The organism is Sediminibacterium goheungense, assembly GCF_004361915.1.
GTDB lineage: Bacteria > Bacteroidota > Bacteroidia > Chitinophagales > Chitinophagaceae > Sediminibacterium > Sediminibacterium goheungense.
Genome location: NZ_SNWP01000011.1, coordinates 980414 through 1038084 on the forward strand (window position 1 = coordinate 980414; position 57671 = coordinate 1038084).

Annotated in this window: 55 protein-coding genes (2 of these 55 running past the window's edge); 23 read left to right on the forward strand and 32 right to left on the reverse strand. The window is 40.8% G+C overall.

Annotated features, from left to right (window positions below; translation table 11 throughout):
- Together BC659_RS11940 and BC659_RS11945 are read left to right on the forward strand one after the other, a co-directional pair.
- Positions 1–2527: the 3' portion of a CusA/CzcA family heavy metal efflux RND transporter gene (locus tag BC659_RS11940; RefSeq protein ID WP_133474981.1), read on the forward strand. Its footprint begins 1832 nt before the window's first position; only the last 2527 of its 4359 coding nucleotides appear in the window; its start codon lies beyond the left edge, outside the window; its stop codon occupies positions 2525–2527.
- A gap of 4 nt (positions 2528–2531) precedes the next feature.
- Positions 2532–3668 (forward strand): efflux RND transporter periplasmic adaptor subunit, encoded by a 1137-nt coding sequence (locus tag BC659_RS11945; protein WP_133474982.1) that lies wholly within the window; start codon positions 2532–2534, stop codon positions 3666–3668.
- Between the two features lie 135 nt (positions 3669–3803).
- On the opposite strand, the gene BC659_RS11950 is transcribed toward BC659_RS11945, so the two are convergent.
- Positions 3804–6071 (reverse strand): aconitate hydratase, encoded by a 2268-nt coding sequence (locus tag BC659_RS11950; RefSeq protein WP_133474983.1) that lies wholly within the window; start codon positions 6069–6071, stop codon positions 3804–3806.
- Between the two features lie 356 nt (positions 6072–6427).
- Here BC659_RS11950 and BC659_RS11955 point away from each other — a divergent pair, with 356 nt between their 5' ends.
- The gene (locus tag BC659_RS11955) at positions 6428–6649 is read left to right on the forward strand and encodes a PspC domain-containing protein (RefSeq protein WP_133474984.1); all 222 of its coding nucleotides are present in this window, start codon (positions 6428–6430) and stop codon (positions 6647–6649) included.
- 69 nt (positions 6650–6718) lie between these two features.
- On the opposite strand, the gene kdsA is transcribed toward BC659_RS11955, so the two are convergent.
- Complete coding sequence (kdsA, locus tag BC659_RS11960; RefSeq protein WP_133474985.1) at positions 6719–7540, reverse strand: 3-deoxy-8-phosphooctulonate synthase; 822 nt, start codon at positions 7538–7540, stop codon at positions 6719–6721.
- Positions 7541–7680: 140 nt separating this feature from the next.
- Here kdsA and BC659_RS11965 point away from each other — a divergent pair, with 140 nt between their 5' ends.
- Positions 7681–8655 (forward strand): NAD-dependent epimerase/dehydratase family protein, encoded by a 975-nt coding sequence (locus BC659_RS11965; protein WP_133474986.1) that lies wholly within the window; start codon positions 7681–7683, stop codon positions 8653–8655.
- A gap of 132 nt (positions 8656–8787) precedes the next feature.
- Here the strand turns inward: BC659_RS11965 and BC659_RS11970 are convergent, their stop codons facing one another.
- Together BC659_RS11970 and BC659_RS11975 are read right to left on the reverse strand one after the other, a co-directional pair.
- A complete protein-coding gene (locus BC659_RS11970; protein ID WP_133474987.1) occupies positions 8788–9525 on the reverse strand; it encodes a DUF3575 domain-containing protein in 738 nt (245 codons plus the stop codon).
- Between the two features lie 17 nt (positions 9526–9542).
- Positions 9543–9953, reverse strand: a complete 411-nt coding sequence (locus BC659_RS11975) for an RrF2 family transcriptional regulator (RefSeq protein WP_133474988.1) — start codon at positions 9951–9953, stop codon at positions 9543–9545.
- Positions 9954–10039: 86 nt separating this feature from the next.
- On the opposite strand from BC659_RS11975, the gene BC659_RS11980 reads away from it, so the two are divergent.
- Positions 10040–10567, forward strand: a complete 528-nt coding sequence (locus BC659_RS11980; RefSeq protein ID WP_133474989.1) for a hypothetical protein — start codon at positions 10040–10042, stop codon at positions 10565–10567.
- On the opposite strand, the gene dapB is transcribed toward BC659_RS11980, so the two are convergent.
- The 5 genes from dapB to BC659_RS12005 form a co-directional block, all read right to left on the reverse strand.
- The gene (dapB, locus tag BC659_RS11985) at positions 10562–11278 is read right to left on the reverse strand and encodes a 4-hydroxy-tetrahydrodipicolinate reductase (protein WP_133474990.1); all 717 of its coding nucleotides are present in this window, start codon (positions 11276–11278) and stop codon (positions 10562–10564) included. The two genes, BC659_RS11980 and dapB, sit on opposite strands and share 6 nt — an antisense overlap.
- Before the next feature lie 19 nt (positions 11279–11297).
- Positions 11298–11963 carry a DUF5683 domain-containing protein gene (locus tag BC659_RS11990; protein WP_133474991.1) on the reverse strand — a complete coding sequence of 222 codons (666 nt, stop codon included), beginning with the start codon at positions 11961–11963 and terminating at the stop codon, positions 11298–11300.
- A 7-nt stretch (positions 11964–11970) separates the two neighbouring features.
- Positions 11971–12894: a ParB/RepB/Spo0J family partition protein gene (locus tag BC659_RS11995; RefSeq protein ID WP_133474992.1), complete on the reverse strand. Its 924-nt coding sequence runs from the start codon at positions 12892–12894 to the stop codon at positions 11971–11973.
- Positions 12895–12977: 83 nt separating this feature from the next.
- Positions 12978–13778: a ParA family protein gene (locus BC659_RS12000; RefSeq protein ID WP_133474993.1), complete on the reverse strand. Its 801-nt coding sequence runs from the start codon at positions 13776–13778 to the stop codon at positions 12978–12980.
- Between the two features lie 38 nt (positions 13779–13816).
- The gene (locus BC659_RS12005; protein ID WP_133474994.1) at positions 13817–14497 is read right to left on the reverse strand and encodes a metal-dependent hydrolase; all 681 of its coding nucleotides are present in this window, start codon (positions 14495–14497) and stop codon (positions 13817–13819) included.
- Between the two features lie 212 nt (positions 14498–14709).
- Here BC659_RS12005 and BC659_RS12010 point away from each other — a divergent pair, with 212 nt between their 5' ends.
- Positions 14710–15960, forward strand: coding sequence for a metallophosphoesterase (locus BC659_RS12010; protein ID WP_133474995.1), 1251 nt, complete (start codon positions 14710–14712; stop codon positions 15958–15960).
- A 69-nt stretch (positions 15961–16029) separates the two neighbouring features.
- Here BC659_RS12010 and BC659_RS12015 read toward each other — a convergent pair whose 3' ends face one another.
- Both BC659_RS12015 and BC659_RS12020 read right to left on the reverse strand, forming a co-directional pair.
- Positions 16030–16611, reverse strand: a complete 582-nt coding sequence (locus tag BC659_RS12015) for a DUF2911 domain-containing protein (RefSeq protein ID WP_133474996.1) — start codon at positions 16609–16611, stop codon at positions 16030–16032.
- A gap of 35 nt (positions 16612–16646) precedes the next feature.
- Positions 16647–16922: a TIGR03643 family protein gene (locus tag BC659_RS12020; RefSeq protein ID WP_133474997.1), complete on the reverse strand. Its 276-nt coding sequence runs from the start codon at positions 16920–16922 to the stop codon at positions 16647–16649.
- A 158-nt stretch (positions 16923–17080) separates the two neighbouring features.
- Between BC659_RS12020 and BC659_RS12025 the strand changes: the two genes are divergently transcribed.
- The gene (locus tag BC659_RS12025; RefSeq protein ID WP_162847414.1) at positions 17081–17671 is read left to right on the forward strand and encodes a porin family protein; all 591 of its coding nucleotides are present in this window, start codon (positions 17081–17083) and stop codon (positions 17669–17671) included.
- A 94-nt stretch (positions 17672–17765) separates the two neighbouring features.
- On the opposite strand, the gene BC659_RS12030 is transcribed toward BC659_RS12025, so the two are convergent.
- On the reverse strand, positions 17766–19991 hold the full coding sequence (locus BC659_RS12030) for a DUF4954 family protein (protein WP_133474999.1): 2226 nt from the start codon (positions 19989–19991) through the stop codon (positions 17766–17768).
- 33 nt (positions 19992–20024) lie between these two features.
- The gene (gene glmS, locus BC659_RS12035) at positions 20025–21863 is read right to left on the reverse strand and encodes a glutamine--fructose-6-phosphate transaminase (isomerizing) (RefSeq protein ID WP_133475000.1); all 1839 of its coding nucleotides are present in this window, start codon (positions 21861–21863) and stop codon (positions 20025–20027) included.
- Between the two features lie 96 nt (positions 21864–21959).
- On the opposite strand from glmS, the gene BC659_RS12040 reads away from it, so the two are divergent.
- Together BC659_RS12040 and BC659_RS12045 are read left to right on the forward strand one after the other, a co-directional pair.
- Positions 21960–22568, forward strand: coding sequence for a GNAT family N-acetyltransferase (locus tag BC659_RS12040; RefSeq protein WP_133475001.1), 609 nt, complete (start codon positions 21960–21962; stop codon positions 22566–22568).
- 219 nt (positions 22569–22787) lie between these two features.
- A complete protein-coding gene (locus tag BC659_RS12045) occupies positions 22788–23192 on the forward strand; it encodes a hypothetical protein (RefSeq protein WP_133475002.1) in 405 nt (134 codons plus the stop codon).
- Between the two features lie 62 nt (positions 23193–23254).
- Here the strand turns inward: BC659_RS12045 and mgtE are convergent, their stop codons facing one another.
- Entirely contained in the window at positions 23255–24646 is a 1392-nt protein-coding gene (mgtE, locus tag BC659_RS12050) for a magnesium transporter (protein WP_133475003.1), read from the reverse strand.
- Between the two features lie 95 nt (positions 24647–24741).
- Here mgtE and BC659_RS12055 point away from each other — a divergent pair, with 95 nt between their 5' ends.
- The gene (locus tag BC659_RS12055) at positions 24742–25125 is read left to right on the forward strand and encodes an SET domain-containing protein (protein WP_133475004.1); all 384 of its coding nucleotides are present in this window, start codon (positions 24742–24744) and stop codon (positions 25123–25125) included.
- A 45-nt stretch (positions 25126–25170) separates the two neighbouring features.
- On the forward strand, positions 25171–25629 hold the full coding sequence (locus BC659_RS12060) for a DUF6265 family protein (protein ID WP_133475005.1): 459 nt from the start codon (positions 25171–25173) through the stop codon (positions 25627–25629).
- Between the two features lie 6 nt (positions 25630–25635).
- Here BC659_RS12060 and BC659_RS12065 read toward each other — a convergent pair whose 3' ends face one another.
- A complete protein-coding gene (locus BC659_RS12065) occupies positions 25636–26517 on the reverse strand; it encodes a bestrophin family protein (protein WP_133475006.1) in 882 nt (293 codons plus the stop codon).
- A 103-nt stretch (positions 26518–26620) separates the two neighbouring features.
- Here BC659_RS12065 and BC659_RS12070 point away from each other — a divergent pair, with 103 nt between their 5' ends.
- The 3 genes from BC659_RS12070 (at position 26621) to BC659_RS12080 (ending at position 30281) form a co-directional block, all read left to right on the forward strand.
- Complete coding sequence (locus BC659_RS12070) at positions 26621–27982, forward strand: GH1 family beta-glucosidase (RefSeq protein ID WP_133475007.1); 1362 nt, start codon at positions 26621–26623, stop codon at positions 27980–27982.
- Between the two features lie 131 nt (positions 27983–28113).
- A complete protein-coding gene (locus BC659_RS12075; protein ID WP_162847415.1) occupies positions 28114–29793 on the forward strand; it encodes a DUF3472 domain-containing protein in 1680 nt (559 codons plus the stop codon).
- Between the two features lie 92 nt (positions 29794–29885).
- Complete coding sequence (locus tag BC659_RS12080; RefSeq protein ID WP_133475009.1) at positions 29886–30281, forward strand: hypothetical protein; 396 nt, start codon at positions 29886–29888, stop codon at positions 30279–30281.
- A gap of 66 nt (positions 30282–30347) precedes the next feature.
- Here BC659_RS12080 and treF read toward each other — a convergent pair whose 3' ends face one another.
- Genes treF through BC659_RS12095 form a run of 3 tightly spaced genes read right to left on the reverse strand, consistent with a single transcriptional unit; the run spans position 30348 to position 34255 of the window.
- Positions 30348–31862 carry an alpha,alpha-trehalase TreF gene (gene treF, locus BC659_RS12085; protein WP_133475010.1) on the reverse strand — a complete coding sequence of 505 codons (1515 nt, stop codon included), beginning with the start codon at positions 31860–31862 and terminating at the stop codon, positions 30348–30350.
- A gap of 2 nt (positions 31863–31864) precedes the next feature.
- A complete protein-coding gene (locus tag BC659_RS12090; RefSeq protein ID WP_133475011.1) occupies positions 31865–33112 on the reverse strand; it encodes an MFS transporter in 1248 nt (415 codons plus the stop codon).
- Between the two features lie 18 nt (positions 33113–33130).
- Entirely contained in the window at positions 33131–34255 is a 1125-nt protein-coding gene (locus BC659_RS12095) for a lactonase family protein (protein ID WP_133475012.1), read from the reverse strand.
- Positions 34256–34388: 133 nt separating this feature from the next.
- On the opposite strand from BC659_RS12095, the gene BC659_RS12100 reads away from it, so the two are divergent.
- Positions 34389–35615 (forward strand): peroxiredoxin family protein, encoded by a 1227-nt coding sequence (locus BC659_RS12100; protein ID WP_133475013.1) that lies wholly within the window; start codon positions 34389–34391, stop codon positions 35613–35615.
- A 29-nt stretch (positions 35616–35644) separates the two neighbouring features.
- Here BC659_RS12100 and BC659_RS12105 read toward each other — a convergent pair whose 3' ends face one another.
- From BC659_RS12105 to BC659_RS12115, 3 genes are all read right to left on the reverse strand, one after another.
- Positions 35645–36280: a Pr6Pr family membrane protein gene (locus tag BC659_RS12105; protein ID WP_133475014.1), complete on the reverse strand. Its 636-nt coding sequence runs from the start codon at positions 36278–36280 to the stop codon at positions 35645–35647.
- Between the two features lie 116 nt (positions 36281–36396).
- On the reverse strand, positions 36397–36723 hold the full coding sequence (locus tag BC659_RS12110; RefSeq protein WP_133475015.1) for a DMT family transporter: 327 nt from the start codon (positions 36721–36723) through the stop codon (positions 36397–36399).
- Between the two features lie 15 nt (positions 36724–36738).
- On the reverse strand, positions 36739–37962 hold the full coding sequence (locus BC659_RS12115; protein ID WP_133475016.1) for a 4-hydroxy-3-methylbut-2-enyl diphosphate reductase: 1224 nt from the start codon (positions 37960–37962) through the stop codon (positions 36739–36741).
- Positions 37963–38130: 168 nt separating this feature from the next.
- Between BC659_RS12115 and BC659_RS12120 the strand changes: the two genes are divergently transcribed.
- Both BC659_RS12120 and BC659_RS12125 read left to right on the forward strand, forming a co-directional pair.
- Positions 38131–38859, forward strand: coding sequence for a 3-keto-disaccharide hydrolase (locus tag BC659_RS12120; RefSeq protein ID WP_133475017.1), 729 nt, complete (start codon positions 38131–38133; stop codon positions 38857–38859).
- Positions 38860–38949: 90 nt separating this feature from the next.
- A complete protein-coding gene (locus BC659_RS12125; RefSeq protein WP_133475018.1) occupies positions 38950–40845 on the forward strand; it encodes an ABC-F family ATP-binding cassette domain-containing protein in 1896 nt (631 codons plus the stop codon).
- Between the two features lie 55 nt (positions 40846–40900).
- Here the strand turns inward: BC659_RS12125 and BC659_RS12130 are convergent, their stop codons facing one another.
- From BC659_RS12130 to mqnB, 3 genes are all read right to left on the reverse strand, one after another.
- Entirely contained in the window at positions 40901–42001 is a 1101-nt protein-coding gene (locus BC659_RS12130; protein WP_133475019.1) for a DNA alkylation repair protein, read from the reverse strand.
- 64 nt (positions 42002–42065) lie between these two features.
- Complete coding sequence (locus tag BC659_RS12135) at positions 42066–42902, reverse strand: 1,4-dihydroxy-6-naphtoate synthase (RefSeq protein WP_133475020.1); 837 nt, start codon at positions 42900–42902, stop codon at positions 42066–42068.
- Between the two features lie 98 nt (positions 42903–43000).
- Complete coding sequence (mqnB, locus tag BC659_RS12140) at positions 43001–43669, reverse strand: futalosine hydrolase (RefSeq protein ID WP_133475021.1); 669 nt, start codon at positions 43667–43669, stop codon at positions 43001–43003.
- Between the two features lie 168 nt (positions 43670–43837).
- Here mqnB and BC659_RS12145 point away from each other — a divergent pair, with 168 nt between their 5' ends.
- The 4 genes from BC659_RS12145 (at position 43838) to fabD (ending at position 46804) form a co-directional block, all read left to right on the forward strand.
- Positions 43838–44245: a 6-pyruvoyl trahydropterin synthase family protein gene (locus BC659_RS12145; protein WP_133475022.1), complete on the forward strand. Its 408-nt coding sequence runs from the start codon at positions 43838–43840 to the stop codon at positions 44243–44245.
- 427 nt (positions 44246–44672) lie between these two features.
- Positions 44673–45083: a 6-pyruvoyl trahydropterin synthase family protein gene (locus BC659_RS12150; protein ID WP_133475023.1), complete on the forward strand. Its 411-nt coding sequence runs from the start codon at positions 44673–44675 to the stop codon at positions 45081–45083.
- Positions 45046–45765: a GTP cyclohydrolase I FolE gene (gene folE / locus BC659_RS12155; RefSeq protein ID WP_133475024.1), complete on the forward strand. Its 720-nt coding sequence runs from the start codon at positions 45046–45048 to the stop codon at positions 45763–45765. The genes BC659_RS12150 and folE overlap by 38 nt, the downstream gene beginning before the upstream one ends.
- Before the next feature lie 145 nt (positions 45766–45910).
- Entirely contained in the window at positions 45911–46804 is an 894-nt protein-coding gene (gene fabD / locus BC659_RS12160; protein ID WP_133475025.1) for an ACP S-malonyltransferase, read from the forward strand.
- 157 nt (positions 46805–46961) lie between these two features.
- On the opposite strand, the gene BC659_RS12165 is transcribed toward fabD, so the two are convergent.
- The 8 genes from BC659_RS12165 to BC659_RS12200 all read right to left on the reverse strand — a co-directional run bounded on the left by BC659_RS12165 (position 46962) and on the right by BC659_RS12200 (position 56513).
- Positions 46962–47738, reverse strand: a complete 777-nt coding sequence (locus BC659_RS12165) for a heme ABC transporter ATP-binding protein (protein WP_133475026.1) — start codon at positions 47736–47738, stop codon at positions 46962–46964.
- 1 nt (position 47739) lies between these two features.
- The gene (locus tag BC659_RS12170) at positions 47740–48780 is read right to left on the reverse strand and encodes a FecCD family ABC transporter permease (RefSeq protein WP_133475027.1); all 1041 of its coding nucleotides are present in this window, start codon (positions 48778–48780) and stop codon (positions 47740–47742) included.
- The gene (locus tag BC659_RS12175) at positions 48761–49639 is read right to left on the reverse strand and encodes a heme/hemin ABC transporter substrate-binding protein (RefSeq protein WP_133475028.1); all 879 of its coding nucleotides are present in this window, start codon (positions 49637–49639) and stop codon (positions 48761–48763) included. The genes BC659_RS12170 and BC659_RS12175 overlap by 20 nt, the downstream gene beginning before the upstream one ends.
- Before the next feature lie 39 nt (positions 49640–49678).
- Positions 49679–52078, reverse strand: coding sequence for a TonB-dependent receptor (locus tag BC659_RS12180; RefSeq protein ID WP_162847416.1), 2400 nt, complete (start codon positions 52076–52078; stop codon positions 49679–49681).
- 88 nt (positions 52079–52166) lie between these two features.
- The gene (locus BC659_RS12185) at positions 52167–52598 is read right to left on the reverse strand and encodes a hypothetical protein (RefSeq protein WP_133475030.1); all 432 of its coding nucleotides are present in this window, start codon (positions 52596–52598) and stop codon (positions 52167–52169) included.
- 340 nt (positions 52599–52938) lie between these two features.
- The gene (locus BC659_RS12190) at positions 52939–53388 is read right to left on the reverse strand and encodes a GNAT family N-acetyltransferase (RefSeq protein WP_133475031.1); all 450 of its coding nucleotides are present in this window, start codon (positions 53386–53388) and stop codon (positions 52939–52941) included.
- Between the two features lie 15 nt (positions 53389–53403).
- On the reverse strand, positions 53404–55224 hold the full coding sequence (locus tag BC659_RS12195; protein WP_162847417.1) for a serine hydrolase: 1821 nt from the start codon (positions 55222–55224) through the stop codon (positions 53404–53406).
- 65 nt (positions 55225–55289) lie between these two features.
- Complete coding sequence (locus tag BC659_RS12200) at positions 55290–56513, reverse strand: trans-sulfuration enzyme family protein (protein ID WP_133475033.1); 1224 nt, start codon at positions 56511–56513, stop codon at positions 55290–55292.
- A 56-nt stretch (positions 56514–56569) separates the two neighbouring features.
- On the opposite strand from BC659_RS12200, the gene BC659_RS12205 reads away from it, so the two are divergent.
- Together BC659_RS12205 and BC659_RS12210 are read left to right on the forward strand one after the other, a co-directional pair.
- Positions 56570–57061 carry a DinB family protein gene (locus BC659_RS12205; protein WP_133475034.1) on the forward strand — a complete coding sequence of 164 codons (492 nt, stop codon included), beginning with the start codon at positions 56570–56572 and terminating at the stop codon, positions 57059–57061.
- Positions 57062–57201: 140 nt separating this feature from the next.
- Positions 57202–57671, forward strand: partial view of a hypothetical protein gene (locus BC659_RS12210; protein ID WP_133475035.1) — the beginning only. The gene runs 1930 nt beyond the window's last position; only the first 470 of its 2400 coding nucleotides appear in the window; its start codon is at positions 57202–57204; its stop codon lies beyond the right edge, outside the window.

Consider the following 57671-nt stretch of genomic DNA (forward strand, 5'->3'; position numbering starts at 1 on the left):
CAAGGTAGGAACCGGTGAAATTCCGGCTGATCCCATGCCCATTGAGTCTGCAGATATGATCGTGGTACTGAAAGACAAAAAAGAATGGACTTCTGCCAAAACCTTTGATGAACTCGCCGAAAAAATGGGAGAGAAAGTGCAGGCAGTTCCAGGTGTAACTACAGGATTTCAGTATCCGGTGCAAATGCGTTTTAATGAATTAATGACCGGCGCAAGACAGGATGTGGTTTGTAAAATTTTTGGTGAAGATCTTGATAGCCTTGCTGCATATGCCGGAAAAGTAGGTAATGTAATAGGTACTGTTGATGGTGCAAGGGATCTTTTTGTTGAAACAGTAACCGGTATTCCCCAGATGGTGATTCGTTATAACCGCGAGGCTATTGCCAGGTATGGAGCAAGTATTGAAGCCATTAATCAGGCTGTTCAGGCTGCTTATGCAGGTAGTGTGGCAGGACAGATTTTTGAAAATGACCGGAGGTTTGATCTGGTGATCCGTTTAGATAAGGCGCAGAGAAACCAGGCAGATGATATCGAAAATCTTTTAATCGGATTGCCTAATGGTCAGCAGGTACCATTGAATGTACTGGCGAGCGTGAAAATGGAAGATGGTCCTTATCAGATTCAGCGAGAAGATGCACAGAGAAGAATCACTATCGGATTTAATGTACGTGGAAGAGATGTGCAGTCTATTGTGGAAGAACTGCAAAATAAAATTGGTAAACAGGTTCAATTACCTGCTGGCTATTTTATTACTTATGGAGGTCAGTTTGAGAATCTGCAGGAAGCTACCAAGCGTTTAACCATTGCTGTTCCGGCCGCATTGTTACTGATTTTTGTCATGTTGTTTTTTGCGTTCAAAAAATTTAAATACTGTTTATTGATTTTTTCTGCTATTCCTTTGTCAGCAATTGGTGGAGTGTTTGCTTTGTGGCTGAGAGATATGCCCTTCAGTATTTCAGCAGGGATAGGTTTTATTGCCTTATTCGGTGTGGCAGTATTGAACGGGATTGTACTCATAACAGAAATGAATCGTGTAAAAGAAGAGGGGTTGAACGACCTGAAAGCGGTTATTCTGCAGGCCACTGAAACCAGACTGAGGCCTGTATTGATGACAGCAGCTGTGGCTTCATTTGGATTTTTACCGATGGCATTGAGTAACGGAGCAGGTGCAGAAGTGCAAAGACCATTGGCAACCGTAGTAATAGGAGGTTTGTTTTCTGCAACTTTACTGACACTTTTTATATTACCTGTTTTATACCTGTTATTTGAAAAGAAAAAACCTGTAAAGGCTATGAAACCCTTGATGCTGATTGTTGGTATGTTCTTGTCAGCTGTTTTATTTGCACAGCCAGTAAGGCAGATGAAACTGAAAGAACTCACTTTAATGGCTGAACAAAAAGCACCTGTGATACAGGTGAATCAGTTGCAGGAAAAGTATTATTCAGTTTTAAAGACAACGGCAAGGGAAATTCCGAAAACACAGATCGTTACAGAGTTGGGTAATTATAACAGTTTTAATTTTGATAGCCGTATCTCTGTTTCACAACCTTTGCAATCTGGTGCATTATATCGTAAGCAGGAATCGGTACTGAATAATTATCTGGCTACTGCAAAAGCCAGTTCTATAGTACAGAAAGCACAACTGAAGCGAATGATAGCGCAGTTGTATCTCGATCTTCAGTTTTTAGCTGCCAGAAAGCGCATTCTTGAAAGAATGGATAGTGTATATGGTAACTACCAGAAAATGGCACAGTTACGTTATGAAAAAGGTGAATCAAATCTGCTGGAAAAAACCACCATCGATAATCAGGTAATGTATAACAAACAGCTGATATTAATGAATCAGTCTGATGCAAGGGCTGTTCAGTTGGAACTGGCTTTACTATTACAGGAAGACATACAGATCGAGCCGGCAGAAGAACTGGATGCACAGCAACACCTGTACGATACAGCTTTACTGAACCAGCATCCTGAATTAAAAGTGTATGAGGCACAGTTGGCAAGAGCGCAATCAGAGACGGAACTGGAAAAAAGCAGACTCAAACCTGAATGGCTGGTTGGGTATAATAATCAGTCGCTCATGGGATGGATGACGTATAAAAATCGATCTGAGCGTTTTTTTGATGCAGGAAATCGTTTTTCTTCTGTAACACTGGGTATGTCTGTTCCTGTTTTTAATAAGGCGAGGAGGGCAAAAATCGAAGCGGCTACTATACAGGAAGATGTAACCAAAGCTGCAGCGGCCATGATAAGTATTCAATTAAAAACCAGGATGGTTCAGTTTTTACAACACAGAGAAAAATTAAATGCCAGTATTGCTTATTATAAGAATAGTGCGCTCCCTCAGTCACTGACCATTATACAAACGGCTGGACTCCAATATAAAAACGGACAGATAAATTATATAGAGTGGGGTACACTGATGACGCAGGCGTTATCGATTCAGTTACAATATGCAGAAATACAAAGAGAACATCAGTTAAATGAAATTGAACTCGATTATTTATTACAAAACAATCAACTTTAATATTATGCGTTCTTATATTTTAGTAATTGCTTTTGCTGGAGCCATAGCTTGCGGCACCAAAAAGCAGGAGACAAGTCAGACTACTGAGAATACAACCATTGAAAAGGATATCAGCTTAACAGCTGAACAATTAAAAAATGGAGGTATTGAAACAGGATTACCCGAAGAAGCCATGATGAGTGCATCTATAAAAGTAAATGGTGTGGTGGATGTACCTCCTCAAAGTATGGTATCTGTAAGTTTTCCGTTAGGTGGATATTTAAAAAATTCTCACCTGCTACCCGGTATGGGCGTAAAGAAGGGGGAAGTGATTGCCACACTGGAAGACCAGAGCTATGTACAGCTTCAGCAGGATTATTTGGTTGCGAAGGCAAGGATGGACTATCTGTCAGCCGATCTCGAAAGACAAAAAGAATTGAGTAGTCAGGATGCAACCAGTAAAAAAATATACCAGCAGGCTGGTGCCGATTTTAAAACCCAACAGGTACTGATCAAATCATTGGAAGAAAAACTACGTATTGTTGGAATAGATCCTGATAAATTAACAGTGAACAATATATCAAGAGCCATCAATCTTCGTTCTCCCATCAATGGTTTCGTAACCAAAGTAAATGTGAATATCGGAAAGTATGTAAATCCGGCTGATGTATTGTTTGAACTGGTAGATCCCGATGATATTCATGCTGCACTTACTGTTTTTGAAAAAGATATCATGATGATTAAAAAAGGAATGAAAGCGGCAGTGTCATTAGCCGATAAGCCCGGAAAAAAATATGAAGTAGATGTAATTCTGGTGACACGTAATGTTGATGAGAACAGAGGTGGATTGGTACACTGCCATTTCGAAAATGCCAATCATGAATTGTTACCAGGTATGTTTCTGAACGGAAGCTTTGAACTTGACAGTAAAAAAGTAATGGCTGTACCTGAATCTGCCGTGGTGCGATTTGAAGGGAAACAATACGTATTCCTTGCAAAAGATAAATCGAATTTTGAAATGAAAGAAGTGGAAACAGGAATCGTCCAAAATGGTAAAATAGAGTTGAAAGAGGATGCAGCAGTTAACTGGAAAGAACAAAAGATTGCGGTAAAGAATGCCTATAGCTTATTAGGTAAATTAAAAAATAAAGCAGACGAATAGTGAAGCCTCATTCACAAAGTATTTTTACGTTATCAAGTAGATAAAAATACAGTGCATATCGCTGATACTGATAGGAAATAAAAAATCCCCTGATATGATTTATCAGGGGATTTTTTATTGATACAGATAGTTTTATTAACCTGCTACCTGTTTGCGGATGATATTCAATGCTCCACCAGCTTTGAACCATTCAATCTGTTGTTCATTATAGGTATGATTAACAGAGATTTTATCAGAAGAACCATCAGCGTGGTGTAACACGATGGTTAATGGTTGTCCAGGTGCAAAAGCAGTAAGACCTTCGATATCAATAGTGTCGTCTTCCTGTATCTTTTCATAATCATTTTTATCTGCAAAAGTCAGCGCCAGCATACCCTGTTTTTTTAGGTTGGTTTCATGGATACGGGCAAATGATTTAACGAGAATGGCACGAACGCCGAGGTGACGTGGTTCCATCGCTGCATGTTCTCTGGAAGAACCTTCGCCATAGTTTTCATCACCCACTACTATTGAGCCAATATTTGCAGCTTTATAAGCGCGTTGTGTAGCTGGTACAGGACCATATTCGCCACTTAACTGATTTTTAACCAGATCAGTTTTTTCATTAAAGAAATTTACTGCACCAATCAGCATATTATTACTGATGTTATCGAGGTGTCCACGGAACTTCAACCATGGACCAGCCATTGAAATATGGTCAGTGGTACATTTGCCTTTTGCTTTGATAAGCAGTTTTAGTCCTTTCAGATCAGTGCCTTCCCATGCTGCAAATGGATCGAGTAATTGTAAACGTTTAGAAGCAGGATCAACAGCTACCTGTACGGCACTGCCATCAGCAGCAGGGGCTTGATAGCCTGCATCTTCAACGGCGAAACCACGTTGTGGTAATTCCTGTCCGGTTGGTTCATCCAGTTTAACCTGCTCACCTTTTTCATTGGTAAGAGTATCTGTGATGGGGTTAAAAGTAAGGTCGCCGGCAATGGCCAGTGCAGTTACCAGTTCCGGTGATGCAACAAACGCAAGGGTATTGGGATTACCATCGGCACGTTTTGCGAAGTTTCTGTTGAAAGAATGCACAATGGTATTACGTTCTGCTTTTTCAGCCCCCACACGATCCCACATACCAATACAGGGGCCGCAGGCATTGGCGAATACGGTGGCACCAATTTCCGAGAAAATATCAAGGAAACCATCACGCTCAATTGTATAACGTACCTGTTCACTTCCCGGTGTAATGGTATACTGTGCTTTTGTTTTTAGTCCTTTTTCTTTTACCTGACGGGCCAGACTAACGGCACGACTGATATCTTCATATGAACTGTTGGTGCAACTTCCAATCAGACCTACTTCTACTTTGGTTGGCCATCCATTGGCTGCAGCCATTTCTTTCATTTTTGAAATAGGGGTTGCAAGATCAGGAGTGAAGGGGCCATTCAGGTGTGGTTCCAGTTCACTCAGGTTGATTTCAATTACCTGATCAAAATATTTTTCAGGATCTGTATATACTTCCGGATCTGCATTTAAATAAGCGCTGATGCCATCGGCCATAGCTGCTACTTCTTCTCTTCCTGTTGCTTTCAGGTAGCGGCTCATGCTATTATCGTAACCAAATGTAGAAGTGGTGGCACCAATTTCTGCACCCATATTACAAATGGTTCCTTTACCGGTACAACTCATGGCTACCGCACCTTCTCCAAAATATTCAACAATAGCACCTGTGCCACCTTTTACAGTGAGGATACCAGCTACTTTTAAGATAACATCTTTGGGGGCTGTCCAGCCACTGAGTTTGCCTGTTAATTTTACACCAATCAGTTTAGGCCATTTCAGTTCCCAAGGTAAACCTGCCATTACATCACAGGCATCTGCACCACCAACACCGATCGCAATCATGCCAAGTCCACCAGCATTTACCGTATGAGAATCGGTACCAATCATCATACCACCCGGAAATGCGTAGTTTTCGAGTACAACCTGGTGAATAATACCTGCACCGGGTTTCCAGAAACCAATGCCATACTTATTGGAAACAGAAGCAAGAAAATCGTACACTTCTTTGCTTTCTGCATTAGCTACTTCAAGGTCTTTTTTTGCTTCCAGTTTGGCAGTAATCAGGTGATCGCAGTGTACAGTTGAAGGAACCGCTACCTTAGGTCTACCTGCCTGCATAAACTGCAAGAGTGCCATTTGAGCCGTTGCGTCCTGCATGGCCACGCGGTCAGGAGCAAAATCAACATAGGATTTACCTCTTTCAAAATTACTCAGTTGCTGATCTTTGTGCAGGTGTGCAAAAAGAATCTTCTCCGACAGGGTAAGCGGACGACCCAGCGCCTTACGTGCAGCATCAACCTTGGCAGGCATCTCAGCGTACACTTTTTTGATCATTTCAATGTCAAATGCCATGGAATCTTAAATTTTAATGTATGATTTGGTATGGCTGATTTCAGATGTCTGATATCAGGTCCCGGATTTCAGCTTTCAGCTTTCAGATGGATGATTGAAGGCCCGAAACGGGGGGGCAATCAATGTTATACCTCTGATAGGCGCAAATTTACGAAAAAAGGAGATAGTTAGTGGGCAATCGTCTATAGCTTATGGCATATAGTAAACGGTCAATATTTTATAATGAAAACCTCACCATCTATATCATATGCAATGGGCTAATGCCATTAGCTATGAACTATATGCTATATGCTAAGCGCTTTTTCACTAAAATTTTCTAATTTGCCTATTAAAGCACCCTGTTTAATCCCAATAATATGCAAAAGATCAGAGAGTTTCTTGAACTGAGGGCATTTGGCGTTTGTACCGCGATAGGAGAAAAATTGGGCATAGCCAGTTCCAGAATCAGGATGTGGTTTATTTATATTTCTTTTCTGACCATGGGCTCGCCCGTTATTATTTACATGATACTTGCTTTCTGGATCAATATCAAAAACTATATACTTGCCGGCCGCAGGAACCCGTTGAGAAACTGGTAAAACAGAGGAAGTTTCAAGAATACGTTACTTCGAAACCGGATATTCCTCTGTTTCTTTGTTCTTCTGTTTTTAAACTGCTTTCCTGAGTTTTACCAGTTGTTCCAACAGCGGTTTCAACAAATCGAGTTTCAACATATTCGCTCCATCACTTTTAGCAACGGATGGATTGGGATGTGTTTCAATAAAAAGTCCGTCTGCCCCTGCGGCAATGGCTGCTTTTGCAATGGTACCTATTAATTGCGGGTTGCCCCCAGTTACACCGCTTGTTTGATTGGGTTGCTGAAGCGAATGTGTACAATCCATAATAACAGGACATCCATGCTCCTGCATCCAGGGGATATTGCGGTAATCTACCACCAGGTCCTGATAACCGAAAGTGGTACCCCGCTCTGTAAGCATAATTTGTTGGTTGCCCGCAAGTTTAATTTTGTCAACCGCAAATTTCATCGACTGTCCGCTAAGGAATTGCCCTTTTTTTACGTTCACCACTTTGCCTGTCTCAGCCGCTGCCATCAGTAAGTCGGTTTGCCGGCATAAAAAAGCAGGAATTTGTAGAATATCTATAAAAGGGGCGGCCATGGCTGCTTCATCATGCGCATGTATGTCTGAAGTAGTGGGCAACTGATAAGTTTCACCCACTTTTTTAATCAATGATAAGCCATTATCATCACCGATACCTGTAAATGAAGAGGCACTTGTTCGATTGGCCTTTCTGTAGCTGGCTTTGAAAACATAGGGAATGCCCAGGTCCGCACATATCCTTGAAACTGTATCACCTACTTCCATCACCAGTTCCTCACTTTCCACCACACAAGGCCCTGCAATCAGAAAAAAATTATTACTGTCGTACTGCTGGTGTTTGAATAGTTCGGTTAGATAAGCGGGTATCATGGGCTTTGTTTGAGGGGTAAAATTAGGGAATTGCAGTGGTGAATGGTCAATGATCAATGGTGAATAAAACTTTCATTATTCACCATTGACCATTCACCATTCACATTTTTTCCTTTCTTTGCTGATCAAAATACGATAGCATGTCGCAGCAAAAAGAAAAAATACTTGTCATAGGCGCATCGGGGCAGATTGGGGTTGAATTAACGATGGCGCTGAGAAAAGTATATGGCAATAATAATGTGATTGCATCCGATCTGAGGGAGCAGAATCCTTTACTGGAGGGCACAGGGCCTTATGTGAGTATGGATGTGATGAATAAGGAAATGTTACATGTGCAGGTGATACGTCAGAACATCACACAGATTTACCTGCTTGCTGCCATTCTCTCTGCTACCGGAGAAAAAAATCCGAATCTGGCCTGGCACCTGAATATGCAAGGGTTATTAAATGTATTGGATATCGCAAGGGAGGAAAAATTAACAAAGGTTTACTGGCCCAGTAGTATCGCTGTTTTTGGCCCCACTTCACCCAAACAAAACTGTCCGCAACAAACCATTATCGAACCTACTACCGTATATGGTATCAGTAAATATGCAGGTGAGTTCTGGTGTAATTATTATTTCCAGCGTTATGGGGTTGATGTAAGGAGTATCCGTTATCCGGGCTTAATTAGCTACAAATCGGCACCTGGTGGGGGAACAACGGATTATGCAGTGGAAATTTACCATGAGGCTCTGGAACATGGTAAATATCAGTGCTTTCTGGAAGAAGATACCTATTTGCCGATGATGTATATGCCGGATGCCATTCGTGCAACGATGGAACTGATGGAAGCACCAGCTGATAAAATTTCGGTAAGAACCTCCTACAATTTATCAGGCATGAGTTTTTCTCCCAAAGAAATAGGTGCTGCCATTAAAGAACATATTCCAGGGTTTTCAATGACGTATGCACCCGATTACCGGCAGCAGATAGCCAATAGCTGGCCGCAAAGTATTGATGATAGTGTGGCAACACAGGATTGGGGCTGGAAACCGGAATATGATTTATCTAAGATGACAAAAGATATGTTAGATAATCTAAAAAATAAGGGAAATTCGGGGCAACGTTTTTAAAACTTTTGCTCTCATATATAATGATTTGACATCCAAGGAAATTCCTGCAATCAAATCTTTACCGGGGGGTAAACTAAAAAGAGCCGCAACTTATCAGTGCGGCTCTTGCTTTTATAGATCTTATATGCTCTATTAGAACCTGAATCCGATATTGATACCAGCTCCGCGAATACCTGCCCATGGGCCATCAGCCTGAATGCTGGCACCGGTTGAAGTAACAACGGCATTTTTAAATTTAAATGGTTTGGCATCAATACCATCGAGTTCAGCCTTAACAGCATCTCTTTCCTGTTGTGTATTAAATGCTTTTGTTACCCTAAGATCACCTTTACTGCTTCCATAATGGCCGCCAATGATCCAGATATCCAAAGTCAATACTTTGAAAATTCTATGCTGCGTACCAAACATCAGACCCCCACTGGTTGATGTGATTTTTCCAGAAACAGGGGCTTCATCTGTTACATTACCAGAACCATTATTATATGTGTACTTAATAGGTGCTGTGATATCAAAAGATGCAAAACGCATATATGGTGCTACATAGAATCCTCTGAGGTTACCTTTACCTAAATAAAAACGTACTTCTGGGGTAAAAGCTGTATTGCCCATTTTAAAATTATTGAAGTTGAAGTCGGTACCATCTACCAGGTTTTCAAAAGTACTTTTGAATGGTAACGATCCTTTTGACATGGTTCTGAAACCGAGTGAAGCAGAAATTCTTCCGGTTAACTTTCTTTCATAAGTAAGGTGAAAGTTTTTGGCAACAAGTGAACTCAGGTTGAGTTTTACGATGTTTTTACCGCTTAATACAGGTACCTGTGCTTCCGAAATAAAAGGAAGACAGATGAATACAAAGAGCCATTTTTTCATACTGTTAGTTTTAGTGGTTACAAGGTAGTCAGATCGGCTACTGTTTTATTTTCGAGAATTTTTAAAGTATTGTCTCTCACTTCAATCATGACCTTATTCAAACCGCATTTCTTTTCATTGCAGTCATGACATTTTTCATAGAAATTGAGACTTACGCAAGGCAGTAAAGCAATCGGGCCTTCAATCAATCGCATTACTTTGGCCAGGGGGATTTTGTTGGGCTCGATATTGAAAAAATAGCCTCCACCTTTCCCTTTTTTACTGTCTAAGAGTCCTGCTTTTTTTAATTCAAGCAGTATGTTTTCCAGAAATTTAAGCGGGATTTTCTTTTTGCTGGCTATTTCAGCTATAAGTATCGGACCCTCTTTTTTGCGTTCTGCCATAAAGGTAAGGGCTTTAAACGCATATTGAGTTTTTTTTGACAACATAAGGGTTACATTGAGGGGGTATACATTAATGGTGCAACTTTATATCATTGACCAAAAATGATTTTCTTTACAAAGAAATCAATCTCATGCGAAAAATATCAAAACTTTCTTTATTTGTCATCATAATGATGATTTTTTCTACCACAGCAGAGGCCCAATTGCTTAAAAGGCCCCGGGCCTTGGCATTTGGTAATATTGCATATGCATCACCTGCCGGTAGTGGGTTGGATGCCAATTACAGGGGGGGTGTGGCAGCTGAGTTTGGTGGAGGGTTGGGTTTAGGTAAAACCATTTTTACCGGTAGTGTAGGGTATCAGTTATTCAGCAGCAGACCGGGTGTTGCTGCAGGCAACCTTCGTATCATTCCTTTAAAATTTGGCGTAAGACGTTACCTGGCAGGAAGTATTTTTTTGCAGGCACATGGGGGGCTTGCTACCCAAAGCTATGCGCATAGCGGTACAAAAGGCTCTTCTTTTGTGTATGAGTTAGGAGGAGGACTGAAATTGCTAAAACTACTTGAAATACAGCTAACCACCAATAGCTGGAAACAACCTGTATCCACAACCAGATCGAATGCATGGTTTCTGAAAGCAGGCTGGTCGCTACGCTTATAAACCCAGTACTTCTTTCATGCTCAATACTCCCTTGTGACTAATAGCATATTCTGCTGCCAGAACCGCACCGCCTGCAAAACCTTTTCTATTGTGGGCAGTATGAATAATTTCAATATCATCGATAGGGGAACTATACCTGATTTTATGTGTACCCGGAGCGGGGTCAATTCTTTCTGAAATAATAGAAAGGTCTTCCGGGCGTGCAGCTGCTGTATTTACCCATTGTTTCTTTGTAGTAATAGCTGCCATAATTTGTTCTGCAAGTGTAATGGCAGTGCCACTGGGTGCATCTTTCTTCTGGGTATGATGTATTTCTTCCATTGAAACATCGTACTCCTGGTGTTTACTCATAAGTCTTGCCAACTGCTGATTGATCTCAAAAAAAAGGTTTACACCGATACTATAGTTGCTTGCATAAATAAGCGTTCCTTTTTTCTCTTCGCATAATTGTCTGGCTGCTTCAAATTGATCTAACCAACCAGTAGAACCACATACTACGGGAATGCCTAATTCAAGGCATTTTGTTACATTACTGAAAGCACTGTGTGGGCTTGTAAACTCGATGGCAACATCTGCTTTGGCAGCATTTTCTGCATTGAGTTCGTGTGCATTGTTAAGGTCTACTTTTAATACAATTTTATGGCCTTTTGCTATTGCAATTTCTTCAATGGCTTTTCCCATTTTACCATAGCCAACTAAGATAATATTCATTGTTTGCTCTTTATTGCTGTTATCTGATGTTCACCGGTTTTCTGGGCGGCGATTTAATATTCATAACAAGTCCAAATCCCGGCGACCTTGTAACAGGATTAAAAGTAGGTGTTACCTGCATACTCAGATCGCTGCTCACATCAAAATGTTTGAGATGGGCAAAAACGGTGGCGTCAGCAATCTGTAGGCCGTATGCAATGATAAACCATAAGATAGAATAGTCTCTGTCTCTCCGGAATGCATTACGGTAGCTTTGCATTGATGTAATACTAAGGCCTTTTAGCTGAGGATCAATCAATCTGTAATCCGTACTGTCATAACCCGGTGCCTGTGCCTTAAACAAAGCTTCATAAGCAAACTTTGTTTTTTTGTACATACTATTATTGTAGAAATAAGTAATGGTAGGTATGGCTAGTATGCCATATACAATTGGTATTTTCCAGTATTGTTTGTTATAAGCCTGTCCCCAGCCCGGCAACAATGCACGACGGGTAGCGATTTTTGGGATATGTGGCTTGGTTGCTTTTTTGGGTATGTCTACACTATCTTTTTTGATAATAGTAGTATCCTGCGCCTGGTTGAACATGCTGGTGCCCGCCAACTGCTCTTTATCAGATTGAGCCTTTACAGCGAGAGCCCCTGTACAAAGGGCAAATGATAGTATGAATAGCCGGAATACACGCATGTAATTATTAGCTCACCGTTACATTCATGGCATCTAGTATTTTGTTCAGTTCTTCCAATGAAAAATACTCGATGGTGATGCTGCCATAGCCTTTTTTATTATGCACCATTTTTACTTTGGTGGCAAAATGCGATGCTAAGTTATCCTCAATTTTCTTGTATGCCGGTGGCAGGTCAGTTTTTGCAGAAGATTTAACAGCCTCTGTTTTATCTGCCAGATACAATTTACGAACCAATTCTTCTGTTTGGCGAACACTGAGACCGCGTTGCTGAATTTCCTTGTATACGTATAATTGTTTGTCAACTGTATCGATATTGATCAGTGCACGTGCATGTCCCATACTGAGGTTACCGTTTCTTACGGCCAGTTGGATGTCGGGTGGTAATTTCAGTAACCGGATATAATTGGTAACTGTACTTCTTTCCTTACCCATTCTCTCTGCTACCTGTTCCTGCGTATAGTCCAGTTCATCCATCATACGTTTATAGCTCAATGCAATTTCCACAGCATTCAGGTTTTCACGCTGTAGGTTTTCCAATAAAGCCAGTTCCAGTAATTGCTGATCATTGGCCTGTCTGATATATACGGGTACATCTTTTAACCCGGCCAGTTTTGCGGCACGAAAACGGCGTTCACCCGCAATCAACTGGTATTTATTACCAGCTAATTTCGAAACCGTCAGCGGCTGAATGATATCATGTAGTTTTAATGACTCTGCCAGTTCTTTCAAGGCCTGTTCATCAAAATCGCGTCGGGGCTGCTTGGGGTTGATTTGAATATCGCCCAGTGGTATACGGCTGATATGGGTAACCTGCTCCACTACATCGGTTTTTAAAGCACCGGATGTGGTTTTCAGATCTGCATCAATATTCTGTAATAAAGAGCGTAGCCCTTTGCCAATCAGATCTTTATTTTGTTTTGGGTTGGTCATGGTAGCTTATGGTTAATGGCCTATGGCTAATGGTTAATAGCAAATAATGATGTTTGCATACAAAATTTACTATTCGCTATAGGCTATTCAATAATTCTTTCTTCATTCGACATTTTTGTGAGCCCGTTGTTCTGTAATATTTCCTTTGCCAGGTTCAGGTAATTAATCGCACCCTTACTTTCTGCGTCATATAATATTACCGGTTTGCCTACACTTGGAGATTCACTTAAACGGGTATTCCGGTGAATGATGGTCGAGAAAACCATTTCATCAAAATGTCTTCTCACTTCGCTTACTACCTGATTGCACAATCGTAAACGACCGTCATACATAGTCATTAATATACCTTCTATCTGTAATTCAGGGTTCAACCGGCTTTGTACAATCTTAATCGTATTCAACAATTTGCCCAGCCCCTCCAGCGCAAAAAACTCACATTGCACCGGAACAATGACACTATCAGATGCAACGAGTGAGTTTACGGTAATCAACCCTAATGAAGGAGAGCAGTCGATAATGATAAAATCGTATTTATCTTTTACCGCATCAAGTATTCCTTTCATCACATTCTCTCGATTCGGATAATTGATCATTTCAATTTCAGCACCTACAAGATCAATATGCGATGGAATAATGTCAAGATTCGGAATCTCGCTTTTGAGTATTACATCAGCCGCTACAGCATTATTTACCATACAGTCGTAAAGGCTGCTGGTGATATTATGCAGATCGAATCCAACACCCGTGGTACTATTGGCCTGTGGATCGGCGTCAACCAGTAAGGTTTTAAATTCCAATACGGCCAGGCTCGCCGCCACATTTATGGCCGTGGTTGTTTTACCGACGCCTCCTTTCTGATTGGCAACTCCAATAATTCTCGCCATAATTTTCTGCTGTCCGTAAATAACGAACGTTTTATGTTTTAAAGGTCTATAGAAGCCCCGATGGGAGGAAGAAATAATTCCTTGCCTGCCGCAGCAAATGATTGCTTCGCCGCTTCCGTATCAATTTTAATAAAACCAAATGTATTGTAATGAACACCTACTACACGGTTACACTGAACAAAATCAGCACAACGTACTGCATCTTCCACATCCATGGTAAAATTATCGCCCAGTGGCAGTATGGAAAAGTCGAGTTTGCTCCAGACAGGAATCAGCTGCATATCTAATGTAAGTGCCGTATCGCCACTGTAATAGAAGTTACCTTCATCCGTCATGCATAAAAACCCCATCGGGTTACCACCATAACTACCATCTGGTAAACCGCTGCTATGTTGTGCCACTACACATTTTACCGTGCCGAAATCAAAGGACCATTTCCCTCCGGTATTCATAGGGTGTGTTGCGGTAATCCCTTGCTTATTGAGCCATTCATGAATTTCCCAGGAAGCAACCACAGTAGCGCCGGTTCTACTGGCAATACTCACAGCATCAGCTATATGATCAGCATGTCCATGCGACAGCAAAATATAGTCTGCCTCGATACTGTTTACATCAATATCTTTTGCAAGCTCATTATAAGTAATAAAAGGATCGAAAAGAAGCTTTTTTCCCTTCACTTCAACCAGAAAACAGGAATGTCCGTAATAAGTCAGTTTCATATTCACCAAAGTTTTGAAGGATGCCAAAAATACGGTTTCGGGCACATCTTTTGAAAGAATATTATCCATAAAAGGCAGCGAGTAGTAAATGGCATATAGCTAATGGTTAGTATATATAGCCATTCGTCATAAACTATCAGCTATTCACCCCGCCTATTCCCAAAATGCAATATTTTCACCATCTATACGTCCATCAATACTAAAATCATAACATGCGGAATGCTGGTACGCTCTGGATTATTGCCTTAATTATGCTTTTACTGGATTTTTACGTGTTCCAGGCGGTGCGGGTAGTCACACAAAACCTTTCTGAAAGAGCCCGGTTATGGGTTTATATTGGTTATTGGGTATTGTCGGGTCTGGCTTTGATAGCCATCCTGTCATTCCCCTATATCCAGGCATTGCAAAGTTCGAAATTCTACCGGAACTATGTTTTTGCCATTCTTGTCGGTTTATTCTTTGCCAAACTCATTGCCACAGTTTTTTTCCTCACAGATGATCTCCGTAGAGCAGCTGTATGGCTCATGAGTAAAATATTTCCTGGTACGGGTGCCCAGTATATGAGCAATAATGGTGCAGGTATACCCCGGTCTACTTTTCTTAGCTGGATGGGTATAGGACTTGGAAGCTCTCTTTTTGGTACACTGTTATATGGGTTCAGCAATAAGTATAATTACCAGATAAAAAGAATCAAGCTGACTTTTCCGAACCTCCCATCTTCTTTCAAGGGGATGAAGCTGGTGCATATCAGTGATATTCATAGTGGTAGCTTTCAGCATAAAAAAGCGGTGAACCATGGCATTGACCTGATTCTGCAGCAGAACCCGGATCTTATTTTATTTACAGGCGACCTGGTTAACGACAGGGCCAGTGAAATGGATGAATACAAGGAAATTTTTGCCAGACTCAAAGCACCGATGGGTGTTTACAGTACCCTTGGTAATCATGATTATGGCGACTATGTTGCCTGGCCAACTACTATGGAAAAAGCCGCCAATCTGGAAGCTTTGAAAAAAGTGCATAAGGATATGGGTTGGCGTTTATTAATGAATGAACATGTGAAACTAGAGCGAAATGGAGAACAGATAGCTTTATTGGGCATAGAAAACTGGGGTGCGAAAGGAAGATTTCCCAAATATGGAAAAATGAATGAAGCCTATCCCGGCACAGAAAATACACCTTTCAAAATACTCATGAGTCATGATCCCAGCCATTGGGACGCTCAGATAAGAACGGAATATCCGGATATAGATCTTATGCTCGCAGGCCATACCCATGGTATGCAGTTCGGGATCGAGAACCCCTACTTTAAATGGAGCCCCGTTCAATGGATGTACAAACAATGGGCCGGCCTGTATGAAGAAGGCAAACAGAAGCTATATGTAAATCGTGGATTTGGTTTTATTGGTTATCCCGGCAGGGTAGGTATACTACCTGAGATTACGGTGATTGAGCTTTCGTAGAAATTTTAAGTGAGTCAGTAGGTGTATATTTTACTGACTACTGACTACTCACTACTCACTGTTCCTCACTCAGGATACCTTCACCGGTAGAACAAGTTTCAGGTACTCCCATTCAATGGTGATGGCTGCTTCTTTATCGATTTTTTCTACACGGTAAGTTAGGCGCTGTGTTATTTTATTTGTTTTAACGGGTTTCACTTTTACCCTTACCATATCTTCTGCCTGATTATATTCATCGGCAAGATGCTGCTGGCTTTTTGTATTGATAATGAGGGTCCATTCATCTCTTCCCGGAATGGTAAATAAGGCATATTTTCCTTTTGGAATCTTTTTACCTCCAATGGTAACCTGTGTTGAAAAATCTACAGTTGTGGCATTGTGTGCCCCTGTTGCCCATACCTGATCGTAAGCAACCAATCCACCCCAGATCATTCTTCCTTTTACACCCGGTGATCCATATTCAATATGAATATGGGTATTGCCGATGGTTTCCATAGCCACTCTTTTCGGACTGCTTTTCATGGTATCTTTTGCAATCAGTCCCCTATTTACACTATCTGCATATCCATCACCCGACTGATGCTGGTGTTGTGCAATAGCTGTGTTATTGAAAAGAATCAATAAAGCAATCAGCGAAGAAAGAAGTCGCATGGGAAATGATTTATGCAAATAAACAAAGAAAAGACCTAACGTTTACTGATCTTATTCAGGCTGATGGTTCGCTGACGTGTACATTTGAAACGTTTTACCCCCTGGGTTCTTAATTGTTCATGTTTGCTATTGCGTCCTTTCATTCTCTTGCGCCACATCCTGAAACTGCTTTTTTTACTGTGTTTCCGCATCAGTGCTATCACCTGCGGCTCTTTGATACCGAATTGAAAATGAATGGCTTCGAAAGGTGTACGGTCCTCCCACGCCATTTCAATAATCCGGTCAATCTCTTTTTCCGTTAAATATTCCATAAAGCTTTAACAATTGCAATAAAAAAACGTTGACTGGCGTTACAGCCTTATTACGGAAATCTTTTTTGATCTGAGGTACAACGAAATCGACCCTTTGTGGGTCTTAGAAACGAGTTTGGCACGGTGCTTGAATATGTTAGATGAATAAAATAAACCTTATGAAGAAAGTATTATTAGCAGTGTTTGCGGTAACCCTTGTTACAGCTACATTACAGGCACAAGGCATCAGGCTGGGCGCCAAAGTGGGAACCAATTTAAATAAAGTTTCAGGGCAGTCTTTCAGTGATGGCTTCGATCTGGCTTACCATGTAGGTGGTTTCCTTGAAATAGACTTTAATAAAAAATGGGGTATTCAGCCGGAAGTATTATGGAGCCAGACGGCTACTAAACGTTCCAGCTTTAATACCATATATGCAAGTGAAATCAATCCATTGAACAACCAGCAAAAAATTAAGCTGGACTACCTCAGCATCCCGGTATTATTCCGTTATAACGTAGGGGGTATCCTTACATTAAACCTGGGTCCCCAGTTCGGAATCTTATTAAATCAGGATAAGACCCTTCTGCAGAATGGCGAATCAGCATTTAAGAGCGGTGATTTCTCCATGGTAGCTGGTGGACAACTGAACTTTAAAGTTTTACGTATCTATGGAAGATACAATATCGGTCTGCAGAATATCAATGATATCGACAATAAAGATAAATGGACAAACCAACAGATTCAGTTGGGTCTGGGGTTGAGGTTTTAAAATCCAATATCCATCAGGATTTTAAACCCGGGGTAATCTTCTTTCGAAGATTACCCTTTTTTATTTAACATATGAAAAGTCTATGATGGGGCGATCATTTAATTTTAAATGTCTTTTTCAGTCCCGCTATTTTCTGTTTAAAAACGGTCAATTCTGTAAGCTGTTGTTTGATAAAGCTATTGTCTTCAAGTTTACCAACTACTACATTCATTTCTTCAAAACTTTCATATACCATTTTGCGGAAAGGGTTCTGGTAATCTTTTGCTCTTGAGTCATGGATTCCCTTTGTCATCCATTCTTTGGTGGTAAGGGTATTGTTTAATAACTGACTTAACTGATCTTGCGTGAGTTTTTTGAAAGAAAGTTCTGCTATTTCTGCCAGTGAAGCCAGCGCATGTGTTCTTTTTTGGGCCGGATATTTATTTCCGAGTATGATATACTGTGCATGCACATCATCCCATGATTTTATTTTACCGGTTTTGATTCTTTCTTTCAACTGTAGATGGTCTTCAGCAGTAATAAGCTGCCCCCCAATATTTACCCATTCGCCTCTTTTTATTTTTAAAGGGATGGCTGCTTTTAATGCGTCAACCGATTTTATCTGCAGCTCAGTAATGAGGTCTAATAAATGAATGCATCCGTAATAGCGGATCAGTTCGATAAAAAGGTGGTAAGCAATACGGGCTTTGGTAATGACTACTTTTCTTTTGCTGTTTTCAAAACCGTCAACCGTAATTTCCAGATCATCTACCAGTTTATTATTGCCGGTTAACAATTGCTTGCCCATTACAATGGCTTCTTCCTGTGAAAGTATTTTTTTGCTGTTATTTTGCTGCTGATGGTAGGCCCTGCCTGTGGCTTCTTCAATAATGGATAAGGAGGCAAACATTTCGTTCACAGTATCCGGGGCTAGGTAATCATATTCAATCAACTGAGCCCTGTCTGTTCTTTTGTCTCTGTCAACATACTTCCAGGCATTTCTTGCCAATGCATACATATTATAGAGAAACCAGTAACCTGGCATAATGACCAACTGATCTTTGCTCACATCATTGCTTACAAGCGAAAAAGGTAAACGGATATTAAGTTCTGAAGGATAATCGCCTTTGGTGAGAATGGTGAAGCCCGCAAATACAGAATTGTGTTTCAGGCTTACACAGAGCCCCGGCCAGAAACCACGTCCCATAATAATTTCACCATCTGCACCACGGCTATTATGGTTGGAACCAATGGTGGCACCTGCGGCAATATTACTTTGCCCCATTACCAGCGCGGCGCATAAGAATGAATTATTATGGTGTTGCTCGTGTGCAGGGAAAATCAATGAGTTTAATACTTCGCAACAGGAGATGGTTGCATTGTGACCCAGGTACGAGTTAATGAGCCTTGCCCCATATTTTAGTTGTGAATGCGAAGCCATAATAAAACGTACAGCTTTCACACCATAAAACATTTTGCAACCAAAGCCAATGATACCATTTACAGCTTCGCATCCTTCACCAATTTGTGTGCGACCTTCTTCTCCTGAATTTATGGTAAGATTTTTAAGTTTATTGGCTCCTTTAATATACGCATCGGAACCAATCCATACATCTTTGATGATGTTACAGTTTTTAATAACCGTACGGTCGCCAATTTTGCCATAATAGCCTCTTTTGTTATCGAAACGAGCTTCGGTGAATGACCTGAACTTTTCCTGCAATACATGATCATGCTTATCGCGGCTCCATAAATAAGCATCTCCGGCAAGCATCCCATTGAAAGGTAATACACGCCTGCCGGTATTTTCATTGCATATCTCCATCCATATGCGCACTTCTTCCGATTCACCTTGTTTAATGATACCATTGCCGAATTTGGCATGATTGGTAACTACCAATTCATTTACATTGGTAATAATCACTTCACTGCCTATGATATAATGAGAGAGATAGTTGACATTATCGATACAAACATTATCCCCGAAATCGCAACTAATGATCGTTGAATTATAAAGTCCAACTGGTACTTTAAGGTCACTGAAGCCAAGGCAATAGGGTTCGAGTTTACCGATACGTACCAAACCATAAAACTTACAGTTTTTTACCAGTTCTGGGTTGAAGGCATCAGATACGAGTATTTTATTCCAGTCGTCAGTTGTATTTCTGTTACGAACCAGCACTTCAATTTCATAGGCATTCAGCATACGATATGTGATACCATTTCTGTTCTGCATATTCCTTAGATAATACTCATCCTTGCCTTTAGGCAGGTATTCTGTACCTAGAAAATGGTAACCCAGTGACGATAGCGTGGTTTTTGAAATCTTGTTTTGCGACATGAACAGACTGATTTGAATAACTGTGAATGGATATTATTCTACCGTAACACTTTTGGCCAGGTTTCTGGGTTTATCTACATCCAATCCTTTGGCCAATCCAACATAATAACTCAATAGCTGAAGTGGTATGGTACTGAGCAAAGGTGCAATTACTTCATCTGTATCCGGGACAAACATTACATCATCAGCCATGCCGGGAATAATATTATCATTAGTGGTTGCCACAGCAATGACCATACCTTTTCTGGCTTTAATCTCCTGTACGTTCGAAACAATTTTTTCATAATAGGAGTCCTTGGTAGCAACAAATACCACCGGCAATTTATCGTCAACCAGTGCAATAGGACCATGCTTCATTTCCGCTGCCGGATAACCTTCTGCGTGTATGTAAGAAATCTCTTTGAGCTTCAGTGCCCCTTCCAATGCAACAGGAAAATTATAGCCACGCCCGAGGAAAAGGAAATCGCTGGCATCTTTGTATTTTTTTGCAATACGCTGAATGTTGGAAGTGTCTGCCAGTATTTCCTTTACTTTTTCTGGAACGGCTTCGAGTTCTTTCATCAATGAGAGATAACGGCTTTCTTCGATGGTACCTTTTGCATAACCGATTTTCAGTGCCATCATAATAAGGACAGCCAGCTGACCAGTGAATGCTTTTGTACTGGCAACACCAATCTCTGGTCCTGCATGTGTATAAGCACCTGCATGGCTAAGTCTGGCAATACTGCTGCCCACCGCATTCACGACGCCGAAAATAAAAGCACCCTTTTCTTTGGCACTTTCCAATGCAACAAGTGTATCAGCCGTTTCTCCACTTTGCGAAATCGCAATAATAACATCGCCCTTATTAATGACTGGATTTCTGTAACGAAATTCTGATGCATATTCTACTTCTACCGGTATGCGGCACAATTCTTCAATCTGGTATTCTGCTATTAAACCTGCGTGCCAGCTGGTTCCACAGGCCACAATTAAAATACGTTGTGCATTTTTTAAAGCATCGATATGGTTGTCTACACCGCTCATAATAATCTGACCGGTTTGCGGTAGTAATCTGCCTCTTAAGCAATCGAAAATCGTATCGGGTTGTTCATATATTTCCTTCAGCATGAAATGTTCATAACCACCTTTCTCAATAGCGGCCAGTTCCATGTCTAATTTGGTAATGAAAGGTGTTTGTTTTTCATTACCCAGATTTTTAAGAATAAGTTCATCTGCACGAACAATTGCTATTTCATAATCATTTACATATACCACTTCTTTGGTGTATTCAATGATTGGAGAAGCATCACTTGCCAGAAAATGTTCTCCTTTGCCGATTCCGATTACCAGTGGACTCCCTTTTCGTGCTGCAATAATGGTTTCAGGATCATCTTTTGAAATGAGCAGGATACAATAAGCACCCACTATTCGTTTCAATGCAATACGTAAGGCTTCTTCGAGTGAGCAGTCATTGTTTTTTTTGATGTCCTCTATGAAATTCAGTAATACTTCCGTGTCGGTATCACTTTTAAAATCATAACCTTTTGAGATCAACTCCTGTTTGATAGGGGCATAATTTTCAATGATACCATTGTGTATCATGGCCAGGTTACCACTCTGCGATACATGCGGGTGCGCATTTCTGTCGCTGGGTTCACCATGTGTTGCCCAACGTGTATGACCAATGCCAATATGGGAGTGTACATCTTTACCCATGGTGTCCTCTTCCATTTCGGAAACCTTTCCTTTCTTTTTATAAACATTCAATTGCCCATTGTTCAGCAAGGCAACACCGGAACTGTCGTAGCCACGGTATTCTAATCTTTTCAAACCTTTTAATACAACAGGATAGGCTTCTCTGTGTCCTATATAACCTACGATACCGCACATAATTTTTCTCTTTAACGGGTAAAAAATCAACGCTAACTTTCCAATATAGGAGTTATCCGTTTTTGCAAATATGACACTCAAACTTAAATAAATTCAATGCATTACACATTTGATCTTTCAAAAGATTATATACTGGAAGATGATTGCGTTTTATTGCGGCCTTTAAACCGGGATGATTGCGGTAATTTGCAGTATTTTTCCCGGAATGAGCCTGAAATCTGGACTTATTCTTCGCAGAAAGCAGCAGGCGACGATAATCTTAAAAAGTACATAGAATTTGCAGTCAACGCCCGTGCAGGTGGAACAGAATATCCTTTTATTGTGTTTGATAAAAAACAGCAATCTTATGCCGGTAGTACCCGTTACTATGATATACAGCTACAACACCTGACCCTGCAACTCGGATTTACCTGGTATGGTAAAGCATTTCAGGGAACGGGTTTGAATAAACATTGCAAGTTTTTGCTTTTACAGTTTGCATTTGAGCAAATGAGAATGGAAAGGGTTGAATTTAGGGCCGATAATAATAATGCACGCAGTATTGCTGCTATGAAAAGTATAGGCTGTACCGTAGAAGGGGTTCTGCGGAGCCATACTATAAAGGCAGATGGGGGAAGGCGCGATTCAATCGTACTCAGTATTCTCAGACAGGAATGGTTTGACCATGTAAAAGAAAGCCTGCATAAGAAAATCGCTGATGTTTGATGGAGGATGTCGGATATAGAAAAGAAAGTATCCATGTCATAAGCCTTTATTCTTCTGGTATCCTGTGTCTGCTTTCTTATCTTTTTTTTCCTGTTAGATACTCATAAATCGGTAATTATCAGGCAACTGCGTATTTTCACAGGTAGAAGTACAGATAATTCTACGTATATTTGTAGTATAGACAGTTCCCCCCGCTGATTCTTATTTATTATTTTTTTTATGCAACAGCGGACCTTTATTACCAACGCAGAAGATATTCGTAGCATTGCCAGGGATATCTCCATTTTTTCCTGTAAGAAACAAATCTTCAAAGTGCAATTAAATCAGTTTTCCGAAACTGAAAATTTTGAAGTCGAGAAAAAAGTGGTTAGGTTATATTCAATCGGGCAACACGGATTCTGGACAGTTTTACCTGTGTACACCACTCTGATTTATCTCTCTATGGTTTTTGCAGCTATCATTCCTTACAATGAACTGGGAATTGTGCCAACCATTCTTTTATATGCCCCCTTTTCGCTAGGAGCCATCTTATTATTGAGAGCTTCGGCTACCTTGTATGCAAAAAGAGCATTGATAAAACTTGCAGCAGACTTACACACAGCTCCCTCTTTTACATTTGGATAGTTTTCTCATTCGGTTGATACAAGTTCCATCTCAGCCGGTGGAACTTTTTTATGGTAGATCTGTTACAGCAATAAACCCTGCAGGAAAAAATAGGCAAAACTGAAGTAGATAATTAACCCCGTAACATCAACAAGGGTGGCCACAAAAGGTGCAGAGGAAACCGCCGGATCGGCACCTAATTTTTTGAGAAAAATCGGCAGCATCGATCCCGATAAAGTACCCCAGAGCACCACACCAATCAATGAAAAACCAACTGTAAAAGCAATCATCATCCAGTGCTCTCCATAAATTTCCGGGAAAAAAGAATGCCATACCGATACGCGCACAAAACCTATAATACCCAATACACTACCCAATAACAAACCACTTAGTATTTCTCTTCTTAATACCCGCCACCAATCACTGATCGTAATTTCACCCACAGCCATTGCCTGAATAATCAGCGTAGATGCTTGTGAGCCGCTGTTGCCACCACTGGAAATAATCAATGGAACAAATAAGGCCAGCACCACCGCTTTGGCAATTTCATCTTCAAAATAACCCATGGCCGTTGCAGTGAGCATTTCTCCTAAAAACAGCACAATTAACCAGCCCACCCTTTTCCTGAAAAGTTTGAATAGCGGAATATCAAGATAGGGTTCGTTCAATGCTTCAGTACCACCAATCTTTTGCATATCCTCACTAAATTCTTCATTGGCTACCCATAACATGTCATCAATGGTAACAATGCCGAGCAGGATATTATGATCGTCAACAACGGGTAATGCCACCCGGTTATTCATTTTAAATACCTGATTGGCATGTTCCTGATCATCATTTACATTCAGAGAAACTACACGGCCATCAATAATTTCATCCAGTCTCTTATCCGGTGCAGCCAGAATAACGTCTCTGATACGGATATCATCTATTAATGCACCACTTTCATCAATTACATAAATAACATCAATGGTTTCGCTATTCTTGCCAAATTTGCGTATAGTACTGAAAACCTCCGATACTTTATTATCAGCATATACATACACATAGTCAGGTGTCATGAGTCTGCCAACACTATCTTCCGGATAACCCAGCATTGCCAGCGTAATCTTGCGTTCTTCCGGGTCGAGTAATTTAATCAGGTCGCGGATAGCAGCTTTGGGCAATTCTTCCAAAAAGTCAGTCCGGTCATCTGCCGGCAATTCGTTCAATAACTCAGCTGTTTTAGAAGAAGGCAGTTCCTTAACAATATCTTTTTGCTGGGCAATATCTAGAATCTTAAAAACACTGGCCGCCCGGTGAATGGCCATATTGGCAATAATCTGAGCTTCATAGTCGGGAAAATCATTGATCAGCTCGGCCACATCGCTGATATTCTGGTGATCGAGGAATTCCCTGATCTCCAGTTTATCTTCTTTCGCAATAAGCATTTCAAACTGCTCATTGATTCCGGGCTGTTCTAGTTCAAGCGACATGACTGCAATTTACGGGGGAATCAGCAATGGGCAAACCGGTACACATATAAATAGCGTAATTTGTACCCTTTACCACGCAAGTAAAAATTGTAAACATGATACTTCCGATACTGTCTGTTGCACCTTCTCCTGAACGTGGCCGTGGTGTATTTACAACAGAAGATATTGCTACTGGTACCATCGTGGAAATATCACCGGTGCTGGTATTGGATCCCGAAGAAAGGGCTAAAGTCGAGCAGACTATTTTGTTTGATTATATTTTTGAATGGGGTGATGACCTGAAAAGTGCCTGTGTGGCACTGGGCTATCTCTCGGTATATAACCATTCTTATGCAGCCAACTGCATTTATGAAATGGATTTTGAGCATGAACTGATGCAGATCAGAACCGTAAAACCCATTAAAGCCGGAGAGGAATTGTTCATCAACTATAATGCTGATCCTGATGATACCAAACCCATCTGGTTCGAAGCCAGTTAATACATATTCTTTGAAACGATCATTCATACATATACATGTAGCATTATGAAAAATGTAATCATTTATCTTGTCTGCATATTCATGGGTAGTCAGGTTGCAGCCCAGCAAACAAAGCCTTTACAATGGATGCTGGGTGTATGGAAAATCAGTACCCCACAAGGAATGGTGATAGAAATATGGGAACAAAAAGATGATAGCACACTCAAGGGACGGAGTGTATTTGTAAAACCCAATAAGGATACCCTTCCTCAGGAAAATATTGAAATGGCGTTCAGAAATGGCGAATGGTATTATATACCTACGGTAGCCAACCAGAATGAGGGTAAACCTGTTTCTTTCAAAGTAATTTTTCTCCGTGCGAATGAATTCGTGAGTGAGAACCCGGCACATGATTTTCCACAAAGAATAGTATACCGGCGTATTAAGCAAAATATGTACGCCAGTATTGAAGGCAGAAAAAATGGCCGCTACAACAAACAGAACTTTGACTTTATAACGGAATAGTACTGCTTAGTGCAGTATGTCCTGCACATTTCTGCCAATGTTCTCAGCAATTTTTTGCATAGGCAGGTCATTATCATCTTTACCAAAAGGATCTTCTATCTCTTCGGCAATCAGTTCAAGACTTGCCAGTACATAAAAAATAAATACCACAACCGGAATAGTGAGCAGCCCCAGCGATAGTGCAAAACCCAATGGCAGTGTAATGACGTAAATAAAAATGAATTTCTTGATGAATGCACTGTACGAATAGGGAATGGGCGTGTTTTTAATACGTTCGCAGGCACCGCAGATATCGAGAAAAGACTGTAATTCATTGTTAAGGAACAATAATTGAAAATCATTGATCTGCTTATCGCGGTGGAGCAGATTGATTTTGTTCATCATCAGCATCACTACCTGATTAGGTATATGTTTGCTATTATCAAAACCCTGAATTTCAGGATGTGGGTTCTCATCTAATGCAAGTCTGGTTTTTTCATTCTGCAGGTGGGCTCTTAATTCACTGGCAAATAGCGGAATGATTTTTTTAAAAAAACTGCGGTTCTTATCATCATCATTCGGAAGTATACTATTCAGTTTTACAGCCAGATTACGACTGTTGTTGACGAGAGCGCCCCAAAGTTTTCTTCCTTCCCACCAACGGTCATAAGCCGTGTTCGTCCTGAATACCAGTAGCATGGAGATAGCAAAACCTAGCAGGCTATGCATGATAGTGATATTTTTAGCATGGCTGCTCTCTGAGAGTTTAAGATAATTGGCCTCTATATATACAATGCCCCACGAATAGAGGCTGATAAATATCAGGAGAGGGAACAATTGACGGATGGTTTCCGTTTTATGAAAACTGAAAAGAAAACGCATCCAGTCTTTGGGGTTGTAGCTGATCATAGAATAAAAATAGGTATCCCGATGCATACCTGTACAACAAGGGTAACAAAACCTTAATATTGGCCTTCGGGCATGATAAAGGATTTTTGCATAAACCACCATCTTGCACCAGCAACACGCTTTACTCAGACAATCATTCGGACGGAATTTTCAATGGGGTGTAGCTATATCGGCAGGACAGAATGAAGGTGCATGGAATGTGGATGGCCGGGGTCCATCCATCTGGGATCAGTTTGCCAGAAAACAAGGCAAAATAAAAGGTAGCGCCAAGCCATATCATTCCTGCGATTTTTATTATCGCTACAAAGATGATCTGATGCTGGTAAAAGCGATGGGGTTTACCAGTTTCCGGTTCTCTATTTCCTGGAGCCGGATTTTGCCGGAAGGTACCGGAAGAATAAATAAGGAAGGGATTGCCTTTTATAACCGCGTGATTGACGAATGTCTTCAACTCGGACTCACGCCCTTTGTTACTTTATATCACTGGGATCTTCCACTGGCCCTGCACAAAGAAGGTGGATGGACAAGCCACCAGATGCTCAAATGGTTTTCAAGATTTGTAAATGTTTGTACAGAATCATTCGGCGACCGTGTAAAAAACTGGATTGTGTTGAACGAACCCATGGGCTTTACTTCTCTGGGTTATATGATTGGCAAACATGCACCGGGCAAAACCGGTCTCAGCAATTTTTTACCGGCTGTGCATAATGCCGTATTGTGTCAGGCTGAAGGGGGCAGATTGATCCGCGCCGCTGTTCCACGCGCGAATATCGGAACCAGTTTTTCGTGTAGTGAAGTACATCCTTTCACACAACGTGAAGAAGATATAAAAGCAGCAAGAAGGGCCGATATTTTATTGAATCGTTTATTTATTGAGCCATTACTGGGTAGGGGCTATCCACAGGAGCCTGGTTTTACGCTTCTCGATAAACTACACCTGCACAATAAAGCCTGGAAATATACCGATCGCATGCAGTTTAATTTTGATTTTATCGGTGTACAGAATTATTTCAGTACAACGGTAAAATACAATCCACTGATTCCTTATATACAGGCTTCAGAGGTGAAAGCGGCTACCCGTAAAGTACCACATACCGATATGGGCTGGGAAGTAAATGCCGATAGCTTCTATCGCATGATCAAAAGGTTCTGGTTATATGGCGGCGTAAAGGAAATCATGGTTACGGAAAGTGGGGCTTTCTACAAAGATCAACTGGTGAATGGCATCATCAACGACACAAAACGAATCGCTTATTTCGAACAGTATCTTTCAGCATTACTCAGAGCGAAAAAAGAAGGGGTCAATGTCGGAGGGTATTTTGCATGGACACTTACCGATAATTTTGAATGGGCAGAAGGGTATCACGCACGTTTTGGACTGGTGCATGTAGACTTCAATACACAATTGCGTACTATTAAGCAATCAGGATACTGGTTCAGAGATTTTCTACATGATAAGATATAAACATTAATTACAATTGCCACTGAGGACGCAGAACAGCACTGAAGTTTTCTGTTTTTTTCAGTGCCTTCTGCAGCTATAAACAACTACTATCATCATGTTTCACTAAGTTTGGTACCATGAAAACCAAGCGCATGAATCGTCTATATCTTTTTTTTCTACTTCACTTTGCAGGCATAAGTTATGTTGTAGCACAGTCTGAAGTGAGGATTCCTTTTTATACATTGTATGAAACAAGTAAGTATCAGAAGACAATAGATACAAGATCGCCTTATAGAAAAGATGCCCTCGTATGGACAGATACCACTAAGGAATTACGCTATTATATACACAATTCCAAAACAGGAGAATTACAAATTGCCTTGAATGCCTTATCTGCCAAAACAGCTAAAATGCTGACTGTTGAAGTGAAAGGAAAGAAAATGAATATCACTGTGCCTGTCAGTAGTGCTGCCAGGAAAATAAAAGTGGGTACCATACAGCTTTCCGATACCGGATTTATTGAACTGAAATTATCTTCCAAAAAATTACTGCCAGGGTTCATGGGTGTGGGAGAATTGATTTTATCAGGTCCGGCAGTGGAAGGCTTACGCTATAACCAGGAAGAAAGGCTGAATGCAGCATCTGTACACTTACGTTATCCATTGACTGATTCTGTGAAGGCCATTAGCTTTTACAATGAACTCACTGTACCTGATGGGTATGATCCTGTACATAGTTATTATATGGCTACAGGTTTCTCCAGAGGGTATTTTGGTATACAGGTAAACAGCGAAAAAGAACGTCGTGTAATTTTTTCTGTATGGGATGCAGGTACTGAAGCCGTTGATCGTTCCAAAGTGGCAGATTCAAATAGAGTAAAATTGTTGGCAAAAGGAGATGGTGTGGTAGCCAATGATTTTGGTAATGAAGGCACTGGTGGGCATAGCCATTGGGTGTACAACTGGAAAACGAATGAAGCCTATCGATTCCTCGTAACAGCACTTCCTGACAGTGCCTCTCAGACCACTATTTATACAGGTTTTTTTTATGTTCCCGAATTACAGCGATGGAAACTGATAGCTGCTTTCAGGGCTCCAAAAGATGGCAACACCCTGAATAGGCTCTATTCTTTTAATGAGAATTTTCTTGGGAATAACGGCCACCTGCAGCGCCGTGCATTATTCGGAAACCAATGGGTACAGCAACAACGCGGTGGAAGATGGGTTCCTTTAACCGATGCCATTTTTACTACCGATGCAACCGGTAAATCCGGTAACCGATTCGATTATGGTGCAGGTGTAAGCAGCGAGCAGTTTTATTTATGGAACGGCGGATTTAAAGAGCAGGAAGCCAGACAGAATGATCTTTTTAAAAGACCCAATACCAGTAAAGCACCTGTGATTGATTATACCAAAGACGCCGATAGTCTTGCCCAGGCGAAAAAAGACATAGAAGAAATTGCAGATGCTGTTAAAACCGGAAAGCTGGATACTACCGGAAGTATTGAATCTGTTTACTATCATATTCTGCAACAAGGAACAGGTGATTATGTAGCTGTTTCGGATACGGTAACTGTTCATTACAAAGGATCGCTGTTAACAGATGGAACGGTGTTCGATCAGACAAAGGATAAACCGGCTGTATTTCCATTGCGCAGATTGATCCGTGGCTGGCAGTTAGCGCTTCCTAAATGCAGGGTGGGAGGCAAGGTAAGGGTAATTATTCCATCAGCTCAGGCATATGGCATACGTACCAGAAGCAAAGACATACCACCCAACCGGGTGTTGGTATTCGATATAGAAGTCGTAGATACGAAGAAGGTGGGTAATTGACATTTTATGCAGATTCGTACCTGCAGACTTGCAAGAGCAGATAAAGCGGTTTATCTTAAGGATGTCTACTTCTAAAACGATAAACCTTGCATATGAAAGCTGCCCGTCAACTTACCATTGCTATGCTGCTATTGGCCACTATCGCAGCATTGTATACTGGTTATAGTCTGATATCAGATCCAACCGGTTCCTCCCTCGGCATTCCCTTCTACTGGTTGAATGGAACCATGTTCAAAGATTTTACCACCCCCGGCTGGGTGATTCTTATTGCGATCGGTGTTCTGGGGATGATTACTACCGCACTGGTAATAAAACGAATCAGGCATTTTCATATAGCCGTCATTGTACAGGGCTCCATCATCTGCTTATTGGTAATAGCACAGATGATCATCATCGGCGAAGAAAACATGTTGCAATACCTGTTACTAATGCTCGGAATGGCTATTGCCATAGTAGGCGGCCTGTTAAGTCAAGCGGATAAGAAATAAGGAATAAGAAACATGAAATAAGAAATAAGAAAGTGAATGAAAACCTACTTTCTTATTTCTTATTCCTTATTTCTCTGTTTCTCTGTTCTTCTGTTCCTCCCTCATCGCCAGATATACCCCATTGGTCCAGCCAAATCCATCCTGGTTGGGATATTCGCCACCACCTGCTTTTGTGTTGGTGTCGGCAACATCGTACTTTTCCATCATCTTACCTGTTTCGGTATAGGTTTTTTCATTGAGCTGCATCCATCTTTGTTTGATTTTTTCAGCGAGGGACTGAATGCCATAGTTGCTGAGTCCTTTATAAGCTACCCATTGCAACGGTGCCCATCCATTGGGTGCATCCCATTGTTGACCTGTAGTGGCAGCAGTGGTTAGTACGCCACCTTCACTCAGTAATTTCCTTTCAAGTGTGGCCGCAACAATATTCGCCTGATGACTTTCTGCAATGCCTGTGAACAAAGGGAAACAGCCCGCCATGGTGATGCGTTCTGTAGCAGCTTGTTTCACGAAATGATAATCATAGTAAAAACCACTGGCTTCATTCCAGCAATATTTTTGAATGGCTTTTTTTCGGTTGTTTTTCTTTGCAGTAAAAAGTTGAATAGCATCCTCTTCTTTTTTTAACTGGTAGCCGGTTAATAAAACCTCTTCAAGATGAAACAGTAAACAATTCAGATCAACAGGTACGATATCAGTTGTCTCAATGGTATGCATATGCAGTTCCTCTGCAAACCAGCGGCTGCTGAAATCCCAGCCGGATTCTGCAGCTGCCCTTATATGTCTATACACATCTTCTTTTAACCTGTTACTTGCAGCAGCTACGTGTAGATCTTCAATATAAGCTTCAGGTCTTGGAGAGGCATCATCATCCCAATATCTGTTCAGTATGGTTCCGTCGGGCATGCGCACAACTCTTCTGTAGCAGTGGGTATGATCGGTTAGTGTATGGGCACCATCCATCCAGAATTGATATTCCTTCTCCAGTGCAGGTAAATATTCAACAATGGTTGTATTGCCTTTAATGGAGGCAAGTAAGCCAACCATCATGCCAAAAAAAGGTGGTTGTGATCTGCTGATATAATAGGTTCTGTTTCCGTTGGGAATATGCCCGATCGTATTGATCAGATAAGCAAAGTTTCTGATCATGTTTTCAATCAAGTCATATTGCCTGCTTACTGCAAGACCCAACATCGTGAAATAACTATCCCAGTAATAAATTTCCCTGAACCTTCCTCCGGGAACAATATACGGATAGGGTAGTGCGATTAAAGTGCCACCGGTTTCATCTGGATTTCTTCGTAACACTTTCCAGAGTTCCTCTAAATGCGCATGGATAGGTTTCTGAGCAGACGAATAGCTATCTTCATTTACCGCAGGTAATTCAAAATGCTGATGAATAAAAGCCAACATATCAAACGATATTTTTACTTTTTCAGAATGATATTTCTTCAGAATTGAATCGGGATGTTCCTTGGGTAAAGCGTCTACAAAATACTTGGAGTCAGAAAAAATACCAGATTGCTGCACATCCTCATACAGAGGTGATAATGATGAAATATGAAATAAGGGGGAAGACATTGTTAAGAAGCGTTTTCAGATGGTTTTAATTTTTTCTGTAGTCGGCTGAAAAGAATCAGGCAAATAATTAAAATCGTGATGGGAATCAGCGAAAAATAGAATGCCTGTTTACCATCATAGTGTTCAAAGATATTACCCGTGATGATCGATCCGGTTGTACCACCCAATGCTGAGAAAATAATGATCAGTCCCGACATTAAGCCATGTTGCTTAACCGGTAGTGTACTCAGAATAACAGAATTTACCGCTGGGTAAACCGGTGCCAGTAGTAAGCCAATCATTGGAAATACGAAAGCTGCAATGGGAGCGGTTGCCCAGCCTGTAATAGGCTGCCCGGTTGTTTTTTCAGCCAGGGGTATGGCAATCAGAACCAGTAATGCCGATAACAGCAAACAAGAGATCAATACAATCAGCCAGTTTAATCTCTTCAATACCATACCGGCAAAAAACCTGCCCAGTGCTGTAGAGCCAGCCAGAATACTGGCCATTTGAATACTAAGCGCAGCGGGTAATAACAATACCTTATTATTAAAAGTAGGTAACCAGCTCATGATACTTTGTTCAATCAATACATAAAAGAATGCACAGAGTACAAATACAAGTACAATGGGTTTCACCATAAGTCTGAACATATTTGTAAACTCCTCAAGCATAGATTGTCGTTCCTGATTTTTTACAGAAGATTCATCCAGTCGCGAAGACCACAATAATAAAAATGCAAGCAGGGAAATACCGCCCAGTAGGTAGTATACATTCAGCCACGCGGTTGATTGCGGATTGGCATCATCCACAAAATAGCTGAATATAAAGTAGCCGGTTAAAATGCCTACCATGAAAAAGGACTCGATAAAATTCATCAGGCTGATATGCTCTTTTTCATTTTTGGTAACCAGGCCGATAGTACTGTAAACAGACATTTTAATCAAAGCGAAAGAAGATCCAACAGCGGCAAATAATAATTTGGTAGTAAGAAAGCTGGCTGTAAAAGGCATGATAAAGCAAATGATGCTGATAAAGCCCAGCGCCATTAGCATGGCATTTTTATAACCGATTCTGGTGATATAAGACGACAAAAGAAAAGAAACGGCCGCAATACTGAGATCCTTAAAGGCCTCTAGTACAGATGCCGCACCTTCGGTAACACCAAAGTTTTGTTGAACCTGCAGTATCACTGTACCTACACTGTTGAGCAGGATGGCAAACACAAAATAGTTGAGGAATAACGAAGCTTTGATTTTCCAGTTTTGCATATAGAAGGATTAAGCGGATTATTGTTTAGCAGGGATGAGTTTCAAACAAACAGGATTGGGTACCTCTACCTGTCGGGGTAGTTGTTGTAAAGCTCCGGTTTCTTTGTTTACGCGATAAATTACAATATTGTTAGTTTTCTGATTGGCAACCAGTATGAAATTACCATTGGGTGTGATGGTAAAATTTCTGGGTCCGGCACCCGGGATTGCCTGATACCCCTTTGCCGTTAGTTTGCCTGATTGTTGATCTATGGAAAAGATGGCAAGGTTGTTTTCTTCGCCCCGATTAGATGCGTATAAAAATTTTCCATCAGGCGATACATGAATATCTGCACTACCCGGCTCACCTGTATAGTTTACAGGATGTGTGGTAATGGTTTGTAAACCTGTCATAAATCCATCAGTATAGCGATACGCTTTAATGGTACCACTCAGTTCTTCCAGCACATATACATAACGTTGATTAGGGTGAAAGTCAAGGTGTCTTGGACCGCTACCAGGAGCAGAAGCGGCAAAAGGCATGGCTGCTGGTTTGAGAGGTTTTTTCAGTAATGGGTCGAATTGGTAAACCATGACTTTATCCATGCCTAAATCAGGAACAAGCACATATTTATCATCGGGAGAAAAAAAAGTAGCATGAACATGTGGTTTTGTTTGTCGGCTCTTGTTCACACTGCTACCTGTATGTTGAATCAGTTGTGCATAATGTGATAACCCACCATCTTTGTTAACAGGGAACACAGACAGATTTCCACCTGTATAATTACCTGTTAATACCCATTTACCTGTTTTGTCAACCGTTATAAAACAGGGATGATCCCCACCACTGGGCTGCGCATTCATAAAATACAATTGTCCGGTTGCCTGATCAAAGTCAAAAGCGCTCACATAACCCGGCTGATCTCCTCCGGTTTCATTTACAGCATAAAGTTTGGTACCATCGGGCGATACCGAAAGAAAAGATGGATTCGTAGAACTATCGGTACTGCTTACCCACTGCACTTCACCATTCCTGGAATTCAATCTGAATACATAAATGCCTTTACTCTTACCAGATGTATACGTACCAACGAAGAGGTAAAGATCCTGCGACAGCAGGTTTGCACAATAAAAGCATAGTAGAACAGCAAACACAAGTCTCATATGGCGTTGGGTTTGCTCTAAGATAAAGATTCCCTGGGGTTTATCAGTAATAAGCGTATGGGAAAGGAGATTGACAATATTAGCGCACTTATTTGGTAGACTAGCCCTAACTTCGTTGCCCAAACAGGAAATTATGAAAAAGCTGATGCCATTGATCTATGTAGTTTTTGCTGCCTGTACTGTACAACCTATTCCTATGTTGCGGATAGGAGAGTGGCAGGGTAAATTGATCAGAGAAGATGGTAACCATATTATTTTCAACTTTGAAATCAAAGAAAAAAATGATTCCCTTCTATGGATCATTAAAAACGGCGAAGAAAGAATTGAAGTTACTGATGTTCTTGAAAACGGTGATTCCCTTTTTGTACAAATGCCTGTTTTTGAATCTTCTTTTAAACTGGTTAAATTAGGAAATAATCAACTAAAAGGGGTATGGACCAAAGCTGCTTCTACAGGCTTTCTGGATATGCCTTTTGAAGCTACAGCCGGTATAACAGAAAGATTTCCGGTTACAACAAATGCCGCAAAAAATATAACAGGTAAATGGTCGGTTCGGTTTTTCAGGGCTGATGGTTCACCAAGACCGGCTATTGCGGAATTCATGCAGAAGGGCAATGATTTGTCTGGTACTTTTATTACACCCACTGGCGATTATCGCTACCTGAAAGGGGTAGTAAATGGCGACTCCTTGCAAATATCCACGTTCGATGGTAGTCACGCTTATTTTTTCAAAGGATACATCAATAGCGACAGCTCTATATCGAAGGGATTTTATTATTCAGGTGCTACAGGTATTGAGCCATGGGAAGCAATGAAAAATGATACGGCAACTTTACCCGATGTAGCAGCTATGTATATGAGAGACGGCGAGGAAAAGCTGAGCTTCAGTTTCCGTGACCTGAATGGTAAACAGGTGTCTATAACAGATGAGAGATTTAAAAATAAAGTAGTCATTGTTCAGATCATGGGGTCCTGGTGCCCGAACTGTATGGATGAAACAGCATTCCTGAGTACCTTTTACAAAAAGAATAAAGACAGAGGGGTAGAAATTGTGGCACTGGCTTATGAGTATTATGAAGATTTCAATCTTGCCGTAAATAGCATAAGGAAATTTCAGAAACGATTTGATGTGCAATATCCAATGCTGGTTACAGGCGTAACGGTAACAGATACCCTTCGTACTGAAAAAACCCTGCCCCAGCTTACAAAAATAAAATCTTTCCCCTCAACGATCTTTATTGGAAAAAATGGTAAAGTGGCTAAAATTCATGCAGGCTTTGAAGGACCCGGAACAGGAAGTAGATATGAAGCCCTGCAGAAAGAATTTATCAATACCGTAGATCAGTTGTTAAAGCAATAAGCCCTGCAACAGTTTGTTACGGAAACATATTAATGGCTCTTTAACCTGTTACCGATCCAGATAAACAGGGCAAAAAGACCATAAAATACAGCAGCTACCATCAGACAGTTTATTAGAACCTGCTGATAACCCAGGGTATCTGCGTTGATAAAAGGATAGGGATAGCTATGAACAATACTACCTCTCAGGATCGTGTACACAAAATAGGCTAATGGATAAATACCCCAATAGAGCATACTGCGAAAAAAAAGTTTTGTTTTAAATGTGGCTACTATCCAGTAAATGATAAAGTAGATTGGGGTAACAGTATGTAATAATTCATTGGATATTCTTGACCAGCCGGTAAAGGTCCAGATACTGCGTAGCGTGATATTATAAATAATACCAACAACCAGAATATATACCGCTATTGCCGTACTGGTACTAAACCTGATACAAAACTTTCCTGGAGAAGAAGAGGGTGCCAGTAAAACAGCCGTATAGTAGATGGCAACCATAATATTGGTTAGTATCGTGAAATAGCTGAAAAATTTGATCAGCGTATCTGCAATTGAAAGGTCTGTGGTTCTGAGAAAGTCGAAAAGTTGAATGATGATTCCTGACCATGCAAACAGAAATCCGGCAAAACTCAGCCACTTCGTTTTAGCTGTTGGTAGGTTGTGCATATTACTATGAATATACAATTTACTTAGATACCCACCTGTGATCAGTGTCCTTTATTTTGATACCAGGTTCTAGCAGCTTTCTTCAGCAAAAATACTTCGGTAATGTTTGGTAAGCGTTAGTGGGATACTGCTTTAAGACCAATAATAGAAGCTATCAGCGTAGTGATAAAAAAAAGGCGCCAGAAATCTGCCGGTTCTTTGAAAAATAAAATACCTACCAACACAGTGCCTACCGCACCTATACCTGTCCAGACTGCATAAGCAGTTCCAATCGGTAATTCCTGAGTGGCTTTAATCAGCAGGAGCATGCTGATGGTTAAACAAACGATAAAGCCCGTATACCACCAGAATACACTATGGCCTGTTGCCAGCCTTGCCTTACCCAAACAGGCAGCAAAACCTACTTCAAATAAACCGGCAATAATGAGTAGTATCCAGTTCATAATAACAGATAATGTTTATGCTGAGATATAAGTTTCCAGACGTTCTTCTACGCCATAAAATGAAGCCAGTTTCCTGATGGTAGATTCTACTACTGCATCCGGACAGCTGGCGCCACTGGTCATAAGTATCCGGACAGTATCTTTTTCAGGTAGATAGTGTTCAACTGTGGTCTGTTCTTTTGTTCGCCAGTTGCGGTTAAGTATAGTTGTTTTACTAATGAGCTTATCTGCGGCGTCAATAAAATAAGTAGGTAATTTTTCTTCACATAATTCAACCAGATGCGATGAATTGCTGCTGTTGTATCCTCCTATTACAATAGCCAGATCGGCAGTAGTATTGGCAAGCATACCTGTTACTGCGGTTTGGTTATCATTGGTAGCATAACACAATGTATCTCTGGTATCGGCAAAGCGTTCTGCTATATTAGCAGCCGTAAGTTGAAAATGACGTATAAAAACAGATTTCAGGTAGTCTGAAATAGCCTGTGTATCAGAAGCCAGCTGTGTGGTTTGATTCACCACGCCGATACGCTGCAGATCTGTTTCAATATTAAAACCGGTTGAAAAACGACCTGCAAATTCCGTATAAAAATCAGTTGATTTCTTTTCGCCGGTAATATATTTAGCCAGTTCAATCGTTTCGTTCATATCATTTACCACTACTGTTGGCGTGTGGTGGGAAGCGTGTGAAAAAGTAGCTCTGGTTTCTTCGTGCTGTGGTTTGCCATGCACCACAATACTGTAACCTTTAGCCGCAATCTGTTCACTCCGGTTCCATACTTTTTCGACAAAGGGGCAGGTGGTATTGTATTTTTCAGTAGGGATACCTTTTGCTGAAAGGAGGGCCTCCATTTCAAGGGTAGTGCCGAATGCTGGAATAATCACTACGTCTTCAGCAGTTAATGAGTCTAAAGAAATCAACTCATTTCCTTTGGTATCCTGTAAAAACTGAACGCCTTTGGATAAGAGATCCGCATTAACCTGTGGATTATGAATCATTTCACTCAATAAAAAAATCCGCTTACCTGGATTTTCCTCGATGGTACGAAAGGCAATTTCAATGGCATTCTCCACGCCATAACAAAAACCAAAATGACGGGCAAGGAAGATCTGAAGCGGACCCAGATCGAGAAGGGTGGGCGTAAAATCTTTTTTAAGTTTATCCTGCTCTTTTCTTTTTTGCTTGATACCCGCAATCAGCGGGCTTCTATAACCTACAGGCACGTTGAACTGCTTCATGCCGCAAAGATAGGGCATAGCGAATGGCCGATACCTGATCCTACCCGATTTTCTCCGTTTACCGATAAAAAATCCATAATTCACCCTTTCCCAATTTCTATTTATGATGAACGATTTGCCATTAGCTATTTCTCCCTATCTTCCCTATACCAAAACTAACTATTGCGCATGTCGAACCATATGTTTCTGCAGGCTTGTCTTATCGTAAGCGGAGGTTTAGTTATCGGAGCCGCACCGAAAGAAAAAACTATATTCACTACCATCTCACGTCATCGCGACGCACAGCAAAAAGGCTGGAAAAGTTTATTCAATAGTAAAACCCTGGCCGGCTGGAGAACCTATCAGCAGAAAGAATCTGATGCATGGTCTGTGCAAAACGGAGTACTGTATTGTAAAGGGAATACAGACAGCAATACAAAACATGCTGACCTGATTACAGAAGAATCCTTCGAAAATTTTGAATTATCGCTGGAATGGAAAATTGCAAAAGGCGCTAACAGCGGTATTGTATATCTTGTTTCTGAAGCATTTCCTGCCAGTTACCATAGCGGACCGGAATATCAGCTGATTGATGATAAAGGCTATCCGGCTAAACTGGAAGACTGGCAAAAGACCGGTGCCAACTATGCGATGAATGCACCTGTGGAAGATGCTACCAGACCAGCCGGTGAATGGAACCATACACGTATTATTGTAAACCACGGAAAAGTACAGCATTGGCTCAATGGTAAAATGATCGTATCCTATACTTTATGGGATGAAGAATGGAAAAAGAATAAAGCGGCCGGTAAGTGGAAAGATGTCCCGTCTTATGGTAGCGTACAATCCGGTCACATTGCTTTACAGGATCATGGCGGAGAAGCCTGGTTCAGGGAAATAAGGATCAGGAGACTTTAATTTGGTGAGCAGTGAGTAGTCAGTAGTGAGTAATAATAAAAAGAGCATCCTACTCACCGCTCACTACTCACTACTCACTATCTTTGCCCCATGCATTACGTGTCGGTAGAAGGGCTCACCAAGAGTTACGGAATCAATCCTCTTTTCAGTAACATTTCATTTCATATCAATGAAGGAGACAAAGTTGCACTCATCGCCAGAAATGGTGTTGGAAAGTCTACTTTATTGCGTATTCTCGCTGGTCAGGAAACAGCAGACGAAGGTAAATGCTGGATCAATAAAGAAGTAACGGTGGCACTTTTTGAGCAGGAACCCCAGTTTAATGAAGATAAATCCGTACTGGAGAATATATTTCATCTCGAACATCCGATTATTACCGCTATTCGCGCATACGAAGCTGCGGCAGAATCGGAAGATGGTCACCAGATAGCAGAAGCCATTAGTAGGATGGATGAACTGGGAGCCTGGGACTTTGAAGCAAAAGTTAAGCAGATACTCGGCAAACTGAATATTCATCATTTGCAAAATCCTGTGAAAAGTTTGAGTGGCGGGCAACGTAAAAGGGTTGCACTGGCCAAAACATTGATAGATATTGGATTTGAGCATAAACATACCCTGCTCATGATGGATGAGCCAACCAATCACCTGGATGTTGAAATGATTGAATGGCTCGAACATTACCTGAATGCAGAGAATATTACACTTTTACTGGTTACACACGATCGGTACTTTTTAGACGCCGTTTGTGATGAGATATGGGAGCTGGAAAGAGAAAATATGTATGTGTACAAAGGTGATTATGAAAATTATATAGAGAAGAAAGCTGCACGTATAGAAAGTGAGCAGGCCAGTATTGATAAAGCACGCAACCAATACAGAAAAGAACTGGAGTGGATGCGTAAACAACCCAAGGCAAGAACCACCAAAAGTAAAAGCCGGCAGGATAATTTTTACGAAGTAGAAGCCAGGGCCAAACAGAAAATGGAAGATGCCAAACTTCAACTGGAAGTGAAGATGAGCAGGCTGGGCGGGAAAGTAGTGGAAATGAAAAAAGTATATAAGTCCTATGGTGACCTGCCTATTTTAAAAGGATTCGATTATACATTCAGCAAAGGAGAAAGAGTAGGCGTCATTGGAAAAAACGGCGTAGGTAAGTCTACCTTTCTGAATATTATCCAACAACTGGAAACGGCGGATAGTGGCAAAATTAATATTGGTGATACCGTCATTTTCGGCAATTTTTCACAACAGGGTTTACAGATCAAAGAAGACCTGCGCGTCATTGAATACGTGAAAACTTTTGCTGAAAGCTTTCCATTGGCAAAAGGTGGAAGTTTAAGTGCGGCACAGTTTCTGGAGCTGTTTCTTTTTCCTCCGGATAAGCAATACACTTACCTGAGTTCCTTGAGTGGGGGCGAAAAGAAAAGGCTGCAACTATTGACCATTTTATTCAGGAACCCTAATTTCCTGATACTGGATGAACCCACAAATGACCTTGATCTGCCAACATTGGCGGTACTGGAGAATTTTCTGAGCGATTATCAGGGCTGCGTAATGATTGTTTCGCACGACAGGTATTTTATGGACAGATTGGTAGACCACTTGTTTGTTTTTGAAGGTGGTGGAGAAGTAAGAGATTTTCCAGGTAACTATACCCAATACCGAATCTGGCAAAAAGAGCAGGAACAGACTGTAGCAGAAACTTCCGCCAACCAGCCAGATAAAAAACAGCAGGAGAATAATACTACTGCTAATGAAGCTGTTGCCAGAAAGAAAATGGGATTCAAAGAAAAAAGAGAATTTGAGTTATTGGAAAAAGAATTACCAGCACTGGAAAAAGAAAAAGAACAGATTGCCGAACAAATGAGTAAAGGAGATCTTTCATTCGAAGAAATATCCAAACTCAGCGATCGTATGGTGGCTATTACCCATGAACTCGAAACAAAAGAAATGCGTTGGCTGGAGCTCAGTGAAATGCAATCATAGCGATGGTTTCTTTAAGCGGCAGTAGTCTGGTAGGTAATCAACTCCTCGCTAATACTTACACTAAGTGAAAAGGTAAAGACTTGGTTTCTTTTCCGTTCATAATCACAGATAGTTGATGCTTGCCTGTATAAAACACCCTTGTGGTAATAGGTTTGAAGCTTTGTCTTCTGTGAACTGAAATTTTCTCACCCGAAAGCAAATCTCTTTCACTGATTTTAAAAACCTTTTTGGAAAGAGAGCCATTGTTTTTCAGGTAATATACAGCGTACTCCAATCGAAGTGTTTGTGTTTTTTTGCTGGTATTCTCTAAAGTAAATCCAAACTCAAGGTAAGATCCAATCGCTACTGTTGGGGTATGGATTTTAAAATTGCTTAGTTTAAAGTGGTCGGCAGTAAGTTTATAAAAAGAAAGTACGGTAGCGTTACCGGCTTTTAATAAAGTTCTGAGTCCGTGTTTAATGATGGCATCGGTTTCAGCACTCAGCCCTTTCCACTTTTTGGCAATCCGTAAAGCGATAGCAGGGTTATCTTTTGAAATATCATTGAGGTTATTGGCAACACTTCTTCTCACTATTTCACAGCTATCCTGTTTCAGGTTTTCGAGTATGGGCAAAATAGGTGCAGGATCTTTTTTTAGTTTGGGTAATGCCATGGCCCAGGGTAAACGGGGTCGGCAACCTTCTGTAGCCAGGCGTCGCACATGCCTGCTTTTATGTGTTGACCATTCTAACATTTTTGGAATCATCTTATCCTCATAGCGGATAATAAAATGGCGGATAGCAAATTCACAGGTGATGAACTGGGTTAATTTTTCCATGGCAGTAACAGAAGCTGTATAATGATCGAGACCATAGAGATAAATGTATTCAGGCAGGAAAAGGTATTCAATGCTGCTGGCTGCAGGGCCATTCATTTTTATCTGATCTGTAAATTTTAGTAAGAGAGGAGCTGCTTTGCTATAATCTTTTGGTAAGAAATGATGTAATACATGTGCGGTGTGAGCCATTCTTTCTTTGAGTTCATAATCTGCAAAAGCGGGTATGAAAATTTTTTCAAGAAACTTCTTTTTATCAGTAGACGGAATGGTCTTTTGTAATGTATCGGCCAATTGTTTATAGAAAGCCAGAGAGTATAAATCTTTTAATAGTGTACTCATGCAATACTTATTTTAAGAAAGTTCCACCATTCTCTTTTTACGGGGAAATGAATTTTATAAATGGTTATAGGAGGAAAATTGCAGCGTCAGCCTGATTTTTTTCCTGATCAGGTAATGTGCCCAGTTCCAGTAATTTTTTTACAGCTGTTTTACCTGCTACTCCCAGTGATAGGGAAAAATCATTTACATAGAGGTCGATATGTTGCCGCATCACATCTTCACTCATTTCCTGCGCATGTGTTTTTACATAGTCTGATACGGCTGGGTAATGCGCAAAAGCGTATTCAACACTCTGGCGGATGAGTTGATCTATTTGTTTCGCAATAGAATCTGTTACCCTTTTATGTGCCACAATGCCTCCCAGCGGAATAGGAAGGCCTGTTTGTTCCTCCCAATAGTTGCCGAGATCAAGCAGTTTGTGTAGTCCTTTTTGCTGATAGGTAAAACGGTTCTCATGTATGATGACACCAGCGTCTACCTTCTCTGCTAATACCAGTTCTTCTATTTCATGGAATACATGAAAGCTTTTGTTGACAGCCTCCGGATACGCCAGTGAAAAAAGTAAATGTGCTGTAGTATTTTTTCCGGGAATGGCAACCTGTTTTTGCTGCACCTGCGAAAGGTCAATAGACTGGTCTTTTACAATGAGTAAGGGGCCTACACCTTTTCCCAATGCACCGCCACTGTTTAATACCCTGTACTGATGCAATACCAAAGGCAGTACACCATAACTTATTTTAGTTATGTCGAGTTTCCCCTCAATGGCCCATTGGTTAAGGGTCTGCACATCTTCGAGCACTACATCAAAAGAAAAGCCCTTTGTATCAATTTTTTGATTCACCAAAGCATCAAAAATAAAAGTATCATTAGGGCAGGGGGAGAAGCCGAGGGAGAAATGCATTTTAATTTGAAAATTTGAAAATTTGAAAATATTTTTCACTACTCACTACTCACTACTCACTACTCACTACTCACCATTCACCATTGACCATTCACCATTCACGCAATCCGGTACAACTTATCCATGTACTTCAGCAATGTATCATTCAGTGCTTCCAGTGATTCTTTTATTTTCCAGTTAGCCTTGTTTCTTTCTCCGATATAGTTGGAGATGGCGCGCATCTGGAGAAATGGGATATTTGCTTCGCGACATACATAATGCAATGATGCCCCTTCCATACTTTCAATATCAGGGCTGTATTTTTTGGTAAGCTGTTCTATTCGCTTTGGGTTAGTGGTTATTTCATTTACAGTAATAGAACTGAGCTCAGGCAGTTTCAACAGGTTGTAGGTTGATAACCAGGGATTAGGCAGTTTTCTTTTTTCAAACGGATGATAGCTGCTTTTTTCCAGTTTCAGATCGAACAGGTCTTTCCATTTACCGTCTTCTTCAACACCCATATCGCCCAGTATTTCTTCTTTTACCAGTACCACTTTTCCCAATGCCATTTTTTTCTGGAAAGTACCTGCAATACCTATCTGAATAATAAGATCGGGTTTTTCTTCGCTCACCAATCTGGTTAATGATACCGCACTGGCCAACATACCAACGCCCGACTGGTGGAACCGAACTTTTAAACGCTGGCTCTCACCCGTATATAAATTATTGATATTCAAAAAACCAGGCATCCATTCTCCGACAGTGGCGGCAGTAATGATAACACGCATAAGGGCGTTTTTTGGTGATTATTCTGGATCTAAAAGTACAGCTTTTAAAAGTGGATTTCATCCGCAACCGTTGTTGGTCAGGCGCCCAATAAAGGTGGTGCAGGGCTAATGAAGAATGGCTTACTCAAAACCCCTCAACTTTCGTAGCTTTGCGAAAATTTTGTGTTGATGGTGTATTTAACGAGGCAGGAGCATTTTAACGCTGCCCATAAATTATATAATCCCCGCTGGAGCAAAGAACAGAACGAAGCCGTTTTCGGGGTTTGTGCCAATGAAAACTGGCATGGGCATAATTATGATCTTTTTGTTACTATTAAAGGTAATCCCGACCCCGACACCGGATTTCTCTATGATGTTAAAAAGCTGAGTAAGCTGATTAAGGAGCATGTAATCGACAAACTGGACCATAAAAACCTGAATCTGGATGTTGATTTTATGAAAGACCAGCTTTGCAGCACCGAAAACCTCGCTATTGCCATCTGGCAGCAATTACAGCCACATTTGCCGCAACAGGTTGAATTACATTGTATTAAGTTGTATGAGACCCCCAGAATTTATGTGGAATACTTTGGGTAGTTTATAGGTTATGGCTGATAGCAGATGGGTAAGGCAGTAGCTTTCTGCTCATATAAACAGTGGGCCATTACTTCGTTTAATTTTTCTTTCCGCTATTTTAAACAAAATAACATCCCTTATGTTAGTTATAACGTATGTACCTTTGTTATAGGGATGTCTTAGATACCTGACCAACAAATTATATACAGCTATAGCCTAACGGCTATGGTTTAGGAACAGACATTCAAGCGTTGTTATAAATGAAAGGCTTACGAATGCCGGGCCACTTGATCAGCACACTTCTGAAACAGTGCCAGGCCATTGATAACATACTCACTTGATGAATAGATTGTAAAACCCGGGTTTCTGTAGTTGAAGTGTGCGACGCAACGGAAGTTGACGGATGATCGGTTGTCGGGATCATAATTCCCGTGAATAAGAATTGAATATGGAAAAAGTAGCGGTCTTCAGAAAAGAACATTTTAATGCGGCACACAGGTTGCATAACCCTGACTGGTCGGATGAAATGAACAAAAAGGTTTTTGGGCTTTGCAACAACCCTAACTATCATGGTCATAATTATGAACTGATTGTTCAGTTAACAGGTGTACCGGATGCGCAAACAGGGTATGTCTACGATATGAAATTACTGAGTGATATCATTCAGGAAGAAATAATAAAAAGATTTGATCATAAAAACTTAAACCTCGATACAGTTGAGTTTGCAACATTAAATCCTACGGCAGAAAATATTGCTATAGTTATTTACCGGCTGTTGCGTGCCAGACTGGATAAGGCCTTAGACTTAAAAATTAGATTGTATGAAACAGAACGAAACTTTGTTGAATATCCGGCTTAATGGTGAGCAGATAGAACTCAGCGATTTACATATTGATGATATGGGTGATGATCATATAAGCACTTCGGTTGATACACCGATGAGAGAAGACGCGTTTGTGAAAACAGACGATGAAAAGGTAGTGGAGATAGAAGCACATTTCCGTTCTATCATGGAGATATTAGGTCTCGACCTCACAGACGACAGTTTAAAAGGCACGCCCCGTCGTGTGGCTAAGATGTATGTAAAAGAGATTTTTCAGGGATTGAATCCTGCGAACAAACCAGCCATTGCACTTTTTGAAAATAAGTATAAGTACAATGAGATGCTGGTTGAAAAGAATATTTCTTTTTACAGCAATTGTGAGCACCATTTTGTACCCATTATCGGTAAAGCACATGTGGCTTATATCAGCAATGGTAAAGTGATTGGCTTAAGCAAGCTGAACAGATTGGTTGAGTACTTTGCAAAACGTCCGCAGGTGCAGGAGCGATTAACCATGCAGATTGGAAAGGAGTTGCAGAAAGACCTGGGTACGGAAGATGTGGCGATTGTAATTGATGCCAAACATCTTTGCGTGGCAAGTCGTGGTGTGGAAGATGATACTTCTTCAACGATTACTGCTTTTTATGGTGGTAAATTCAAAGAAGATAAAGTGAAGGAAGAATTTTTAAAATACCTTGAACTGAAAACGGAATTTTAAAATAACAAATAAAAACTGAAGACCTTACACCCGTAAGAAAAAAAGCAGCTCCGGCTGCTTTTTTTGACTAAAAACCAGTCGGGTAGAAAATAAATTTGGGATATTGTCAGGATTAGATTTTTTTAGCACATCTAAAATCAATTTCATGAATAAGCACGCATATATTTTTCCGGGTCAGGGTTCGCAGTTCAGCGGAATGGGAAAAAATCTTTATGAGAATAATGCTTCGGCAAAAAAGTTATTTGAAAATGCCAACGAGATACTTGGTTTCAGAATCAGTGACATTATGTTTAATGGAACAGATGAGGAACTCAAGCAAACCAATGTAACGCAACCCGCTGTTTTTTTACATTCGGTAGTGGCGTATCGTACTATTGAAAATGCAGTGCCCCAAATGGTAGCTGGTCATTCTCTGGGTGAATTTTCTGCACTGGTTGCCAACAATACCATCAGTTTTGAAGATGCTTTGAAACTGGTAAGTATCCGTGCCAAAGCGATGCAGAAAGCCTGTGAACTGGTTCCCTCTACCATGGCAGCTGTATTGGCATTGGATGATGCAAAGGTGGAGGAAATCTGTGCTACTGTTCAGGCAGAAACAGGAGAAGTTGTTGTGGCAGCTAATTACAATTGTCCCGGACAATTAGTGATCAGTGGTTCTGTAAAAGGTATTGAAATAGCCTGTGAAAGAATGAAAGCTGCGGGTGCTAAAAGAGCCCTTGTATTACCTGTAGGCGGAGCTTTTCATAGTCCGTTGATGGCTCCGGCACGCGAAGAGTTGGCAGCAGCTATAGAAGCTACCAGTTTTCACCAGCCCAGTTGTCCCGTATACCAGAATGTAGTGGCGGCTGCAGTAACCGAACCCGATATGATTAAACAAAACCTGATTAATCAGTTGACCGGAGCCGTAAAATGGACGCAAACGGTACAATCGATGGTGGTAGATGGTGCTACGAATTTTACAGAAGCAGGTCCCGGCAAAGTATTACAAGGCCTAGTGCAAAAAATATATAAAGAAGCGGTGGTGGATGGAGTGAATTAGATCGTGAATGGTGAATGGTCAATGGTGAGTGAATAGTGAGTAGTGAATACTGAGTAGTTAGTAGTCAGCAGTGAGTAATATCTCATTTTTGTTATAGACTATTTGCTATAAGCTATTCACCATTGACCATTGACCATTCACCATTCACAACTCACCACTACACCGAAAAGCTGATCAATGGTTTTCCATGCTGTTCCTGGATAACCGGCTTGATATTGAAAGCTGTTGTTATGTTTGAAATAGTAAGTACCTCTGTTGGGGTACCGCTGGCAAGTATTTTTCCCTGATGCAATAGTACCAGATGATCAGCAAATTGTGCTGCAAGATTCAGATCGTGTACAACACCTACAATCACGCGGTTTTCTCTGGCAATTTTCAATAACATTTTCATGAACTGATACTGATGCTGAATATCAAGAAAGGTTAATGGTTCGTCGAGTAGCAGATACCTGTCATAACCTTCCTGCGGATGCCAGGTTTGTGCCATTACCCTCGCAAAGTGCACAAGTTGTTTCTCACCTCCACTGAGTGTAAGGTAATTTCTGTCAGCAAATGCCGACAGATCGAAACTTTCTAATGCGGCTTTGCAAACATTATAATCGATCTTATCCGGACGATTGTTGAAATGCGGGTAACGCCCCATCATGACTACTTCTTCTACACGCAAAGGAAAAGCCAGGTCGATATGTTGCGATAAAACGGCTCTAATGCGTGCCAGCTCATTGTTGCCGAATTGAGAGAGGGGTTTGTGCCCCATTTTTATTTCACCTGATACCGGAATTAATTGTCTGCAAAGTGTTTTCAGTAAAGTAGATTTTCCGGCACCATTCGCACCAATGATCAGACTTATTTTGCCAGCTTCAAACCGGAGGTTGATATCCTGTAATAATACCTTATTACCAATGCTGTAATTAAGTTGATGAACTGTAATCATATCAGAAATAATAAGTTTTTTTACGGAGCAGTAAGATAAATACGGGTACGCCAATAATCGATAGCACTATACCAATAGGGAGTTCGGCGGGTCGTAATAACATTCTGGCACTGAGGTCGGCCAGGCTCAGTAAAATACCTCCTGCGACAGCGCTGTTCCGTATGAGTAGCCTGTTGTCTGAGCCCAACAACATACGCAGAAAATGAGGAATAATAAGTCCTACAAACCCTATTACTCCTACAAAAGCAGTACAGGTGGCAACCATGACTACATTCAGTATGAGTATTTGTAAGCGAAGCCGGCGGGTGTTTACACCGAGATGTTGTGCTTCTTCTTCACCCAGCATCAAACTGTTGAGTTGTTTCGCGTACCGCAGCGACCATACTATACAGGATAGGGTAACTGTAGTGCAAATCAACAACGATTTCCAGCTGGCACCGGAAAGTGTACCGAGGTTCCAGAAGGTAATGGATCTTGCCTGCGGATCGCGGGCTGTATAGGATAAGAAGCCAACCCCACTCATGAATAAAGCATTTACGGCAATGCCTGTAAGTAATAATGAAATAACACTCCTCTTACCTGTTTCTTTAGAGGTGGATAATACAAAGACCAAAGCAGCTGCTAATAAAGCACCCAAAGTAGCCGCCAGTGGTAAAGTCCACTCACCTGTATAAAACCCGAAACCAGCGCCGGCAACAAAGTAAAGAGCCGCACCAAATGCGGCACCACTGGAAATGCCGATAAGTCCCGGTTCTACAATTGGGTTACGAAATAAGGCCTGCATCAATGTTCCGCCGGTTGCAAGGCTGGCACCCACCACTGCAGATAACAAGGCTCTGGGCAAACGTATACCTATAAAAATTCTTTCGTTCAGGGTTAGTTCTTCATTGCCAGCAAGCTTTTGCAATGCGCTGATCATTTCACCCACTGAAATGTTTACAGCGCCATACCTTGTACTCACAATGATGCAGAGTAACAATAACAGCAGTAACCCCGGGAAACTGCTGTTATGTAAATTTTGTTTAGTGAACAACCGTTTCATGGATCAACTTTTGTAAGGCCAATACATTTTTTCCAGTGCGTGGTCCCAGGTACACAAGATCGTGTTCTTCTACCCGATAAATACGGTTACTAATGGCTGCTCTTGTTTTAGCAAGACCCGGTAATTCTTTTATTTTTTCGAGTGAACCCAGTTTGTCGTATCCAAAATCAGTAAGCAGTATAACATCAGGGTCGGCTGCCGCAATAGCTTCAGGAGAGAGTTGTTTCATTCCTTTTTCATCTGTAACAGTAATTTTTCCACCAGCCCAGCCAAGCATTTTTGCAGCGGTACTTTTTTGTGTCATGACGAGGTACACATTCGATGCCTGACCATAGTGAATTACCAATACTTTCACTGTGTCTTTGTATTGTCTGACTTTTTCAAGTGCAAGTGTCATATCTGCATCTAGTAGTTTGCATAAAGAGTCTGCTGCCTTTCTTTGATTAAAGTATGCGCCCATTTCACGTATCAGTGAATCTGTTCCTAAAATATTATCTGTATATTTTTTAAATACATGCATCGGAATTTTCAAATCCTCTAATTGTTTCACTACATGTTCGGGCCCGATATTATTATCGTGAAGAATTAAATCAGGTTTCACTGCAAGTATGCCCTCGGCACTAAGGGCCCTGTGATAGCCAACCGTTGGTAATTGCTTAGCAGCATCGGGGTAGGTGCTGGATAAATCAACGGCTACAAGATTTTTTTCTGCTCCGAGTGCATAGATGATTTCCGTGTATTGCTTGGCAATGGATACCATTCTGTTTTGGACCTTGTTATTACTTTTATTATCAAATCTGCCGCAACTCAATGTTCCAAGCATTATGAATAGATAAAATAAGCTGTAGATTTTTTTCATAAAATTATATAAAGGGCCGTCGCAAGACGGCCCGGTTAATCAGAATGTATAGCTGAGGTTAATGCCACTAAAATAATTGGCTTTATTAGGAGCAGGTAAATAACTGTCCGGCATCTGATTCACAAATACCATATAGTAATATTGTTTACCTGCCAGATTGTTGATACCTGTGTAGGCATCAATACCCCATTTTCCAAAATTTCTCTTTAAACCTATTTTGGCATTGATCAGGTTAAAAGCATTCGTAGTGTTGAGTCCATCTGATGTAAATGGCATACTTCCACGATGGTGATAATTGATATTGCCGTATAAACCTACACTGGTTTCAATATCGGCACCTGCATTCCATACAAATTTCGGTGTGCCTGCCACCTGTTTTCCAGAGTAGTTTTCCGTAATCAAACTGTCTTTGTTACTGATGTCTTTACCTACACGCTGGTAAGCATAGTTTTCATATTTGAAATTAGCATAGGTGAAGTTTACAAATGGTCTCAGACTACGAATAAAGCCATTAGAGGACTGCAGCAGCGTATATTTTGCCAGAAATTCAATGCCTTTATTGTTTAAAGTACCTGCATTTACGATATAGGTATAAAGCGTGGCGGTATTTGCAGGATTAGGCACTGCCACGGTGGTAAATTTATTATTAAATTTTGCCTGAAAGAAAGCAATGGTATAAAAAAGTTTACCATTGAACAGATTACACTTTGAACCCATTTCAAACTGGGTACCTTTTTCCGGGCGTAAACCTGTATTCAATTGACCCGTCGTAGCAATCAGAATATTGGCACTTACCGGTGCTTTGTATCCGGTTGCATAACTGGCGTATACGGAAAGATTTTTTCCTATTCGTTTATTGATGGCAAAACTGGGAGAAATCAATCCATTGTATTGATTGGCATAGGTTTTCAATTTGGTATTGCCGGGTGTGTTATTGGTAAGTGCCCAGAGACGATCGTCCAGTTTTAGATTTTGATTGCTGATGCCGATTCCCGCACTTATACTTAATTCATTCTGTAATCCCAATGTCCAATGTGTAAAATAACTACCTGTGCCATTGCTGGTAACCTGATCACTACGTACACTGGTAATTACATTATAGCCGGTAGGATTGGTATTGTCGGTACCCATCGCATAGCCAATGGTAATGGCTTTCATCTGCTGTAGTTCCAGACCTGTAATACCATTCAGCGTTACCTGATTACCCAGTGTAAAGTTGGTATTGAATACAGAGCGTAAACCATAGTTCAACGGATTTTTATCTGTCCAACCGCCTGCTGAACTCTGGTCGGTATTTTGTGCACTGCCAAACAAAGTTGTGGTGTTACTGATACCTGATGCAAACTGATAGCTATGACTGATACCTGCACGGAAAGTACTTACAGCAGAATGTGCATTGTTTTTGATATATGCCGGATTTCCGGAATAATCAAAGTTTGCATATTGCGCTTTTGTGAGTTCACCATTGCGGGCATCATAGCTATTGCTATAACCCACATAAGTGGAGATGTTTTGTTTATTATTAAGTATAAACTCACCCATAAAATTCATAAAATCTTTCCGGGCTTCTGTATGATTCATGTAGCCATCAAAGTTTTGATGACCATAACTGAGTAATACAGAACTGTTTTTTCCTCCGATCGACAATCGTGTAGTCGTACGCAATAAGCCATAGCTACCTGTCATGACATCCTGGCTCACACTGGTTTTTTCACGAGGGGCTTTTTGCATCTGAAGATTGATAACACCAGCAATGGCCAGACCATATAAAGTACCTGATGGGCCCTTGGTGATTTCTGCATTTTCTACAGAAGCATAATCAATATCATCTAATACAGTGATGCCCTCAGCGTCTGTTACAGGAATTCCGTTCAGGTAGGTTTTGGAGCCCTGGCTATCAAAATTTCCATTTACACCACGAATGCCTATACCATTTCCATATCCACGGATATTGAATTGCTGGCCGCCTGAATGGCTTCTGCGTTGCATAATAATGCCGGGTACGTTGCCATTGAGGGCATCATCCAGGAAGAGACCATTTCCTCTCTTCAACTCTGTTTCACGAAGCTGAGCAACAGAAACAGGCTGTTCCAGTTGCGATTTTCTTAAGCCAATTCCCGTAGTTGTTTCAACCGCTTCCAACTCATTTACCTGTTCACGGAGAATGATTTCTGTTTGTCCATTACAGGTAACTGATGAAGTAGTTGTCAGAAAGCCAATAAAAGAAACGCGGATTTGCGTTTTCTCACCCTGGCAGTTTATGGTAAAGTCTCCCTGTTCATTTGTTCTGGCAACAGTTTTGCCGTTTATCTGTACTGAGGCACCAGTCATAGGTTGTTTTTGCTGGTTGAGTACACGCCCTTTTATGGTTCCCGTCTGGGCACTGGTAGCAATAATAAATATGCTGCTCATGGCGAGCAGAATAAAGATTCTTTTCACGAGATTAGTTTTAGTTAATTGAAAGCAATAAGACACACGCATGCGATAAACACTGGGGTTTATGCAATACATGGATTAATTTGATTAACTAAACCTGTGGCGGGGGGGTTAAAATTTCTCTTACAGGTGTTGAGAGAAGAACTATGTATACGCTTTGGTGCACAAACTGATTTGTAATAGGCGCGAATGATTCATTTGCAGGTATTACATAGACGTTGCTGTTCATAGATTTGAGCAGTTTCTTTACCGGAATACCCTGGCCTTTCTCTTCCTGATGGTCCATCTGTTCCTGTACCTTTTGGTCGAGCTGGTCGAAAAGAATGGTTTCTTCAATATCATTGATGCAGTAGTATTCAATGGTACTGTCTGTTTTTTTGCTTTTTACAATATCATACATCATACCCTTGTACCTGAATTCTTTACCATCTTTCATCCATTTAATAGAAGGGTCGCTGGTATTTTGTACGGTAATGATGTGTAGCTGGTTCTCTGGTATTTCATTTTTAATCCGACGCTTCATTTCACGGCGGATTTGTATGCGATGATAATGCGTAACCGGGTAATACCATGCAGTATTCACCAGCATAACCATAAGCAGTAGTAGAGCCGAAAAACGAAGCATTACCAAATGTAGTGCTTATGTAATAAGCTTGCGTAATTTTTGAAGAAAAGAAGGAGAGAGTCGGTGGATGGTAGCTTGTAGCCGATAGATAATAGCTGATAGTATGTCGTGAATGGTGAATGGTCAATGATGAATAGCTTATGGCTTATAGCCCATAGTTGATGGTAAATAGTCGATAATATTAGAATATTACTCACTACTGACTACTCACTCACCATTGACAATTCACCATTCAAATCTAAAAGTCTAAAATACCATTCACCCATTCCGGATCAAGGGTAGCATTGTACTTTTTATAGAAGTTGATGGCAGGTTCATTCCATTCCAATACCTGCCATACCATTCTTTTGAAACCCCTATCTCTGGCTTCTTCGATGATTCGGTCGAACAGTAATTTCCCGGCACCATTGCCCCTTAATTTTTCCGTTACCAGAAAATCTTCCAGGTATAAGCATTGACCTTTCCATGTGCTGTAACGAATATAGTATAATGCGAAACCTTCCACTTTGCCATCAATTTCTGCTACAAAGGCCCACCATATTGGCTGGGGGCCGAAACCACTCTCTTCAAAATGTTCAAGTGTTACGGTAACTTCCTGAGGCGCTTTTTCGTAATCGGCCAGTTCCTGTATCAGTTCCAACAATCTTTTACAGTCTTTTCTTTCAGCCCTTCTAATATGAATATTCATAGAATAGGATCTCTTTTATTTTTTTCTTTTGGCAACAAAATTTCCATTGGGTTGCTGGAAAGTAAGTTGGGTTACTTCATTGTCTTTTACTTCAAACTGCACATAATAACCTGGAGCAATTTTTAATGCAAACCTGTCATTGCCCAGTGCAGACATTTCATATTCCGGTTGTCCTGGTACGAGCGTAAAGAGTGTATTGCTTTTGACGGATACCTTTACGGTTACGCCATTTAGTTCATAATCACCGGTATATTTCTGAAGATCACCTGCATTTGTTTTAATAGTTCTTGGGGAACGGTAAAATTTTAATGCATCAAGTGTTGGCTCGAGTTTCAGGCTAAGTGCATTGATTTCACCAGCTTCATTCATGAAAAACTGAAACTTTAACGGACTATTTGCTGATGTATCAATTGAGCCATCTTTATCTATATTGAATGGGCTAAATATATCGAAGTGATAATGTTTTAACCAGGTAACATCATTGGCACCTATATAACCAAATAACGAGTCGTTCCGAACAATCAGTTCCATACTGCCATACCCCGGGTGTGTATAAATGCCTTCATAATTTTGTAAAGCATGGCTTGGTCGGGTATTTTTTTGCTGATTGGAGCTGGTTGTTTTCTCGGCTGCTTTTGCTGCTTCTTTTGCTTTTTTGTTGCTTTCGAGAATATCTTTGTTCCAATCAAAATAGGGCAGCTTTAATAACCGATCAGCAATCATGTTACGAACGATAGATGTTACAGATGATGCATTCTGATTAGTGAGTACAATGATGCCAATACTATCAGTTGGAAAGAAACAGGTACTGGCAGAGAATCCATCAATATTACCACCATGTTCAACCCTGTAATGCCCTTTGTAAGATGAAAGTGACCAGCCCATGCCATAACTTGAAAAAAACACATCAGTCCTTTCTTTTGATGGTAAGCCTGAACCGGAAACCATTTGTGCCGACATTGCATTGTTTACATAGCTTGCCGGTAGAATTTCTTTGCCCTCATACTTTCCACTATTGATCCAGGTAATAACCCATTTCGCCATTTCATTTACGCTGCTGTTAATACTTCCGGCTGGCCCCATGGCATTGATGGGGTAATAGTCGAGTTTGTCGATGATACTGTCTTTTTTTATACCGTAACCGATAGCTGCATCCGGATCTTTGGTGAGGGCCTCAATGCTGGTATTAGATCTTGTCATGCCAAGTGGTCTGAAAAGATAGGTAGTGATATTTTCTTCCCAGCTTTTACCAGTAAGTTTTTCGGCAATCAAACCTTGTGTAAGGAACATGAAATTATTGTACTGCCATCTTTCCCTTATGCCAAAAGAGGGTTCCTGGTAACGTATTCTTTGCAGCAGGCTGTCTCTCGAATTAGTCTTAAACAGGTACCAGGAATAATCATGACGAGGCAATCCAGTTCTATGACTCATCATATCGCGGATACTGATATGTTTATCCATATCCTCATTGTAAAATTTCAGTGAAGGCAGGTATTTTACAGCAGGTTCATCGAAGTCTATTTTCTTCTCTTTTTGAAGGATACCTAGCAACGAAGAAGTAAATGCCTTGGTACAACTGCCAATGGCAAAAAGGGTATTGGGCGTTACAGGTAATTTTTTTTCATAGTCGCGAAATCCAAAGCCTTTCGCATATACAATTTTATCTTTTTCAACTACAGCTACTGCGAAACCGGCCGCTAGCTGGTCTTTTAATACCCTTTCAAATGCAGTATCAAGTCCGGCAAAACGATCGTTTAACAGAATAGAGTTGTTCTTTTTTTGCGCATAGGCTGATACTGCCATACAAGCAGCAACCAGCATAAAAAATGATCTCATAGCAGTAGTTTTTAACATGGTATTTTATAATTAGTCTGTCTGGATTAGATTTTATTACAAATATTTTACCGTAATGCCTGTTCCAGATCATTCAGGATGTCATCAATATTTTCAATACCTACACTCATGCGTATCAGGCCATCAGTAATACCGTATTTAATCCTTTCTTCTCTGGGTATCCCAAAATGGCTCATACTGGCGGGATGTGAAACCAATGTATCTACTGTTCCCAATGAAATAGCACGAACACACATCTGTAATTGGTTAATAAATTTTTTACCGGCATCCAGTCCACCTTTGAGTTCATAACTCATGACCGCACCGGGTAAACGCATTTGTTTGGCGCTTACTGAAAAATCCGGGTGACTCTTCAGTCCTGTAAAATTCACTTTTGCGATGGCTGGATGTTTTTCCAGGTATTCGGCTACTTGCTGGGCATTGGCACAATGTCTCTCCATTCTTAGTTCCAGTGTTTTCACTCCCTGGGCCAGGAGAAAAGCATCAAAGGGATTACTGTTGCCTCCCAGTAATACATGCCATTTCCAGACGTTGGTTTTCATTTTTTCAAGGTCCCTCCCTATTAAAATACCACCAATGGCTGTACCATGACCGTTAAGAAATTTGGTAGTAGAGTGGAATACATAGTCTACGCCATATTTAAACGGCTGTTGCAGATAAGGTGTTGCAAAAGTGTTATCTACACTTACGATTAGTGCCTTTGCTTTGGCTATTTTGGTAACAGCTTCTATATCTATACACTGAATAGTAGGATTGGCAGGTGTTTCAATATGCACCATTTTGATGTTTGGATACTGATGTAAAGCTTCTTCCACTTTATTCAGGTCGCGCATATCAACAATGATGGCTTCAATGCCTGTTGCTGCCAACACCTTTGTCATAAGCTCCTGCGTGCCTCCATACAAAGAATAATGCGAGAGAATGGCATCTCCCGATTTCAGGTTGCTTAAAAACAAAGTGGTCATGGCTGCCTGTCCACTGGCATGTAAAAGTGCTTTTAATTGTAGTGGCTTTCCATCAGTATCTTTTAAACCAAAAGCTTCCAGTGCAGCAATGGTTTCTTCGGCGGCGGTAAATGTAGGATTACCCCAGCGGCTATATACCCGGGTTTTATCTGCGCCGGCGAAACGATTCATGCCATCTTCGGCGGTATCAAAAGTAAAGGTTGAAGTAGCAAAGATGGGTGTCAGGTGGGCATCTTCTGCATTCTTATGACCATTGGTATGCATGGCTACAGAACTGATACCCGTAAGTGGAAATTTTTCGGACATTCTTAGTAAATTGTCTGGGTAAATAAAATTCTTCTTCCTCAAATGTAAGACGAATCATGAAGCAATTACTCCTCTCTTATACGGCTTATGAAATCTGGGCCAATGAACAGTTGCTTAGCCTTGCCGTGGAACTTTCTCCCGAAGAACAGAACAGGCCGCTTGTAAGCAGTTTTCCTTCGGTTCATAAAACCTTTTTACATATGTGGGATGCTGCCAGTGCCTGGTGGCAAAGGCTGCAGATGCATGAGCAGGTAGTGATGCCCAGCCTGAGTTTTCACCCAGGCATGAAAGATATTGCCAATGGGCTACTTCAGCAAAACCGCCAATGGTACTCTTTTGTAGAGGATGCCGGTGAAGAAATGCTGCTGGCCTCTCTTTCATATACAAACATGAAGGGGCAGCCTTTTGTACAGCCTGTCTTTGAAATTATCATGCATTTATCAAATCACGGTACCTATCATCGTGGGCAGGTTGTGACTTTATTTCGGCAATTAGGTGTGGAAAAAATACCCCAAACTGACTACATACTATTTACCCGGACAAAGTAATAAGTAAGGACGCAGGCTACCGAGAGAATGTATGCTTTTTTGTGTATTGTAATATACAGTATGCTGAATTGGGATATGTGATATTTTCTTTCACATTTCTCTTTTAAGCTTTAACGTATCTTAGCACAAAAGAGCATTACATGAAGCGTATTGGATTTCTTATGATCTTGTTGATGGTACTTTTGGGCGATGAAAAAGTACATGCACAGTTTGTAGATTCGATTATGGATTCGCATGCGAATCTCTTTCCTAAAGAGAAAATGCATATTCACTTTGATAAACAGGTGTACAATAAGGATGAAACGATCTGGTATAAACTTTACCTGCTGGTAGATAATAGTCTTAGTGGATTAAGTAAAAACGTATATGTTGATTGGTATGATACCGATGGAAAAATGTTACGTCAGACCGTATCTCCGATTTTTCAGTCAACAGCAAAAGGCTCTTTTGACCTTCCTGTTGATTATTCAGGTGCCTTTGTGAGGGTGAAAGCTTATACAAGATGGATGCTCAACGATGATACCAGTTTTATTTACCAGAAAGATATATTGATTAATAACGGTAAGCCTTCAGCAAAAAAACAAGCAGTTTCCCGAACCAGGCTTGAACT

Bases quoted from the DNA above. Each gene is read 5' to 3' on its own strand.
- BC659_RS12110 (WP_133475015.1), bottom strand. From the start codon at position 36,723: ATGAACTGGATACTACTCATTATTGCCGGTTTATTTGAAGTAGGTTTT.
- BC659_RS11990 (WP_133474991.1), bottom strand. From the start codon at position 11,963: ATGCGTGTATTCCGGCTATTCATACTATCATTTGCCCTTTGTACAGGG.
- mqnB (WP_133475021.1), bottom strand. From the start codon at position 43,669: ATGCGTGTTATCATTACTGCCGCCACTGTCGGAGAATGGATGCCTGGT.
- BC659_RS12080 (WP_133475009.1), top strand. From the start codon at position 29,886: ATGAAAGCTGCCCGTCAACTTACCATTGCTATGCTGCTATTGGCCACT.
- BC659_RS12205 (WP_133475034.1), top strand. From the start codon at position 56,570: ATGAAGCAATTACTCCTCTCTTATACGGCTTATGAAATCTGGGCCAAT.
- kdsA (WP_133474985.1), bottom strand. From the start codon at position 7,540: ATGATACCCGCTTATCTAACCGAACTATTCAAACACCAGCAGTACGAC.
- BC659_RS12000 (WP_133474993.1), bottom strand. From the start codon at position 13,778: ATGGCGAGAATTATTGGAGTTGCCAATCAGAAAGGAGGCGTCGGTAAA.
- BC659_RS12060 (WP_133475005.1), top strand. From the start codon at position 25,171: ATGAAAAATGTAATCATTTATCTTGTCTGCATATTCATGGGTAGTCAG.
- BC659_RS12090 (WP_133475011.1), bottom strand. From the start codon at position 33,112: ATGCAAAACTGGAAAATCAAAGCTTCGTTATTCCTCAACTATTTTGTG.
- BC659_RS12105 (WP_133475014.1), bottom strand. From the start codon at position 36,280: ATGCACAACCTACCAACAGCTAAAACGAAGTGGCTGAGTTTTGCCGGA.
- BC659_RS12135 (WP_133475020.1), bottom strand. From the start codon at position 42,902: ATGCATTTCTCCCTCGGCTTCTCCCCCTGCCCTAATGATACTTTTATT.
- BC659_RS12055 (WP_133475004.1), top strand. From the start codon at position 24,742: ATGATACTTCCGATACTGTCTGTTGCACCTTCTCCTGAACGTGGCCGT.
- treF (WP_133475010.1), bottom strand. From the start codon at position 31,862: ATGTCTTCCCCCTTATTTCATATTTCATCATTATCACCTCTGTATGAG.
- fabD (WP_133475025.1), top strand. From the start codon at position 45,911: ATGAATAAGCACGCATATATTTTTCCGGGTCAGGGTTCGCAGTTCAGC.
- mgtE (WP_133475003.1), bottom strand. From the start codon at position 24,646: ATGTCGCTTGAACTAGAACAGCCCGGAATCAATGAGCAGTTTGAAATG.
- BC659_RS12200 (WP_133475033.1), bottom strand. From the start codon at position 56,513: ATGTCCGAAAAATTTCCACTTACGGGTATCAGTTCTGTAGCCATGCAT.
- BC659_RS12130 (WP_133475019.1), bottom strand. From the start codon at position 42,001: ATGAGTACACTATTAAAAGATTTATACTCTCTGGCTTTCTATAAACAA.
- BC659_RS12115 (WP_133475016.1), bottom strand. From the start codon at position 37,962: ATGAAGCAGTTCAACGTGCCTGTAGGTTATAGAAGCCCGCTGATTGCG.
- BC659_RS12125 (WP_133475018.1), top strand. From the start codon at position 38,950: ATGCATTACGTGTCGGTAGAAGGGCTCACCAAGAGTTACGGAATCAAT.
- BC659_RS12040 (WP_133475001.1), top strand. From the start codon at position 21,960: ATGCATTACACATTTGATCTTTCAAAAGATTATATACTGGAAGATGAT.
- BC659_RS11965 (WP_133474986.1), top strand. From the start codon at position 7,681: ATGTCGCAGCAAAAAGAAAAAATACTTGTCATAGGCGCATCGGGGCAG.
- BC659_RS12185 (WP_133475030.1), bottom strand. From the start codon at position 52,598: ATGAAGCGTCGGATTAAAAATGAAATACCAGAGAACCAGCTACACATC.
- BC659_RS12170 (WP_133475027.1), bottom strand. From the start codon at position 48,780: ATGAAACGGTTGTTCACTAAACAAAATTTACATAACAGCAGTTTCCCG.
- BC659_RS12195 (WP_162847417.1), bottom strand. From the start codon at position 55,224: ATGAGATCATTTTTTATGCTGGTTGCTGCTTGTATGGCAGTATCAGCC.
- BC659_RS12045 (WP_133475002.1), top strand. From the start codon at position 22,788: ATGCAACAGCGGACCTTTATTACCAACGCAGAAGATATTCGTAGCATT.
- BC659_RS12025 (WP_162847414.1), top strand. From the start codon at position 17,081: ATGAAGAAAGTATTATTAGCAGTGTTTGCGGTAACCCTTGTTACAGCT.
- BC659_RS12165 (WP_133475026.1), bottom strand. From the start codon at position 47,738: ATGATTACAGTTCATCAACTTAATTACAGCATTGGTAATAAGGTATTA.
- BC659_RS12100 (WP_133475013.1), top strand. From the start codon at position 34,389: ATGAAAAAGCTGATGCCATTGATCTATGTAGTTTTTGCTGCCTGTACT.
- BC659_RS12175 (WP_133475028.1), bottom strand. From the start codon at position 49,639: ATGAAAAAAATCTACAGCTTATTTTATCTATTCATAATGCTTGGAACA.
- BC659_RS11995 (WP_133474992.1), bottom strand. From the start codon at position 12,894: ATGACCAACCCAAAACAAAATAAAGATCTGATTGGCAAAGGGCTACGC.
- BC659_RS12015 (WP_133474996.1), bottom strand. From the start codon at position 16,611: ATGCGACTTCTTTCTTCGCTGATTGCTTTATTGATTCTTTTCAATAAC.
- BC659_RS11980 (WP_133474989.1), top strand. From the start codon at position 10,040: ATGCGAAAAATATCAAAACTTTCTTTATTTGTCATCATAATGATGATT.
- BC659_RS11955 (WP_133474984.1), top strand. From the start codon at position 6,428: ATGCAAAAGATCAGAGAGTTTCTTGAACTGAGGGCATTTGGCGTTTGT.
- BC659_RS12010 (WP_133474995.1), top strand. From the start codon at position 14,710: ATGCGGAATGCTGGTACGCTCTGGATTATTGCCTTAATTATGCTTTTA.
- BC659_RS12145 (WP_133475022.1), top strand. From the start codon at position 43,838: ATGGTGTATTTAACGAGGCAGGAGCATTTTAACGCTGCCCATAAATTA.
- BC659_RS12150 (WP_133475023.1), top strand. From the start codon at position 44,673: ATGGAAAAAGTAGCGGTCTTCAGAAAAGAACATTTTAATGCGGCACAC.
- BC659_RS12030 (WP_133474999.1), bottom strand. From the start codon at position 19,991: ATGTCGCAAAACAAGATTTCAAAAACCACGCTATCGTCACTGGGTTAC.
- BC659_RS11945 (WP_133474982.1), top strand. From the start codon at position 2,532: ATGCGTTCTTATATTTTAGTAATTGCTTTTGCTGGAGCCATAGCTTGC.
- BC659_RS12095 (WP_133475012.1), bottom strand. From the start codon at position 34,255: ATGAGACTTGTGTTTGCTGTTCTACTATGCTTTTATTGTGCAAACCTG.
- BC659_RS12065 (WP_133475006.1), bottom strand. From the start codon at position 26,517: ATGATCAGCTACAACCCCAAAGACTGGATGCGTTTTCTTTTCAGTTTT.
- BC659_RS12020 (WP_133474997.1), bottom strand. From the start codon at position 16,922: ATGGAATATTTAACGGAAAAAGAGATTGACCGGATTATTGAAATGGCG.
- BC659_RS12005 (WP_133474994.1), bottom strand. From the start codon at position 14,497: ATGAAACTGACTTATTACGGACATTCCTGTTTTCTGGTTGAAGTGAAG.
- dapB (WP_133474990.1), bottom strand. From the start codon at position 11,278: ATGAATATTATCTTAGTTGGCTATGGTAAAATGGGAAAAGCCATTGAA.
- BC659_RS12075 (WP_162847415.1), top strand. From the start codon at position 28,114: ATGAATCGTCTATATCTTTTTTTTCTACTTCACTTTGCAGGCATAAGT.
- BC659_RS11950 (WP_133474983.1), bottom strand. From the start codon at position 6,071: ATGGCATTTGACATTGAAATGATCAAAAAAGTGTACGCTGAGATGCCT.
- BC659_RS11970 (WP_133474987.1), bottom strand. From the start codon at position 9,525: ATGAAAAAATGGCTCTTTGTATTCATCTGTCTTCCTTTTATTTCGGAA.
- glmS (WP_133475000.1), bottom strand. From the start codon at position 21,863: ATGTGCGGTATCGTAGGTTATATAGGACACAGAGAAGCCTATCCTGTT.
- folE (WP_133475024.1), top strand. From the start codon at position 45,046: ATGAAACAGAACGAAACTTTGTTGAATATCCGGCTTAATGGTGAGCAG.
- BC659_RS12120 (WP_133475017.1), top strand. From the start codon at position 38,131: ATGTCGAACCATATGTTTCTGCAGGCTTGTCTTATCGTAAGCGGAGGT.
- BC659_RS11975 (WP_133474988.1), bottom strand. From the start codon at position 9,953: ATGTTGTCAAAAAAAACTCAATATGCGTTTAAAGCCCTTACCTTTATG.
- BC659_RS12190 (WP_133475031.1), bottom strand. From the start codon at position 53,388: ATGAATATTCATATTAGAAGGGCTGAAAGAAAAGACTGTAAAAGATTG.